At 58.1% G+C, this 57,255-nt stretch carries 56 protein-coding genes and 1 pseudogene (2 of these 57 only partly in view); 45 read left to right on the top strand and 12 right to left on the bottom strand.

Annotated features, from left to right (window positions below; translation table 11 throughout):
* The 5 genes from CAL20_RS09755 to CAL20_RS09780 all read left to right on the top strand — a co-directional run.
* A protein-coding gene (locus CAL20_RS09755; protein ID WP_094837715.1) for a hypothetical protein crosses the window boundary here: on the top strand, positions 1-266 show its end. It extends 601 nt beyond the left edge of the window; the window shows 266 of its 867 coding nt (coding positions 602-867); its start codon lies beyond the left edge, outside the window; its stop codon occupies positions 264-266.
* Positions 263-1,624 carry a replicative DNA helicase gene (locus CAL20_RS09760; RefSeq protein ID WP_094837716.1) on the top strand — a complete coding sequence of 454 codons (1,362 nt, stop codon included), beginning with the start codon at positions 263-265 and terminating at the stop codon, positions 1,622-1,624. Before CAL20_RS09755 ends, CAL20_RS09760 begins: the two co-directional genes overlap by 4 nt.
* Positions 1,621-2,010, top strand: a complete 390-nt coding sequence (locus CAL20_RS09765; protein ID WP_094837717.1) for a hypothetical protein — start codon at positions 1,621-1,623, stop codon at positions 2,008-2,010. Before CAL20_RS09760 ends, CAL20_RS09765 begins: the two co-directional genes overlap by 4 nt.
* Positions 2,000-2,383: a hypothetical protein gene (locus CAL20_RS09770; protein ID WP_094837718.1), complete on the top strand. Its 384-nt coding sequence runs from the start codon at positions 2,000-2,002 to the stop codon at positions 2,381-2,383. Before CAL20_RS09765 ends, CAL20_RS09770 begins: the two co-directional genes overlap by 11 nt.
* 224 nt (positions 2,384-2,607) lie before the next feature.
* Positions 2,608-3,000, top strand: a complete 393-nt coding sequence (locus tag CAL20_RS09780) for a hypothetical protein (RefSeq protein WP_094837720.1) — start codon at positions 2,608-2,610, stop codon at positions 2,998-3,000.
* Positions 3,001-3,437: 437 nt separating this feature from the next.
* Here CAL20_RS09780 and CAL20_RS09790 read toward each other — a convergent pair whose 3' ends face one another.
* A complete protein-coding gene (locus tag CAL20_RS09790; RefSeq protein WP_094837722.1) occupies positions 3,438-3,722 on the bottom strand; it encodes a hypothetical protein in 285 nt (94 codons plus the stop codon).
* Positions 3,723-4,123: 401 nt separating this feature from the next.
* On the opposite strand from CAL20_RS09790, the gene CAL20_RS09800 reads away from it, so the two are divergent.
* From CAL20_RS09800 to CAL20_RS09885, 17 genes are all read left to right on the top strand, one after another.
* Complete coding sequence (locus tag CAL20_RS09800) at positions 4,124-4,774, top strand: putative metallopeptidase (RefSeq protein ID WP_373558289.1); 651 nt, start codon at positions 4,124-4,126, stop codon at positions 4,772-4,774.
* Between the two features lie 29 nt (positions 4,775-4,803).
* Positions 4,804-5,277: a DUF2280 domain-containing protein gene (locus tag CAL20_RS09805; protein ID WP_094837724.1), complete on the top strand. Its 474-nt coding sequence runs from the start codon at positions 4,804-4,806 to the stop codon at positions 5,275-5,277.
* On the top strand, positions 5,228-6,739 hold the full coding sequence (locus CAL20_RS09810; RefSeq protein ID WP_218830701.1) for a phage terminase large subunit family protein: 1,512 nt from the start codon (positions 5,228-5,230) through the stop codon (positions 6,737-6,739). The genes CAL20_RS09805 and CAL20_RS09810 overlap by 50 nt, the downstream gene beginning before the upstream one ends.
* Positions 6,740-6,938: 199 nt before the next feature.
* On the top strand, positions 6,939-8,315 hold the full coding sequence (locus tag CAL20_RS09820) for an anti-CBASS protein Acb1 family protein (RefSeq protein ID WP_218830702.1): 1,377 nt from the start codon (positions 6,939-6,941) through the stop codon (positions 8,313-8,315).
* Entirely contained in the window at positions 8,293-8,493 is a 201-nt protein-coding gene (locus CAL20_RS09825) for a hypothetical protein (protein WP_094837727.1), read from the top strand. The genes CAL20_RS09820 and CAL20_RS09825 overlap by 23 nt, the downstream gene beginning before the upstream one ends.
* On the top strand, positions 8,493-9,413 hold the full coding sequence (locus tag CAL20_RS09830; RefSeq protein WP_094837728.1) for a phage minor head protein: 921 nt from the start codon (positions 8,493-8,495) through the stop codon (positions 9,411-9,413). The genes CAL20_RS09825 and CAL20_RS09830 overlap by 1 nt, the downstream gene beginning before the upstream one ends.
* 2 nt (positions 9,414-9,415) lie before the next feature.
* The gene (locus tag CAL20_RS09835) at positions 9,416-10,681 is read left to right on the top strand and encodes a hypothetical protein (RefSeq protein WP_094837729.1); all 1,266 of its coding nucleotides are present in this window, start codon (positions 9,416-9,418) and stop codon (positions 10,679-10,681) included.
* Between the two features lie 12 nt (positions 10,682-10,693).
* On the top strand, positions 10,694-11,161 hold the full coding sequence (locus CAL20_RS09840) for a hypothetical protein (protein ID WP_094837730.1): 468 nt from the start codon (positions 10,694-10,696) through the stop codon (positions 11,159-11,161).
* Between the two features lie 10 nt (positions 11,162-11,171).
* Positions 11,172-12,227 carry a major capsid protein gene (locus tag CAL20_RS09845; RefSeq protein WP_094837731.1) on the top strand — a complete coding sequence of 352 codons (1,056 nt, stop codon included), beginning with the start codon at positions 11,172-11,174 and terminating at the stop codon, positions 12,225-12,227.
* A gap of 9 nt (positions 12,228-12,236) precedes the next feature.
* Entirely contained in the window at positions 12,237-12,548 is a 312-nt protein-coding gene (locus CAL20_RS09850; protein WP_094837732.1) for a hypothetical protein, read from the top strand.
* A gap of 65 nt (positions 12,549-12,613) precedes the next feature.
* The gene (locus CAL20_RS09855; RefSeq protein ID WP_094837733.1) at positions 12,614-13,012 is read left to right on the top strand and encodes a DUF7370 family protein; all 399 of its coding nucleotides are present in this window, start codon (positions 12,614-12,616) and stop codon (positions 13,010-13,012) included.
* A gap of 8 nt (positions 13,013-13,020) precedes the next feature.
* Positions 13,021-13,341, top strand: coding sequence for a hypothetical protein (locus CAL20_RS09860; protein ID WP_094837734.1), 321 nt, complete (start codon positions 13,021-13,023; stop codon positions 13,339-13,341).
* Between the two features lie 41 nt (positions 13,342-13,382).
* Positions 13,383-13,745, top strand: coding sequence for an HK97 gp10 family phage protein (locus CAL20_RS09865; protein WP_179266644.1), 363 nt, complete (start codon positions 13,383-13,385; stop codon positions 13,743-13,745).
* Positions 13,738-14,106 (top strand): phage tail termination protein, encoded by a 369-nt coding sequence (locus CAL20_RS09870; RefSeq protein WP_094837736.1) that lies wholly within the window; start codon positions 13,738-13,740, stop codon positions 14,104-14,106. The genes CAL20_RS09865 and CAL20_RS09870 overlap by 8 nt, the downstream gene beginning before the upstream one ends.
* 20 nt (positions 14,107-14,126) lie before the next feature.
* A complete protein-coding gene (locus CAL20_RS09875; protein ID WP_094837737.1) occupies positions 14,127-14,876 on the top strand; it encodes an Ig-like domain-containing protein in 750 nt (249 codons plus the stop codon).
* A gap of 3 nt (positions 14,877-14,879) precedes the next feature.
* Positions 14,880-15,476 carry a DUF6246 family protein gene (locus CAL20_RS09880; protein ID WP_094837738.1) on the top strand — a complete coding sequence of 199 codons (597 nt, stop codon included), beginning with the start codon at positions 14,880-14,882 and terminating at the stop codon, positions 15,474-15,476.
* On the top strand, positions 15,476-18,406 hold the full coding sequence (locus tag CAL20_RS09885) for a tape measure protein (RefSeq protein ID WP_094837739.1): 2,931 nt from the start codon (positions 15,476-15,478) through the stop codon (positions 18,404-18,406). The genes CAL20_RS09880 and CAL20_RS09885 overlap by 1 nt, the downstream gene beginning before the upstream one ends.
* Here the strand turns inward: CAL20_RS09885 and CAL20_RS09890 are convergent.
* Positions 18,400-18,699, bottom strand: a complete 300-nt coding sequence (locus CAL20_RS09890; protein WP_094837740.1) for a hypothetical protein — start codon at positions 18,697-18,699, stop codon at positions 18,400-18,402. The two genes, CAL20_RS09885 and CAL20_RS09890, sit on opposite strands and share 7 nt — an antisense overlap.
* Positions 18,700-18,803: 104 nt before the next feature.
* On the opposite strand from CAL20_RS09890, the gene CAL20_RS09895 reads away from it, so the two are divergent.
* The 10 genes from CAL20_RS09895 to CAL20_RS09945 all read left to right on the top strand — a co-directional run bounded on the left by CAL20_RS09895 (position 18,804) and on the right by CAL20_RS09945 (position 28,082).
* Positions 18,804-19,268 (top strand): hypothetical protein, encoded by a 465-nt coding sequence (locus CAL20_RS09895; RefSeq protein ID WP_094837741.1) that lies wholly within the window; start codon positions 18,804-18,806, stop codon positions 19,266-19,268.
* Entirely contained in the window at positions 19,265-19,747 is a 483-nt protein-coding gene (locus CAL20_RS09900; RefSeq protein ID WP_094837742.1) for a DUF1833 family protein, read from the top strand. The genes CAL20_RS09895 and CAL20_RS09900 overlap by 4 nt, the downstream gene beginning before the upstream one ends.
* On the top strand, positions 19,744-20,133 hold the full coding sequence (locus CAL20_RS09905) for a hypothetical protein (protein ID WP_094837743.1): 390 nt from the start codon (positions 19,744-19,746) through the stop codon (positions 20,131-20,133). Before CAL20_RS09900 ends, CAL20_RS09905 begins: the two co-directional genes overlap by 4 nt.
* A complete protein-coding gene (locus tag CAL20_RS09910; RefSeq protein ID WP_094837744.1) occupies positions 20,123-22,825 on the top strand; it encodes a host specificity factor TipJ family phage tail protein in 2,703 nt (900 codons plus the stop codon). Before CAL20_RS09905 ends, CAL20_RS09910 begins: the two co-directional genes overlap by 11 nt.
* A gap of 59 nt (positions 22,826-22,884) precedes the next feature.
* The gene (locus CAL20_RS09915; RefSeq protein WP_143277056.1) at positions 22,885-24,702 is read left to right on the top strand and encodes a hypothetical protein; all 1,818 of its coding nucleotides are present in this window, start codon (positions 22,885-22,887) and stop codon (positions 24,700-24,702) included.
* Positions 24,702-25,520 (top strand): hypothetical protein, encoded by an 819-nt coding sequence (locus CAL20_RS09920; protein WP_094837746.1) that lies wholly within the window; start codon positions 24,702-24,704, stop codon positions 25,518-25,520. The genes CAL20_RS09915 and CAL20_RS09920 overlap by 1 nt, the downstream gene beginning before the upstream one ends.
* A complete protein-coding gene (locus CAL20_RS09925) occupies positions 25,520-25,843 on the top strand; it encodes a hypothetical protein (protein ID WP_094837747.1) in 324 nt (107 codons plus the stop codon). The genes CAL20_RS09920 and CAL20_RS09925 overlap by 1 nt, the downstream gene beginning before the upstream one ends.
* Entirely contained in the window at positions 25,840-26,538 is a 699-nt protein-coding gene (locus tag CAL20_RS25590) for a hypothetical protein (RefSeq protein WP_179266645.1), read from the top strand. The genes CAL20_RS09925 and CAL20_RS25590 overlap by 4 nt, the downstream gene beginning before the upstream one ends.
* Complete coding sequence (locus CAL20_RS09935) at positions 26,535-26,816, top strand: hypothetical protein (protein ID WP_094837748.1); 282 nt, start codon at positions 26,535-26,537, stop codon at positions 26,814-26,816. The genes CAL20_RS25590 and CAL20_RS09935 overlap by 4 nt, the downstream gene beginning before the upstream one ends.
* Before the next feature lie 318 nt (positions 26,817-27,134).
* Positions 27,135-28,082, top strand: coding sequence for a Hint domain-containing protein (locus CAL20_RS09945; RefSeq protein ID WP_094837750.1), 948 nt, complete (start codon positions 27,135-27,137; stop codon positions 28,080-28,082).
* A 6-nt stretch (positions 28,083-28,088) separates the two neighbouring features.
* Here CAL20_RS09945 and CAL20_RS09950 read toward each other — a convergent pair whose 3' ends face one another.
* The 4 genes from CAL20_RS09950 to CAL20_RS09965 form a co-directional block, all read right to left on the bottom strand.
* The gene (locus tag CAL20_RS09950) at positions 28,089-28,373 is read right to left on the bottom strand and encodes a hypothetical protein (protein WP_094837751.1); all 285 of its coding nucleotides are present in this window, start codon (positions 28,371-28,373) and stop codon (positions 28,089-28,091) included.
* Positions 28,374-28,396: 23 nt separating this feature from the next.
* Entirely contained in the window at positions 28,397-28,765 is a 369-nt protein-coding gene (locus CAL20_RS09955) for a hypothetical protein (protein ID WP_094837752.1), read from the bottom strand.
* 39 nt (positions 28,766-28,804) lie between these two features.
* Positions 28,805-29,329, bottom strand: a complete 525-nt coding sequence (locus CAL20_RS09960; RefSeq protein ID WP_179266646.1) for an HNH endonuclease signature motif containing protein — start codon at positions 29,327-29,329, stop codon at positions 28,805-28,807.
* An 82-nt stretch (positions 29,330-29,411) separates the two neighbouring features.
* A complete protein-coding gene (locus CAL20_RS09965) occupies positions 29,412-30,077 on the bottom strand; it encodes an SOS response-associated peptidase (RefSeq protein ID WP_094837754.1) in 666 nt (221 codons plus the stop codon).
* 161 nt (positions 30,078-30,238) lie between these two features.
* Between CAL20_RS09965 and CAL20_RS09970 the strand changes: the two genes are divergently transcribed.
* The 12 genes from CAL20_RS09970 to CAL20_RS10025 all read left to right on the top strand — a co-directional run bounded on the left by CAL20_RS09970 (position 30,239) and on the right by CAL20_RS10025 (position 47,886).
* On the top strand, positions 30,239-30,460 hold the full coding sequence (locus tag CAL20_RS09970) for a hypothetical protein (protein WP_094837755.1): 222 nt from the start codon (positions 30,239-30,241) through the stop codon (positions 30,458-30,460).
* Positions 30,457-31,854, top strand: a complete 1,398-nt coding sequence (locus CAL20_RS09975) for a Tad domain-containing protein (protein ID WP_094837756.1) — start codon at positions 30,457-30,459, stop codon at positions 31,852-31,854. The genes CAL20_RS09970 and CAL20_RS09975 overlap by 4 nt, the downstream gene beginning before the upstream one ends.
* Positions 31,851-32,456: a hypothetical protein gene (locus CAL20_RS09980; RefSeq protein WP_094820579.1), complete on the top strand. Its 606-nt coding sequence runs from the start codon at positions 31,851-31,853 to the stop codon at positions 32,454-32,456. Before CAL20_RS09975 ends, CAL20_RS09980 begins: the two co-directional genes overlap by 4 nt.
* A gap of 4 nt (positions 32,457-32,460) precedes the next feature.
* Positions 32,461-33,198, top strand: coding sequence for a hypothetical protein (locus CAL20_RS09985; RefSeq protein WP_094820580.1), 738 nt, complete (start codon positions 32,461-32,463; stop codon positions 33,196-33,198).
* Complete coding sequence (gene cpaB, locus CAL20_RS09990; protein WP_254923957.1) at positions 33,195-34,073, top strand: Flp pilus assembly protein CpaB; 879 nt, start codon at positions 33,195-33,197, stop codon at positions 34,071-34,073. The genes CAL20_RS09985 and cpaB overlap by 4 nt, the downstream gene beginning before the upstream one ends.
* On the top strand, positions 34,070-35,449 hold the full coding sequence (locus CAL20_RS09995; RefSeq protein ID WP_094820582.1) for a type II and III secretion system protein family protein: 1,380 nt from the start codon (positions 34,070-34,072) through the stop codon (positions 35,447-35,449). Before cpaB ends, CAL20_RS09995 begins: the two co-directional genes overlap by 4 nt.
* Positions 35,450-35,451: 2 nt before the next feature.
* Positions 35,452-37,188: an ATPase, T2SS/T4P/T4SS family gene (locus tag CAL20_RS10000; protein WP_094820583.1), complete on the top strand. Its 1,737-nt coding sequence runs from the start codon at positions 35,452-35,454 to the stop codon at positions 37,186-37,188.
* A gap of 51 nt (positions 37,189-37,239) precedes the next feature.
* Positions 37,240-38,085 carry a type II secretion system F family protein gene (locus CAL20_RS10005; RefSeq protein ID WP_094837757.1) on the top strand — a complete coding sequence of 282 codons (846 nt, stop codon included), beginning with the start codon at positions 37,240-37,242 and terminating at the stop codon, positions 38,083-38,085.
* Positions 38,086-38,094: 9 nt separating this feature from the next.
* Positions 38,095-38,964, top strand: coding sequence for a type II secretion system F family protein (locus tag CAL20_RS10010; RefSeq protein ID WP_094820585.1), 870 nt, complete (start codon positions 38,095-38,097; stop codon positions 38,962-38,964).
* Positions 38,961-39,326, top strand: a complete 366-nt coding sequence (locus CAL20_RS25860) for a DUF192 domain-containing protein (RefSeq protein WP_094820586.1) — start codon at positions 38,961-38,963, stop codon at positions 39,324-39,326. The genes CAL20_RS10010 and CAL20_RS25860 overlap by 4 nt, the downstream gene beginning before the upstream one ends.
* Before the next feature lie 235 nt (positions 39,327-39,561).
* Positions 39,562-41,235 (top strand): ShlB/FhaC/HecB family hemolysin secretion/activation protein, encoded by a 1,674-nt coding sequence (locus tag CAL20_RS10020; protein ID WP_256981405.1) that lies wholly within the window; start codon positions 39,562-39,564, stop codon positions 41,233-41,235.
* Positions 41,236-41,247: 12 nt separating this feature from the next.
* Positions 41,248-47,886, top strand: a complete 6,639-nt coding sequence (locus tag CAL20_RS10025) for a two-partner secretion domain-containing protein (RefSeq protein WP_094837759.1) — start codon at positions 41,248-41,250, stop codon at positions 47,884-47,886.
* Between the two features lie 536 nt (positions 47,887-48,422).
* Here CAL20_RS10025 and CAL20_RS10030 read toward each other — a convergent pair.
* Together CAL20_RS10030 and CAL20_RS10035 are read right to left on the bottom strand one after the other, a co-directional pair.
* The gene (locus tag CAL20_RS10030; protein ID WP_094837760.1) at positions 48,423-49,256 is read right to left on the bottom strand and encodes a class I SAM-dependent methyltransferase; all 834 of its coding nucleotides are present in this window, start codon (positions 49,254-49,256) and stop codon (positions 48,423-48,425) included.
* 212 nt (positions 49,257-49,468) lie between these two features.
* Positions 49,469-51,145 carry a 2-isopropylmalate synthase gene (locus CAL20_RS10035; protein ID WP_094837761.1) on the bottom strand — a complete coding sequence of 559 codons (1,677 nt, stop codon included), beginning with the start codon at positions 51,143-51,145 and terminating at the stop codon, positions 49,469-49,471.
* A 276-nt stretch (positions 51,146-51,421) separates the two neighbouring features.
* Between CAL20_RS10035 and CAL20_RS10040 the strand changes: the two genes are divergently transcribed.
* Positions 51,422-52,237: an AraC family transcriptional regulator gene (locus tag CAL20_RS10040; RefSeq protein ID WP_094837762.1), complete on the top strand. Its 816-nt coding sequence runs from the start codon at positions 51,422-51,424 to the stop codon at positions 52,235-52,237.
* A 34-nt stretch (positions 52,238-52,271) separates the two neighbouring features.
* Here the strand turns inward: CAL20_RS10040 and CAL20_RS25865 are convergent.
* From CAL20_RS25865 to CAL20_RS10065, 4 genes and pseudogenes are all read right to left on the bottom strand, one after another.
* Positions 52,272-53,389 (bottom strand): annotated as a pseudogene (locus tag CAL20_RS25865) (CMD domain protein).
* A gap of 17 nt (positions 53,390-53,406) precedes the next feature.
* On the bottom strand, positions 53,407-54,804 hold the full coding sequence (locus tag CAL20_RS10055) for an acyl-CoA thioesterase/bile acid-CoA:amino acid N-acyltransferase family protein (RefSeq protein WP_094837763.1): 1,398 nt from the start codon (positions 54,802-54,804) through the stop codon (positions 53,407-53,409).
* Positions 54,801-56,372, bottom strand: coding sequence for an ABC transporter substrate-binding protein (locus CAL20_RS10060; RefSeq protein ID WP_094837764.1), 1,572 nt, complete (start codon positions 56,370-56,372; stop codon positions 54,801-54,803). The genes CAL20_RS10055 and CAL20_RS10060 overlap by 4 nt, the downstream gene beginning before the upstream one ends.
* A gap of 47 nt (positions 56,373-56,419) precedes the next feature.
* Positions 56,420-57,255 carry the 3' portion of an ABC transporter ATP-binding protein gene (locus tag CAL20_RS10065; protein WP_094837765.1) on the bottom strand. It continues 184 nt past the right edge of the window, so the window shows 836 of its 1,020 coding nt (coding positions 185-1,020); its start codon lies off the right edge, out of view — the gene reads right to left on this strand; the stop codon is at positions 56,420-56,422.

Genomic DNA, 57,255 nt, shown 5'->3' on the forward strand with positions numbered 1-57,255 from the left:
ACGAGATATTGCCGACGTCACCTGCGATACGTGACTGGACCCCGGCTCGCCAAGAGCATTTGCGTACTCGCTGGAAGGAGGATCCTGAAAGGCAAAACCTCGACTGGTGGCGCAGGTTCTTCACCTACATCTCTCAATCCGCATTCTTGACCGGCCGCGTCACGAGCGGGAATCGAAAGCCGTTTTGCCCTGGCTTGGAGTGGATTTGCAAGGCCGAGAATTTCGCGAAGATTCGCGAAGGCCGATATGAGGATATGGCAGCATGACCGACTACCTACAAACCGTGCCTCCGCACAGCCTGAGCGCAGAACAAGCCGTGATTGGCGGGCTGTTGCTTGATAACGGCGCATTGGACCGTATGCCGGAGCTGAAGGGTGAAGCCTTTTATCGGCACGAGAACCGCCAAGCGTACGAGCACATCATCCGCTTGCTGCTGGCTGGAAAGCCTGCAGACGTCATAACCGTTGCAGACTCCCTACGGGGCGCGGGCAGCGACGTGTCAATGTCGTACCTGAACGAAATCGCGACCTCTGTGCCCAGCGCGTCCAACGTGGGCCGCTATGCCGAAATCGTGCGGGAGAAGGCGCTGATGCGAGGCCTGCTAGCCGCTTCGATGAAGGTGAGCTCGGATGTGTCAGAGGGTGGGAAAAGCGCCGCGGAGTTGCTGGATGCTGCGCAGGCAGAATTCGGAAAACTTGCGGACTCCACTTCGCGACGGGAGCCCGCGAGCATTCAAGAGGCCATGACTCGCTACTTGGATGACCTTGATCGTCGCTACCACGGGACTGCTGACAATCCCGGCATCAAAACCGGCCTGTCGGATTTGGACGAAATCCTGAATGGCGGCGTTCGGCGTGGGGCTCTGATGACGATCGGGGCCCGGCCGGGCATGGGTAAGTCGGCTCTCGGGGAAACAATCGCATGCAACACCTCTGAAGAGGGCTACTCCGTCTTGTTCTGGTCTGGCGAAATGCCAGAAACCGAGGTGACCGAGCGCGCCATTGCCAACTGGGGGAGAGTGTCTTCCGCAGCACTGGCCGACGCAAAGCGGCGAATGAATCAAAGCCATTGGGAGGGGGTTACACACGCGGTCCAACGTTCGGCTGATGCGAAATTGTTCATTGACGATCAGCCGGCACTGACGTTGCTGGAGTTGTCCGCTAAGGCTCGGAGCGTTAAACGCAAGCATGGCTTGGATCTGCTCATCGTTGATTACTTGCAGCTCATGTCAGGGGGAGAGGAAAAGCGGTATCAGCAGATCGAGGCGATCACGAAAGGCCTCAAGACGCTGGCCAAGACGCTGAACATTGCCGTTATCGCCCTCAGCCAATTTAGCCGAGACATTGAGAAGCGTCTGAACCCTCGGCCAAAACCATCAGATTTCAGGGATGGCGGATCGATCGAACAGGACAGCGACATTCTGGCTGGTCTCTACCGGGAAGAACAAGACAACCCGGACACGGACTGGAAGGGTTATGCCGAACTGCACGTCATGAAGAACCGCCAAGGCAAGAACGGCAAAGTGAGCTTGTCATACCTGGGCGAGTTCATGCGATTCGAGAACTTCACTGGCTCGGTGCCGGCCGTAGAACACCGTAAACCCGCGAGAAGGGGATTCGAATGACCCTAGACCACCTAACCATCATGCTCCCGTGGCCTGACAGCCTCCTGTTTCCGAATCGTCGTCGCGGCAACTTCAGGAAGTTTCAACCCGCCATCGAGTCGGCCAGGCATTCAGGATTCTATGCAGCCAAAGAGGCGTTGGGCCGAAACCAGATAACGCTTGGCGCCCGCAACCACGTCAACCTGATATTCGGCTATCCAAACAGGATCAAGCGTGACCTGGACGGATGCATCGGCGCTGTCAAGCACTACCTAGACGGCATTGCCAGGGCCCTCGGCGTTGATGATCAGATATTCCGCCCGCTGTTCGTGGACGACTGCCTCGATGCCGAGAAGCGTGGCTTCGTCCGCATCGACATTTTCTCAGGAGACAAAGATGGGAAATAAAGCATCCAAACGCCAGATCTACATGCAGAGCATACGCAAGGAATGTCTCGCGCTGCTGGCTCAGAAAGGCCTCTACGTCGGCAAGCCAAACACCCAGAACGTCAACCTTGAGAAAGTCATCTGCAAGGTAACGGGATGGCCGCCCAGCCGCCGGGACGGTCCATTTGTGACGGTCGAGCGCTACGTCCTAGAGAGCCGGAGCACTGTTAGGCCGCAGCAACCGCGCAAGGCCGAAGCCAGCGCGATCAATCGCATGGAGCGGCGTCCGTACTCGTTGGGTCGAGACATCGCCGCTGCAATGGCTCGCTTGATAGGCGTGCCGAAGCCGGTGGCAATGGTGAGCAATCTGCCGTTCATCGGCTTTGCAGAATGATGGCATCAAAGTGACGGAAATGACGCACATGACTACTTTGATACCTCGCTGGATGATGGCAGATCCCCTTAAGGTTCTGCTGAGCAAGGAAGCTGCGGCGATCAAACGCAGCTGCGCCGGCTGTGCCAACGAGAAACGTTGCGTCAGTCCGTTCGGAGACACGGTGGTGAGGTGTCTGAAGGGCCGGCCGTATGGAAAGAAATGCAAGCAATACGAGGTAGCTCATGACTGAGGGATTCCCGAGCTGGGTAGAGCAGGAAATCCATAACTGGGCGCGATCGCAGTGGGAGGGCGAGTGGCCTGGTCCGCGGCGGATGCTAGACGAGCCCCCGGCGCTCTGTGAATTTCCGCCACAGCCAGGGCATGAAGATGACATCGAGCCTGCGCGGATTCCAGTAAATCACGACCGCGCCAAGAAAGTGCACGTCCTATATGAGTCGCTGCCATTGGTGGAGCAGCGCGTAATCCAGGCCGAATATACCCGCAAGGCCGAGTACGGCGACCTCCCGCCGCATCTGCGTCAGGACAAGGCATGTCGAGTGATCGGGATAGGGCTGCCGTACTACAAGGTGGCGCTGGGGAGTTTTAAGCAACTGGTGTGGAGGGCATTTGAATGAAGTACGCACGCGAGGTCATTGATCTGATGGCTTGTTACCCCGGGCGTCAATTTCGCATGGCCGAGATCATGCGCCACGTTGGGCGCTGCTTATCTCGCTCTGCAGCAGCGGAAGAGGCTATGAGGCGCGGCGTGAGGCGCGTACTGGATCACCTTGTTGACTCAGGCCAAGTGGAACGGTCGGGCGGAAACACAAAGGCTGTCGCATATTTTTGGCGGCCTGTGGGGCAAATGTCCCAATACTCGCCACAATTGGGACAGAATATCGGACAATACGGCAGGGACCTTGCGCCCTAATTATTCGCCCCGGTTGAGTTTGCTCGCCGGGGCGTTTTCATTTGGAGATTCGGCATGAAATGCACTGCCAGCGTATTCCATAACGATGGCACCCTGGACGGTGACGTCATTGTTGCCGAAAACTCCCGCGCAGTAGAGCAATTATCCGCAAGTCAGGACCTTGTTCAGATTGGACATGATCGCGTTCCACGAAAGGCTCTTGAAATAGGGATGCCATGGCGTGGGTGCGATGAAGCTGTGCCGGCTCCCTACGCGCCACACGGGAACGACTGTCCCTGCTAGTCCTGCTGATCGCGCGCAGAGCTGGAGCGACTCGATAATGCCTTCTTGAGTGGAGCTAGGTTTGTTGCCGAAGTCACTGCCTAGCGGAATGATGATGATGTCCTGACCTTGCTCACGAATGTGGGCGATTTTGTATTGAGCCATTTTGTCTCCTTGTGCGATCCGCCCGTTCGATTGTCTCTAGCAATCTGAGGCGGGGGGGGCGCTGCTAGTTTCTTATTGAGCGTAGACGATCAGTCTCCACCGAATATTTCCTTGGCCGGGGGAGTGTTGGTGGTGGTTTTGAGGCGGAAATGGGTCGCCCTGGTTGGATGCAATCTCTTTTCCACAGCCCTCGCAGCGATAGATTCCAGAATGTTCGTTGCGTTGTCCTGGGCCGTGAATTGCATCAAACGCTCCATGATTGCTCGTTGATAGGAACTGCTGATATTTGTAAAGCGCCATCGTTACCTCCTCTTGGTGGAAATGGATGTTTTACATCCTGTTTTATTTTGTTGAGAGTGGTAGTTTCCCTCTTGACGGCGTTGGAAAGTTAAGGATCTTTTATGGCGCTGACAAACAAACAGCGCCGCCCCGGCGCAATCCGGCCGATGCCGCCCGAATCCATGATGGATGGCGAATTACCGTTATGGCCAACGCTGGCCCCGGCTGAGAATGTGGGGCAGTGGGTACAAGCGAACATTCTGGACGAGTCCGGGAAGATCCATAACCCGGAACATCTGCATCTATTAGATGCCGACCTGGAATTCCTTTGGGCATCCCAGGCATTCGCCAAACAGGGCCGGACAGTCCTAGGCCAGTGCGAGCAAGTCGCTTTCCGCGCAGGAGGGTGGCAAAAGGCGCGCCAGGAACAGCAGTTCTATGAATGGTTCGGACGAATTCCCAAGTTCGTCATCACCCTGGCAGCGGATTACTGCTCTCAGTGTAGCGACCTAGAGTTCTGCGCCCTGGTGGAGCATGAGTTGTGCCACATCGCCCACGAGCTAGACGCATTCGGCTCTCCCAAGTTTGGTGAAGACGGCCGGCCAAAGCTGAAGCTGCGCGGTCATGACGTCGAAGAGTTTGTTTCGGTGGTTCGTCGATACGGGCCATCCGCAGAAGTCCGCCGGCTGCTTGAGGCAGCGAAAGGCCCAGCCGAAGTAGGCGCGGTCAACATTGCTCACGCCTGCGGCACGTGCCTGAAGATCGCTGCTTAACCTAGACCGGAGCTAGACGGAAATAAATTATGGCAACTCTCAATGAGGCGGCCAAGCGCTTCATTGTGCAAGCACTTGCCTGCTACGACACTCCCTCTCAGGTATCTGAGGCGGTCAAGGAAGAATTTGGCATTGAAGTTCCGCGCAACCAGGTGGGCCAATATGACCCGACCAAGGCGTCCGGTGCAACTCTGGCCAAAAAGTGGCGAGACTTGTTTTTTGAGACTCGTGAGCGATTCCGCAAGGAAGTCGCGGAAATCCCGATTGCCGACCAAGCGTATCGCTTGCGCCAACTGCATCGCATGACCCAAGACGCCATGAAGCGCAAGAACATCGTTCTCGCGGCATCGTTGCTCGAGCAAGCGGCCAAAGAGCAGGGCGGTATGTTCACCAATCGACGGGAATTGAGCGGCCCAGGCGGCAAGCCAATGGAACACAGAACGGTGGTGGTCGATGAAAAATCAGTCGCCGCTGCCGTATCCGCCCTTGAAGATGAGTTCTGAGGTTGATCCCGATGTAATCCGGCAGGTAGCAAAGATTCGCTGTCAGGATGACGGCCTGTTCTTCGCTCGCTACTTTTTCAAGCAGCGAATGGGCGCCAAGATGATTGTTGCCCCTCACCACCGGGTCATTCAGCGCACATTGCAGCGGGTGATTGATGGCGAGATAACTCGGCTCATCATAAATGTCCCGCCTGGGTACACCAAGACCGAGCTTGCCACGATTGACATGATTAGCAGGGGCTTGGCGCTGAACAACCGCGCCCGGTTCCTGCATTTGTCGTACTCGCACAGCCTGGCACTGCTGAACTCCAGCACAGCGAGGGGCATTGTCAAATCGTCGGTGTATCAGTCCATGTGGCCGATGACGCTGCGGGACGATGCTGATAGCAAGGCGATGTGGTGGACCGAGCATGGTGGCGGCGTATATGCCTCGTCTGCCGCCGGCCAGGTTACGGGCTTTCGGGCTGGGCACATGGAGCCGGGCTGGCAGGGTGCGTTACTGATCGATGACCCGCTTAAGCCTGACGATGCCTACAGCGAAACCGTACGAGGTGGCATCAACGACCGTTTTAACGAAACGATCAAGAGCCGCCTAGCGATTGAGACGACCCCGATGGTCGTCATCATGCAGCGGATTCACTACCACGACCTGAGCGGCTATTTATTGCGTGGCGGGTCGGGGGAACAGTGGCATCACCTCTGCCTGCCGGTCATCATTGACAACAGCCTAGCGTATCCCGAGGAAAACACCCACGGCATACCGATCAAGCATGGATTGCCGGACGGCTGGCTGTGGCCCTACAAGCATAACGAGAGCCATCGGGTTGCATTGTTCTCGCATCGCAGGACGGCTGAGGCGCAGTACATGCAGCGGCCTCGACGGTTCAATGCTGAGGGCGCGCTGTGGGACGAGCAGCTTATTGCCGCAGCCCATGCGCTTCACATTGGCGCCGAGCCATATCGGTCGGTGGTGGCCATCGACCCGCAGGCCACGAACAGCGATGAAAGCGACGAGACTGGCATTGTGGCTGCGAGTGCGTACGGGCATGGCGATTCCCGCAAGTTCTCGGTGGATGGCGACTACAGCGGCAAATACAGCCCAAATGGCTGGGCGCTGAAGGCTATGGGCGCATACGCAGAACATAGCGCAGACGCCATCGTCATCGAGACGAACCAGGGCGGCGATATGGCAGAGGAAACGCTGCGTAATGCCGGGTTCAAAGGCAAGATCATCCGCGTCCACGCCAGCAAAGGGAAATTCGCCAGAGCGGAACCGATTTCAGCCTTGTACGCGCAGGGCCGGGTGGCACATAGGGGTGCGCTGTACACGCTTGAGAACCAACTTATGGAATACGTGCCGGCCACGGCCAAGAAATCGCCTGACCGGCTCGATGCGATGGTTTACGCGCTGACGGAACTGGGTGGTACTCAACCTGTGGGCGTACTGCTGCCGAGACGCTAATGGCAATTTTCAAACTAACAGAACGGTCTACTGGCCGGGCGATGGTGGTGAGGGCTAAGTGCCTGTCCTGCGCCCGGGCGGTAGCCGTGGAAAACGCTGGCCCTGAGGGAACTCGAGTCTGGCGAGATTCGGCCTTATCAACCGTCGAGCTCATCAGAGAGAACGACAAAACAGGGCTGATCCTTAAATCGGAATAGGCATGACGACGGACAAACTTCAACTGGCAGTCAATCAGGCGCTGAATGACTACCGGCTGGCGCGCGCCCGTATGAGCAACCTCATGGGCGGCCAGGGGATAGACAATAAGCGTCCGCAGGCCTGGTGTGAGTATGGCTTCCCTGAGTCGCTGGATTTCGCTGATTTCTACAAGCTTTACCGACGGGGTGGAATTGCGCATGGCGTGGTCGAGAAGATCATCGGAGGCTGCTGGAAGACCAACCCCTGGTTGATCGAGGGCGATGACCAGGACAATGCCAAGGGCGAAACGGCCTGGGAGCAAGGTCTAAAGCCACTCTTCAAGGGCGGACGCTTCTGGCGCAAGTTCGCGGAAGCTGACCGGCGTAGGCTGGTGGGTCGATATTCTGGCCTATTGCTCCGCTTGCGCGATAGCAAGCCCTGGAACCAGCCAGTTGATCAGCGCTCAAAAGAGCTGGTCGACATTATTCCTGCCTGGGCCGGAAGTCTTAAGCCAATTCGTTTTGGCGATGATGAGCGCCAGCCGGATACGTTTGGGCTGCCGACGATGTGGCAGTACACAGAAGTACATGTCAGTGCGGACGGCGCTGGCGGCCAACAGATCGTGCGGGAGGTCCATCCGGATCGCGTGTTTATTCTGGGCGATTGGCGGGCTGATGCAATTGGCTTCTTGGAGCCCGCGTACAACGCCTTTGTTAGCCTGGAAAAGGTGGAGGGCGGAAGCGGCGAGTCGTTCCTCAAGAACGCAGCGCGCCAACTCGGGGTTAATTTCGATAAGGAAATTGACCTAAGGGCAATCGCTGACGCCTACGGTGTTGACTTTGCGCAGTTCCAGGAACGATTCAATGAGGCGGCTCGCGACTTAAATCGCGGCAACGATACGCTAATGATCACTCAGGGCGCCACCGTGACGCCCCTGGTCAGTCCCGTATCTGACCCGACCCCGACATATGACGTCAACCTTCAGACGGCGGCCGCAGCAGTAGACATTCCCACGAAGGTCATTGTTGGCATGCAGACGGGTGAGCGGGCCAGCAGTGAAGATCAAAAGTACATGAACGCCCGCTGTCAGGGGCGCCGGCCGGATCTCTCATACGAGATATCGGACATGTTTGCCCACCTGATGCGTATCGGCGTAGTGAACAAGGTCCAGGAATATACGGTCATGTGGGATGACCTGACGGAAGCGACCCAGGCCGACAAGCTGGCCAGCGCAAAGACGATGAGCGAAATCAATACCTCGTCTCTTGGCACGGGAGAACTGATCTTCACTGGTAGCGAGATCCGTGAGGCCGCTGGATATGACCCGCTCGAGGAGATAGAACCGCTGCCGGACGTGGACGATGAAGAGGACGAAGATGGCGATCCTGCAAAAGAATGATCGGATCGCTGCGCCGCAGGCGATCGGGAAAAAGTGCGCGGATTGCGGCGGCGATCTCTACTGCGGTTCCGGGCCTGAGGATGGCTGGCAGCTTGAGGATGGGCGCGAGGTGTGCGACACCTGCTGCGTGGTCGACCTGCAGTCGATTGCCGCCTGTTTGACGGGTCGGATTCATTAATGGCAAGAGCGCCGATTCTGCCGTCAAGCGTCAGTGACCCTACCGGAGTCGACAAGCTAGAGCGTGGCGCAATCAATGACTTTGCCAAACGTCTGCGCCGCATCAGGCGAGCGTACATCGATGCGATCGACAGCTTTTCACCTGAGCCAGTTGTTAATAAGGCCTACACGTTTCGTCTAGATCAGGGACTATTGAGGGCGGTATTTGATGGCTTGGCGACGTTTGTCGATGGCGTCTTGCTTGAAGGCGGAGAGAGCCAATTATGGTTCTTCGAGACCTATGTGGGCGTCGCCTATCAGCGGGGAACGGCTCAGGAGTTCGCTAACCTTGCGCAGCAATACGAGGCCTACAAAGCGGGGAGGCAGAGCCTCCTGAGCCTAATTAGCAGTGAGCCATACCAAGCGCGCATCGCGTTGCTACGAGCTCGCGAGTTCGAAGAAATGGAAGGTCTGTCCGGCAGCGTCCGGGCCGATATGAGCCGAGTTCTGTCAGACGGCCTGGCTCGCGGGCTCAATCCGCGTGAAATTGCCACCAACCTAACAGAGCAGACCAGAATCAGCGAGGGCAGGGCAAACCGAATCGCTCGAACAGAGGTTTCGACGGCTTTGCGGCGGGCTCGGCTCGATGAGGCCGATGATGCTGCCGACCGGTATGGAACGCAGGCTAAGCAGATGCATATGTCAGCACTGAGTCCAACTACCCGACCGACGCACGCTAGCCGGCACGCAAAGCTTTTCACTACTGACCAGCAGCGGGAGTGGTGGGCCAAAGACGCAAACTCGATCAATTGCAAATGCAGCACGGTGACTGTGCTGGTTGACGACGAGGGCAAGCCGCTCGTGCCTTCCATCGTTGATCGAGCTCGCAAGAACTACGAAGTCATGAAAGCCAAGGGCAAAGGCGCTTGGACGGAGGAATAGAGATGCCGATGCAGGTAAACATCACCACGAAGGTGAACAGCCAGGCCATCCGGCGCGAGACGTACAACGGTCGGGAGCATTGGGTTATCCCTTCGTACACACTGCCGTTCGATGTCGTCATGAACGGCATCATGTACCCGCGGGATGAGATCCTGCGCACGTATCAGACCCTGGATGGCACGCTTGCGCCCTTTGGTCATCCCACCCTAGACGGGCAGTTTGTTTCTGCTCGTAGCCCCGAGGGAATCAACGCAGGCCATATTGGCGCCTGGAACCGCAACGCCAAGCTGACCGGCAACCGGGTCTACATGGAAAAGTGGTTGGACGTATCTGTGGCTCAAACCACAGAAAACGGCCGGCGCACCTTAGAGCGCTTGGAAGCCATGGAGAAGGGCGAAGACGTCCCGCCGATCCACACCAGCGTCGCAGCCTTCATTGAGCAGCACGAGCCGCCTCAAGGTGCCGAATACCAGGCTGTAGCCAAAATCCATAGCTTTGATCACGACGCGATTCTATTGGACGAAGTGGGAGCAGCGACCCCAGAGCAGGGCGTAGGCCTGATGGTCAACGCCGATCAGGCTGTGCCTATCAAGGCGAACTCTGGCGTTCTGGTCGGCGAATCCTTCCGCGAGCGCGAGGCCCGACTGGACCGAGCAGCGAAGGAGCGTTTTGCTACTGGTGCCGATGAGTATGCCTGGGTGGCGGACTTTACAGACAGCCAAGCGGTGGTTGTGCGCAACGGCGGAGTGTCCGAGGTTTATGGGTACACGTCGGAAGGCGGAAAGATCATTTTTGACGATATGGGAACCCCTGTAGTTCGACAGGAATCTTGGGTTGCCACGGTCGTCAACAAACTCAGCAAGATCAAGCAGTTTTTCAACCCGCAGGCCCGGCCTGCTGCAAATAAGGAGGGCGATATGCCTCTGACCCCCGAAGAACGGGCCGAAATGGTTAAGGAATTCGGCGCCGCTATGAAACCCATCGTGAACGAAGTTGTTTCGGAAGCGATGAAGCCGCTCAGTGAAAAGGTTGAGGGCCTGCAAGCTAACCACAAACAACTATCAGACCAACTGACTGCCAATCAGCGCGCCGAAGAGGCTGACAAGCGCAAGGCCGTGGCTGAGAAATTGGGAGAAGTCGTGGCCAACGCTTTGCAGGGTGAAGCCCTGGACGCTGCCTTCAAGCAAATTGGCGAGGCGGCCCCGATTGGTTCCGGCCTGGCTAGCAACCGTAGCGACAAGCCCAAATTCGACGAAGTTCCGGAATAAGGAGGCCTGATCATGGCTGTGAAATGGAACAAGATTTACCGCGGTGGCGTACACCGCACCACGCCCGAGACTCGGGAAGTTGACGCGCCCGCAACCGGCACCTATCTGCCAGGCACCGCAGTGACGATCACCACCGCTGCAGGCGGGATGACGGTCCAAAAGGGCATTACCGGAGAGCGAGACTTCTGGTATTTGATCGGCGAGCAGTTGCATGGTTCGGTCGACGACAACCAAGTCGGCGGCGGCTCCTCGATGCGTCTGTACACGCCGCGCTCGGCTGACCTGATGGCCGGCCGTATGGCTGCAGGTGTGGCGATTGTGGACGATGCGCCTTTGGCGATTGACGCAGACGGCCGCTTTGCTCTGGCTGTGGCCGATGGCCCCATCCACGCGTATATCGACGCGCCGGCTAAAGCTTTCCCGGGCACCACGCCGACCACGTCGGTGCTGGATCAGCTCGTTCCCATCAAGATCCGCTAAGGAGGCCCAAATGGCTTTTTTCGTAGATAAGAAAGGCCTGGAAGTTAACGCCGGCCTTCGCAAACAACACCTGTTCATCGCGAACTCACGCTCCGCGAACTGGGATCATGAAACCGCTCTGATGCAGGCTGCTGGCCTGGAGGTGAATGACGCCCGCATCCCGGCAGACGTATGGCGCGATTTCGATACGCAGACCAAGGCACTCATGCTGTCCGACGAGGGCGGCGTCCTGATGAACGATCTGATGCCCCTGGCTCGGAACGTGCATATCGGCAAGATCGTCAGCGAGTACCGCCGCTACGGTGCGGATGAGCTGGAAGTCCGTCGCAGTATCGACGGGCAGCACCGCAAGCCGGTGAACCATGTCAGCTACGACTATGACGGCGCCTTGGTGTTGGTGCACTCTACCCAGGTTGGTCGCGTGTGGCGTGAGCTGGAGGGCATGCGTTCCGAAGGGTATGACGCCCTGCTTGACGATCAGGCTGCCGCGGTTCGCTTTGTTCGCCGCGATATGGCGGACGATTTCGCCAACGGTACGCCGGATCTGGCCTACAAAGGCTACGTGTCCTATGGCATCAAGTCGCACCCGAACACCATTGCGTTGGATCTGGGCGCCGCTGGCCTGAACGTCGATCTGACCAGCCCAACGGTCACCTACCAGCAAGCCTACGATGTGTTTGTAGCCGCGCTGAAGGCGATGCAGGGTGCCGGGAACAATGCTGTCGGGAACGTCACCTTCTACCTGTCGGACGACATCTGGTTTAACCTGCTGCGCCTGCGTAATCCGACTGGCGACAGCACGGAGACCATTCTGGCCGCGCTGATGCGCACTCCTGGTATTGCTGGCTTCAAGCGCACCGACGCGCTAACTGGCAACGAATTCATGGGCATCATCTTGTCCAGCGAATACATCCGTCCGATCGTCGGTATGCCCGTCACTACGACCCCCATCCCGCGTGTCACGCCTATGGACGATTGGCATGTGCTGGTATGGTCGGCGTCCGGCCTGCAGGTCAAAGCGGACGCTCAGGGGCGTTCGGGTGTTCTGTACGCCTCGGCGGCGTAAGGGGGAGTCATGGCAAAGTCCAAATACATTACGACGCGCAAGATCATCGGCGTCAAGGTGATCCCGATTGGTTCTGTGCTGGAACTGACTGAAGAGCAGGCCAACCATCCGCTGTATCGCACTCGCGTGCGCAAGGCGGATTCCACGGTCCAGCTCGAGGCAGCTTCTCCGGCCGCCGCAACGGGCGAAAAAGAGCGCAAAGGCAAGATCATCGCCAAGCTGAAGGAATTGAAGATCGACTTCGATGGCCGAAAGAGTGCCGATGAGTTGGGCGCGCTACTGCCGCCCGATGAGTTGAAAGCATTGTTCCCAACTGAATAAGCCGCTTTAGGGCGGTTTCTTTTTGGCCCCGCCTTGGTGGGGCCTCTTTATTTTTGGAATCAGGCATGGATCCCTTGACCCTAGAACAGGCACGTGAATACCTGGCGTCACAAGGGATAGTCCTGCCTGATTTCTTGCTTCAGGCTCTTGTAGACCAGGCCAATAGCATCATCGATTGCCTGAACGAGCATTACTCGCCGTCCACGGGGCTGCTGATCATGCTGTACCTGGTGAGTCTGATGGCCTTAGGGCAGGGCGACCGGTACATCAGCAGCCAGACAGCTCCTTCAGGCGCTAGCCGGTCGTTCCGATATCTGTCTTTCACGGATCGATGGAATGGCCAGCTCAGTCTGCTGCGCGGCCTGGACAAGTACGGCTGCACCGATGGCCTGATACCGCCAGATCCGACCAAGAAGGCCTACGCGGGCCTATGGACGGCTCGCGGTGGATGCATGTGCGACTGAGGTGACGAATGTCTGAGATCGCACGTTGGAGTTATGCCAACACCGCCACCGTGAAGCCTTTCTTATCGATCGACCTCATGTCTGGCGTGACCGTCTATGGGCCCGAGTACACGATCGCGTGCAATTGGATTGCGGAAAGCACGCAACAACGAGCGGACGATGGTGCTGAGTTCATCAGCCGGCACGTCATCTACACCGAGGACGCCCGGCCTAAATACCTCGACATGATCCGCTTGGGCGACTCAGAAGAGTGGCAAGAGGTTCGATCAAGGACGTCGTGGGACATGAATATGTTCCAGGACTCCATGGATTTCAAATTGGTGACGTGATGCCGGTCAAGGGTATTGAGCGAGTCAGGCGAAATCTCAAGGTGAAGGTCGCTCAGATCGCGGAAGGTACGACCGAAGGCGCTGTGTACGAGATCCTGGCGACAGGAGCTGCCCAAGCGCAGGTTATGACGCCGCAGGACACAGGCAATCTGGTGAATAGCCAGTACGCCCCGCAGATCGATGTCAAGCAAGGCAGGGTTTCAGGCCAGGTCGGCTATTCCGCCGGCTATGCCGAGTATGTCCATGATGCACCAGGAAAGCTAAAGGGCTTGCCTCGCGATCCTAATAACCCTGGCCGTGGCGATTTCTGGGATCCCAACGCCGAGCCGGAGTTCTTGACGAAGGGTTTCGAAGAAATCAAACCCGCTATCCCGGCCATATTAAAGAGGCGATACGGTGTTTGATGAATTCGTCGAATGGCTGAGACTGATTCTCGGCACGAAATACCAATACAGCCGGGGCATGTGGGTCGATAGCCCAGCGTTGGTGACGGCGCGGATCGCCGCGATCTACGCGATGGGCGGCCCTCAGCCGGACGTCGACGACCGTCGCCCCAGGTTTCGAGTGTTGCTCCTGGGGCCACAAAGCGGCCGGCAGTACGCCGCCGATATCCAAACAGACATGGAATTACTGATGCAAGCCGTGCAGGGCGATCTGTTGCCTTGTGGGGCCGCATCGGTATTGGCGATTGGCGAGCCTGCCGGCCCCGCCTACACAACCGAAAACAGGCCTTGGATGAGCCTGGATTTTCAGGTGATTTTTTAACTGATTTGAAGGAGGCCGATATGGCTGTGTGTAAAAACAAGAAGTACGTAGGCCGGGACGTTGTTCTGGAATATGTGATTGGCTGCGGCGACACGTTGCCGACACCCAGCGAATGGAAACGCTTGGGATCGATGCGAACCAAGGATTTCAGTGCCGAATGGGATGCCGCGGACGGCACTGCGGACGACTCCATTGGCAACCTGCGCGAGAATCTATCCACGTTCCTCGCGTTCTCCGTTTCGGGCGATGGCACCTTGGTCAATACCGGTCCGAGTGGCGAGAATCTCAAAGAGCTGACCAAGCACTTTTTCAACCCGGTCGCAACGGGTGGGCAGCCCAATATCTGGACGCGCCTAACCTATCCCGACCTTACGTTCATTGCCTACACGCGTATGGCTTCGTTCGGTCGGTCGGCACCGTACGACGATGTAGCGACGTACAGCATCGAACTCGAAGCCACCTCATCGGATGCCGGACTCATAGTCGAAGACACGCCGAATCCTGATGCTCCCGCTGTGACGTCCGTGGAAGTCGTGCCGTCTACCCTATCACTGGAGATTGGCGACACCTATGACATCGAGGCTGTCGTGCTGCCGACTAGCGCGACCCAAGCCGTCTCGTGGGCTTCTAGTGACGTAGCAGTTGCGACAGTCATTGCTTCGTCTGGCGTGGTGACTGGTGTAAGCGCGGGTACCGCAACTATCACCGCCACCAGTACGGCAGACTCGACCAAAACTGACACTTGCGCCGTTACGGTCACCGCTGCGTAATCCATGATCCTCACCAGCATTGGAGAGATCGGCGTTCATTGGGGCGAGCGCACGATTGTGCTGCGCCCGTCCCTTTACGCGATGTCTTGCCTGGGTGACCCCAAGGAAATCGTCCGAGTTTTTGCGAGCGTCATGGGTGGCGAGTCCGAAGAGCGGTTTAGCGATGCGCTCGCCACCATCTACGCCTGCACGGAAGAGGAGATTGATGGGTTAGTGGGACATTGGTCGCAATCAGGTTATGTGCGCGGCGCCATGCCCCCAGAGAACGTGATTCATTTGGCCCGCTGCCTGCTTAGACACGGCATTGCGGGCGATCTGCCGGAGTTGGAGCGCAAGCCAAGCGACGGAGAGCCGGAATACGTCACGGAGTTCGATGCGCGCCTGCATGTTTCGATCGCTATGGCGCATCTCGGATTGTCTGAGCGGGATGCTTGGAATACGACGATGACAGCCCTGGTCGGAGCGCTCCGGGCCAAGTTCCCGCGCCCAGAAGGTACGTCGCCCGGCGCGAAAGCTCCCACCAAAGAGCAGCACCAGGCGACGATGGATTGGTTTGAGCGCGTCGAGGCGGCTCGCAATAGAAATCGAGGAGTTCATTAATGGCTGAAAGCGTAGGCGCCATCTACTACACCGTAGAGGCAGATACAGCCAAACTCCTGACGGCAACGACCGACGGCGAAACTTCGCTCGACAATCTGGAAAGACAGTTCAAGCGCACCGATAAGGCTGCCAGTCAATCTCAATTTCAGATGACTAAGACGGCGCAGGCCGTCAGAAGTCTTGGGCGCGAAAGCTCGGCGGCGTCAAGCAACGTCGCGAATCTGGCACGCGTGATGGGCGCGCTTATCGGCATCCAGGGCGTCCGAGGCCTAATCGAAATGGCCGAGGCCTACAACGAGATGGCCGAGCGCGTGCGCATGGCGACCTCCTCGACCGAAGAATATGAGTTGGTACAGTCGCGCCTGTTGACTACGGCCAACAAGACGTATCGCGCCCTGTCCGAGGCACAGGAGGTCTACATCCTCACGGCCGACTCTGTGCGATCGCTTGGGTACAACACCGAGCAAGCCCTTGATATCACAGACTCCCTGAGCTATTCGTTCGTCAAGAACGCGACGAGCGTAGACCGAGCCAATAGCGCAGTATCGGCGTTCACCAAGGCGCTCAACAAAGGGAAGGTCGAGGCCGATGGGTGGGAGTCGTTGATCGCGGCGGTTCCGACGGTCGTAAACGATATTGCGACCGCGGCTGGAAAAACTTCTCAGGAGATTCGCGAGCTGGGGGTATCCGGGGGCATCACTGCCCAGATGCTGACGGAGGGTCTCCGTGGGGCTTTGGACGAGAACAAGGCCGCTGCGGATGGAATGGCGACCACCCTAAAGGATGCATTCCGCAATCTCAGCAATAACTTGTCAGTCTATGTAGGCGAAGCGAACAACGCCTATGGCGCGACCGGGTTGCTGTCGTCGTCGATCATAGCTCTGGGCGAAAATATCGACTTCATCGTCAAAGCGCTATCGGTGGCGGGCGCTGGCGCGCTGGCAAAATACATTGCAGGCCTGACCGCATCGTCATTAGGCAACGCGAAAGCGGCGATTCAGGCGCGCATCCACGCCGCTGAACAACTGAAACTGGCGATTGCAGAGGAAAGGACAGCGGCTGCAGCGGCTACCCAAACGGCAGCTACTGCTCGGCTCGGCGGGGCGCACTCTGCTGCAGCGGTCGCAGCAGCACGTCATACGGCGGCCCAGACGGCGCTTTCGGCGGCCCAGCGCGCTTATGTAGCAGCCGGTGGCGGCCTTCTCACCTTGCTGGGTGGGCCCGCTGGCATTATTGCCTTAGTGGCGTCGGCCGCCGCTGGTTTCGTACTGTTTGGTGATAACGCGCGCAATGCAGTTCCGGATGTTAATTCGCTAACCAATGCGATTGACAAGCTGGGCGAGGCCCAGTTGCGCCTTCGTCGCCAGCAGGCAGAAGAGGCGATCGAGAAGGTTCAGCTTAGGGCGCAAGAGGCCAGCGATGTTTTGCGGGGGATGGAGCGTGATTACAGCGCGCTTTCTGACCAGCTCGGCCGCGGCGTAGATGCGAAGGGTCTAGACAATGCCACGCGATCGATTGTGGAGCAGCGCGCCGAAGTGGAGCAATACGGCGAGCAGCTTAACGTTGCGAAAGAGGCACTAAGCAAGATCAACGAAGAAATCGAGCGTCGCGGAAAGCAAAGCTCGTCCACTGGCGGCGCTTCCGCCTCCCCAGCCGCCGATCCTGAGGTCAAAAAAAGACTGCAAGACTTGCGGGAGGAGCTCGCTCTATCGAAATTGCAGGGCGTTGAGCGCGCGAAACTGGCGGCCGTTCAAAAGCTCGGCGCAGGTGCGACCGCCGAAGAGCGCGCAGAGGCGGAGAAACTCGCCGAGGCTATCTACCGAAATAGCGACGCCCAAAAAAGCATTAAGGAGTCAACCAAGGCATCAATTGAGGCTCGCAAAAAGGATCGAGAAGTCCTCGCCGATATGGCTCGCGAATTGCAACTTGCCGCGCTGAGCGGTGAGGCCCTTGCAGTAGCGAAAGCCAAGAATCAGCTGTCGAGCTTCGCCACGCCTCAGCAAATCGCCGATCTTGAGCGCATGGCGAAGACGCTCTATGAGATCGACCAGAAGAACCAACAACGGAAGAAGTTCGGCGATACGGCCAAGGACGCGGACCAATACATCATGGGTGATGTGTCTCCGCTGTCTGGCGGCGCCTTTGATGACCAAGTAGCGCGTTACGACGCTGAGGCCCAGGCGGAGCAAAAGCGGTACGCCGAGCAGTTGGAGCGGCTGACTGCCGCGCGAGAACTCCAGATTCAGACGCAGAAATCCTATGACCAACTAGAGCAGGAGGCCGCGCAACAGCACGCTGACCGCATGGCGCAGATCGAGCAGGCAAAGAACTCGGTAATCCTTTCTTCTGCGAGCGATGCTTTCGGGGCGATGGCCGATATTCTCCGTCAGTCTCAGGGGGAACAATCGGGCATCTTTAAGGCGATGTTTGCTGCTTCCAAGGCATTTGCGATAGCAGACGCTACGGTGAACGCCTACAGCGCCATATCGAAGGCGTGGAACTCGGCTCCTTTCCCGGCGAACCTTGCCGCCGTCGCAGCGACCACTCCCCAGGTGATGTCAGTTGTATCGGCCATCAGCGCAGCAAGCTACGGCGGCCGGCAGTACGGCGGCTCTGTCGACGCGACGAAGATGTATCGGGTCAATGAAAACGGTGCTCCAGAGATACTGAATACTGCCAGTGGCCGGCAGTACTTATTGCCAAACAGCCGTGGGGAGGTTGTAAGCAACAAGGAGGCCACGGGCGGCAAGGCCGCCGCTGCTCCAAACATCGTTGTAAACGTCCACAACGCCCCGCCTGGGACCCGCGTCGAAAACCGACAAGTTGATGATCAGTACATAACTGACGTCATCCTGTCGGATTTCGCTGGCGATGGGCCGATATCTAATGGCGGCAAAGGCCATTTCGGATGGAAAAGGCGGGGCTATTGAGCGTCTTTTGATAAGGGATTGTCACGCTGCTGGAGGGCCTTATCAACTGCCGCTCCAGAGGCTTCAAGAACCGTGCCTATCGCATCCATCGCCTCTCCAGATGGTAGTCCTGCAAGACCGAAGGTTTCTCGAGTCGCCTCGTTCAGCTTTTTGTAGCTCTGCGCGACTGCCGATATATCTATCGAGCCGCGTGCACAAATGGATATCACAAGGTTGTGCAGGCCGAGTTGCAAGCCTTTGACTCGCTCTTCCAGGTCATCCACGCGCTTTTGCAGTTCATTCATGTTTTCCATTTGTCTTCCTGTGCGGAGTAAGCCGCGATGAGCAGCATTTATATGGGTCTCGCCGAACATTGGATTCGACTATTGAGACTATACCGAGTCGCTGGGATATTCGCATGATTCAAACGGATATCTATTACCCAGAAGGGCTGCCACACCCGCTTCGTGAGGGAAAGACTAACCGTCACGTGCAGCCGTTCTCTCGGACCACGATGGAGTCTGGCCGAGCCCGGCAGCGTCGGAAATTCTCGAGCGTCCCCAGCATCGGTAGCTATAGCTTCATTTTCACTGATGCCCAGGCGGCTGCGTTTGAGCTTTGGTTCAAAGTCAATCTGAATGACGGCACCGAGTGGTTCAACATGCCACGACGGACGCCGCTGGGGCAGTCAGTCCTGGTGTGCCGATTTGTCGACATGTATGCCGGGCCCGATGAATTCGGCTTGAACCGGTGGCTCATCTCAGCGGAAATGGAAGCATGGGAACGCCCGCTGTTGCCAGAAGACTGGGCTTTGCTGCCGGATTACATCATCCACGCTGACATATTCGATTTGGCTATGAACCGGGAGTGGCCAGAAGCATGACTATTCTCAAAACGGTTTTTGCCTCGGCGCCGACCGAAGAGCTGATTATTCCTACGCTGGAGATTCAACTTCCTACCGAATGGATTCGGGTTTGCTGCGGGTTCGAGGATCAGTATCTGGGTTTGGAAACGTCCGAGATGGTGTGGTTTCAGGCGACGTCGCTCAGCATTGCGCTTCCTGCCAAGAACGCGACGGGTGTTCAGACTCTCACCTTTGGGATCCCAGCGCTCGATGGCCGGGCGCAACGTTATGTGGATACAGCTCTTGAGAGCGACGTTGAGGTCAAGCTGATCTATCGCGAGTACCTGGAGAGCGATAAGTCGGCTCCTGCTCGCGCGCCGCAAATCATGACGATGCGTGGTGGAGCCTTCGAGGGTGATGAGGCACAGTTTCAGGCTGGGTTTTTCGACATCCTGAATACGCGGTGGCCACGAGATTATTACTCGGCGGAATCTGCGCCAGGCATAAGGTATCTATGATCGCGCGCTATCTGAAAACCCGCTATGTCGCGGGTGCCAGAGGGCCGGATGAGTATGACTGCTGGGGTATGACGAGAGATGCGCGCTTCGAGCTTTTCGGTGGACCGCTATTGCCGTCGTGTCCTACGGCCAAGCCCGGCGCTTTGAAAGAAATCACCTCCGCCTGTGGTGATGTGTCGGAATCGTATGGGCTCAATCCATCCCCACGGGCTCCCGGGGCAATAGCTACCGCCTGGCGCGGAAAACTGTGCGTCCACGTGGGCCTTGTAGTCGAGGCGGACGGACGTCAGTGGATTCTGGAAACGGATGTGGGCACCGGTCCCTGCCTGACTCGTCCCAGCAAGTTCGAAGAGCGCTATACGCGAGTTATCTACTATGCGGATTGATATTTACTCGACTTTTCTGCCGGACATCCCAGTGGAAAAGAACGAATGGAACGGTGATACCTTCGCGGGCTTCCTGGACGAAAACGAGATCGAATGGCGCGAGCGTGAATCGCTTCCAATCGTTGTCAAGATTGATGACGTGGAGGTGCCGCCTGAGGCTTGGGAAAATGCACTTGCCCCCGAAGCTGTCGTGAGCGTGTTCGTGACGCCCGGCGGAGGTGTATTTAAGTCGATCGGCAGCATCATCGGCAAGATCTTCAACGCGGTTTTCGGCTGGATGATGCCCAAGACGGCCAGCTCTAGCTACAACTCGCCAGAGCAAGGCAAACAGCTCCAAACGGTGGACGCTAAGGCCAATCAGGCGAAACTCGGTGAGGTGGTGCCCGAAACCGCCGGCCGTCACATTCGCTATCCAGAGTATCTGACGCCGCCGCACCGCTTCTTTGAGAACAAGCGCGAACAGCGGGTACAGTTCCTGGCGTGCGTCGGTCCCGGGCTCTATAGCGTCCAGTCGGGTGACGTCAAGGTGGGCGATACCCCTTTCGACACACTCGGAGAGGACGCCACTTACGTGCTTTATCCGCCGGGCGCCGAGCTGGTCGGAGACTATGCATCGGAGCATTGGCACCAGACAGAGGAGGTAGGGGGCACGTCGTCAGGCACGCCCGGTCTTGAGCTTTCAACGGAGTCTGCCAACCGGAACAATACCGACCCTGCATCCTACGTGTTCAATTGGGATGCCATCGAGCGCTTAGAGGGTGAATGGCCTCCGGGCTGGGGCCCTGGCTCGATCGTGCAGGTTGAGTATCCCATCCCGTATGAGGTGGTCACAATCAGCGTGCCGCCAACGGAATCTGAGCCCGGATACCAGATAAGCGAAATCACAGGATGGTTTCACCACCTTCCGGACGCGATGCTCGTTGAGAATGCGATTATCAGCCTGGGTGCATTCGACTCAATCACGACATATCGAATCCGAACCATAGAGGCTGGGACAACGCTCGGAACCTATACGGTCCGTCTCGAGCAAGTCGGATCAGGAAGTCCGATTGTATTGACGCCCGGGGCCGCGCAGATTTTGAGGTTCGCCAGCGATTTGAGTCGGAGCATCTACGCGGTATCGGGCGAAACGGTGATTCAGGTAGCGCCAGGACGATTCCAAACCGAGGGCTCACCCTTAACGGTCTCGGGAGCCAAAGTTCGCTACATGGGCGGCAATGCCTATGGTGAGTGGACGGGGGAGTTTGTCTGTGTTCCCGGTAACGAAACGACCGGCACCATTGAGTTCGATGTCTTCTTCCCGAACGGACTGGCATTTGTGGCCGATGATGGCGAGGTCGAGTCGCGCACAGTGGACGTGCAACTGCAATACCGGGATATAGATACTGGCGTTCGAACGACAGTCGCGCGTACCTACACCGAAGCAACCCTTGATCAGATCGGCTTTACGGAACGCATTGATTTGCCGACGCCCATCCGGCCGGCTTGTCGCATGCGTCGTATCACCGCTAATTCCACAAGCACGCAGGTCCAAGACAAATGCCACTGGTACGGTCTGAAGGCCAGATTGCCGATTCGCACTGTGTATCCAAACTGGACGACCATAAGCGTGTCGCTGCGTTCAGGTGGTCGGATTGCCGCTCAATCTGAGAATCAGATCAACCTCGTTGTAGAACGCCGCCTACCGCAGCTGAATCCTGATAACACCTGGACGGAGCCGCAGGCCACCCGACAGATTTCGGCATTCTTCCGATACATCCTGACCACGATCGGCTATACCGATGATCAGATCGATATGGAAGAGCTGCAGCGCCTGCATTCGATTTGGTTTTCGAGAGGCGAAACCCTCGACTACGTATTCGACGAGACAACGGTCAAGGAAGCGCTACAGCTTGCTGTGGCCGCCGGCATGGGGGAAGTGACGGTATCCGATGGCAAGGTGCGGCCAATCCGCGAGGGTGTCCGTACTGTGTTTGAGCAGGCCTATTCGCCTCAGAACATGACTGCTCCCCTGCGTCGCGAGTTCACCGCTCGATTACCTGAGGACGCCGATGGCGTCGAGGTCGAGTTTATGAACCCGAATACCTGGACAAAGGACGTTGTGCGCTGCGGCTTGCCTGGCGATGCATTCACCAAAGTCGAAAAGATGACGGCGAGGGGCGTTCTTGATGGCGTAAGAGCTTGGCGCATCGGCATGCGGCGGCGTCGCCAAATGCGTTACCGGCGCTGGTCTTATAGCTTCGGCACGGAGTTGGACGCGCTCAACAGCGAATACAAAAGCTATGTCCCGCTGTTTGCCGACATCCCGGGATACGGGCAGTCAGCGTTGATCGAGGATATCAGTCCAGCGCCAGGCGGTTCTGCGCGGGTCCGCCTCTCGGAGAAAATGCGCTGGGAGGAAGGGCAGTCTCATATCTTTGGATACAGGAAGCCAGACGGCACGTTCTCCGGATCATTCCCGGCCGAGCGCGGCTCTGATGATTATGAGGTCATCGTTCCGTTGCCTGCGCCATGGCCCGAGGTGACGCTGAAGATGGAACTACCTCACGCCTATTTCGGTGTGTCCGAGCGATTTTGCTTTCCCGCATGGATTACCGACATCGCGCCTAGAGGCAACAACGCTGTTTCGGTCAAAGCCGAGAACTACGACGACAGAGAGTACGCGTCAGACGACGAGTTCCCTCCAACCTAATTAAACCCAGACTCAACGCAGGCCCCTCAATCGAGGGGCCTTTTTTATTGGGCGACAGTATGACGACTTACGCAACTGGCAATCCTGTGCCGAGCACCGCCGTGAAGGATGTTTACGACAACGCGGAGAACTTCGACTCGGCGATGAATGATCTGGTCAATCCAGTTTGGGTGGATCGCCTCGGGCGTTCGCGCAAGACTTACGCCGAAATCGAGCGGCTTGCCGATCCCGGCACCGCCTTGGACGCGGCCTCCCGTGCGGAGGAAGCGGCAGACCGGGCGGCCGCTTATGACAATTTGCTTGTCTATATAAGTTATGACAGCCCATCGGAAAAGCGCATGGTGGACGACACCTCGCAGGCGGTTGGTACGCTTGGGCGGGTGACAAATGACGCCGACCCCGCGAAGAACGGAGATTGGGTGATGACCGCGGCCGGGTGGGAGTGGTCGGATGTGCAGGTGGCGAATAGCAAGGACGTGACAAGGGCTCAAGCATCGGCGGATAACGCTCAAATAACTGCATTAACCCGACAGCGCGGGAGCGCCGCACCCCTTGTTGATCCTTGGGACGTGGTCGAAGATGTGACGGTCGATTCCGCTGGCCGAGTGGTGGGCGGTGATGATGCAACGGAGCAGATTCTTGCCAAGATCACGACGATCGGAGGCGGCTTGAACTACGCCTACATCCTGGTCACGAACGGTCAAAGCAACAGTGTTGGCCAGGTTGCGGGAGGCGCGCAGGAGTTGCTGTACACCGATAATCCGTGGCCTGCTACGTTACTTAAAACTAATATCGGGATTCACCGCGGCAAGCGCGCTCAAGGCGAGCCCATCCAGCGAGTGGACGCAAGCACCATCACGGGATTCGAGCCTCTCACCAGCGATCTAAACACAGTACCCAGTCAAGCGACTTCCATCACCGAGGGGGCGGCGTATCAGTTCTATCGATGGCTGGAGATTTCCCGAGGGGTGGCGCCGGTATGTGTCGCGGTCAATCTTGGCTGGGGCGGAGTATCAATCGATTCTCTGGTTGAGGGGCAGCCCCTCTACATTGATGGAGTTGCGATCGTGCAGCGGGTGGCTGATCTGCTGCGCGCCCAAGGGTTGACGCCGATCGTTGCGTACGTGGACTGGGACCACGGTGAATCAGATATGAGCGATTCGAACTATGACGACCAGCTGATCGATTTGAGGGACTCGTTTAACGCGGCCTGCGTGGCGAACACCAGTCAGAAGACGCCCATTCCATGGATGGTCGCTCAGCCCAGTTCGTTCTATCGCGGTGCGTTGCCTCCTGAGGATATCGGACGCGCTGTGCAGGCGATCTACCGGCTGTGCAAGAGCCGCCCGAGAGACTTTATTCTTTCTGGGCCCAGCTATCACCTGCCATTTAGCAGCGACCTGCTGCACCGCTCATCTCACAGCCATGGCATCAAAGGAGAGTTCAATGCGACGGCGTTGATCCGAGCACACTATTTGCGTATGGATTCTCCTGTTCTCCTGTGGGATTGCATCGAGTACGACGGCACGACGACATTGCGTCTTTTCCCCTCCTTGCCGGTTGAGCGCGACCCAAACATTACTGATCCGGGTAGCTGGGGATTCAACGTCTATGACGGCGCTGGCGCGGAAGTCAGCATTTCCAGCGTGGCGCTTAGCAACGGCGGGGCCGCGGTAACGCTACAGCTCGCCAGCACCCCTGTGCCTGGCGCACTCCGCCGCGTGACCTACGCCATTAACAGTCAATACATCGACACGCGCGACGATCCCGCGAAGATGCCGCGTGGGCAGCTGCGCGCCACTAAACCTTTTGGTACTGCTGCATTGGACGGTTCCGCCCTTTATGCCTATATGCCCCACAGTTCGGAGAGTTTCTAATGAAACGGCGCATGGAAATTTATAACTTCGAGGTGTCCTCGATGGAAGGTAAGTTTGGCGCGCGATCCATCCCGACGCAGAATGAACTATCTATCGCGTCTATCCCGGATGTAAATGGAGATCCGGCGGGCCTTACGTGGATTGACCCTGATGAAAAGTGGTATGTGCCAACCGGGACCGTCCGCGAAGGGGCCTGGAGATGCCGCGCAGATGGTGCGTATTGGGTGCGTGACCCGGACGCGGAGGGGGGTTCCAGCGCAAGCATTCAGCCTGGAATGGGGATTAATGGCACTCCGAGCATTGATTTTGACGGCACGAGCGGGTTGTCAGTGTTGACCACGGACGAGCACTTTTACACGCTACCTAACAATGAGTTCACGCTGCTTATTGTGGCGTCCATGACCGTTGGTGCGCAGCTCATTTCGACGTACTTCAATAATTCAATTTCGAACTCGCTACTTTATGTATCGGGCACGTCAGGTAATTTGGTGTCGCCGCATGGAGGAAGCGGAGTAATTCAAGCGCCCGGAAGCTTCACCAATGGCGTGCCGTTCCTCGCTGCCGTGACATTCAGTACCACCGGCGGCATGACTCTGCGGCGCAATGGCGTGCAAGTCGCGCGTGATGTGACGCGGACGACACCTCGCGCAGGATTACGCCCGAAAATCGGCCGTCAACAGTACAGCGCAGCGTTTTCGGGGTCAATTGGCCGCGTACACATTGAAGGCGTCGATATGAGCCGCCCCGAGTACGCCACGATGTTGGCGTTCTTGGAGAACGACATCATGACGGCCAGCAATATTACGCCGGGGTCGTGATGCACGACGACAAGCAGGCCGAGCGTCAAAGTTGGCGATTCGACAAGACCATCAACATTCCCATGCTGATCGGTCTTGTCACATCGTTGGTCTATCTAACCTCCTACATCACCCGTGTCGATAACACGGCCCAGGGCGCCATGGAAATAGCAAAGCGGGTTGACGCTACCCAGGTGGCGCAAGCGCAAGCGGTATCCCGCGAGATCGCCGGACTGCGTAGCGATAACCGGGCCGATCTGCGGGACCTGAACTCTAAGGTGGATCAGGTGCTGTTCCGGCTTGGCGACCAGCCCAAAGGCCTTTCTGAATGGACGAAGAAATGAGCAAACAAAATCCGCGCGGAATCAGGAACGCGAACCCAGGAAATATCGAGCTGCGCGATCCCTGGCAGGGTCTGGCGCCACAGAATCAGCAGACCGATGGCCGGTTCGCGGTGTTCACAAAGCCGGTTTGGGGCATCCGCGCCATCGCTCGGACGCTGATCACCTACCAAGACAAGTACCACGTCAACTCCGTGCGGCAGGCCATCAGCCGCTGGGCACCGCCGAGCGAGAACAATACGCAGGCATACATCAATCAGGTGGCGAATCTGGTGGATGCCTCGCCAGATGCCAAGCTTGACTTTCAGAACTACCGCATCCTGCGTCCCATGGTCGAGGCGATCATCCGGCATGAGAATGGGCCAGGACCGCTGAAGACTGCCAACACTTGGTACGACGATGCGACGATCGACGAAGCCTTGCGTCTGGCAGGCATCGTGCCGACCAAGCCCAAGGCGGTATTGGCTACGACTGAAGGCAAGGCTGCAGGCGCTGCTGTTGCTACCGGTGGCGTTGCTGCAGTTGCCGAGTTGGTTAACCAGGCCGCACCGCTGCTCGGTGAGGTCAAGCGCAGCGCTCAGGACACCGAGGGCATGCCCGGTTGGATTCGTACTGTCATCGTCGGCCTGACGCTCGTCAGCGTGGCCGCTGCTGCCTACGTGCTGTGGACCAAGCACAAGGCCAGGAAAGCACTATGACTGCGGCCCTGCTGGCAATCCTGAACAAGTTCAAAGGCTGGATCGCGGCAGCGGTTGCATTGCTGTCCGCGCTGGCTTGGGCATTCTTTCGTGGGCGCTCAGGAGCAAAGGAGCAGGCGAGGGCGGAACAACAGGCGGAGCGTGCACAACGCAACGCCACTGCGGCAGGCGAGATCGCCCAAGCCGCCAAGGAGAAAGCAGATGTGGACGCGGATTTGGGCAGTCTTGGCGACGCTGATGCTGCTGATCGCCTGCGCCGCGACTGGCGACGTGACTGAGCGAGCTGAGTTCGTCACGGTCGATACGTCGTGCACGTGGGCGCGGCCAATCTATATCAGCAGCCTCGACGTGCTGACCGACACCACGGCCAAGGCAATCTTGGCGCACAATGAGACCGGCGCAAAGCGATGCGGGTGGAGGCGCACGGGCAAGAAATAGAACGCTGTCCGGTGGTGGGTTCGAATCCCACGCTGGCGAGTACGGTGGGGCGCAGGCGATCGCACATTGAGCTTGAAACAAAAATAACCACGCGAAGCACAAATAATTTGTTATAAGCAGAAAACTGTTGCTATCAATCCTCCTCACAGGGGTAGATCATGATTCAATTTGTCGCTTCACAGGCCTACCGATTAAATCTCGGGGAAGATGGGCAACTAATCGTCAGCCACGGTTACACCCCACTCGCGGGCAACTATCTCAGAAGTGAAAATGAGCAATTCTTTACAGCGGGGGAGCACGTTCGGGTTTGGGACGTAGTGGGCGGCGGAGAATTCGTCACTGGGAGGATAGTGGGTTTCGTTAATGAGGGCATAATCTATCATTATCAGGACGACGGGGATCTCGAGAATCCGGATGCCTACGCCTTGGTGCTTACCGATTCCGGCGATGAATATTTTCTCGGCCAGGTGGTGACATACAATACGGATCCATTTCCTGGCACTCCTGTCTGCTTTGTCAAAGGAACGATGATTGAGACAGATAGTGGTCCAGTTGCCGTTGAGTCTCTGGCCATTGGCGACAAAATAATGAGTAGTTCGGGATTGCGGACGGTTAAGTGGGTAGGCTGGCGCCATTACCATGCCATCACATTACGCACTCCAGAACAGCGAGCGGCCTCCCTACCCGTACGGATTTTGGCCGGGGCGCTAGGGGATAATTTGCCCAGCCAGGACTTACGCGTTTCTCCCTGGCACCACCTATTTATTGATGGTGTACTGATTCGCGCAAAGGATTTGATCAACGGTAAATCTATCTTGCAGGAAACGAACGTAACTGCTTTCAGTTACTACCATGTAGAACTGGATCGGTTTGATGTGATCCTTGCTCATGGGATGTTTTCTGAGTCCTGGGCCGACGGCGGGAATCGCAGTTTCTTCCAAAACGTGGATATCACGTCTCTGCTCCCCGAGGATATGCAACGCCGCAGGGCGCGTCGACCTGGGTTTAAGGTGCTGAGAGAAGCTGATGAAATCGCGGTAATCCACAAACGGATTGCGGCGCGCGCCGAAGGCTTGTTTCTCGAGCCGGCATCAAAAGTTGCTTGATGTCTGTCACGAACTTTTGCCGCGAAGCCGCCACTCCGTCAAACGCCAGCGCTGGTCGAACCCCTGCACTCCGACAACTCCGACGCTCACCGGCCCCAGAGCTTGCAACTCACGCAATTCGATAGGATTGCTGGCCAGCCATTCTTTGATCGCCGGTTCGATCAGTTCAAGGTCCGGCGCCACGTCGGCCAGGTAGCGCAACGCCACCACGCGCCCGCCCAGGATGGTGGCTATCGCCCACTCCTCGCCGTCGTGCGAGTCCTGCAGAGATTCGGGGATGGAATAGATCATAGTAAACGTATGTTACATCCGGTCTACCGATTACGCCGCTTGCGGCGAGGCGTCGCTATTGGCTGATTAGGGCCGACAAACGCTTCGGCGGCGAATCCATAGTGGGCGTTGATATTTCCAAGAGCCGCACTTTTTCTTCTTGCTTCCTCGTCCTTGAAACGGCACCACCGCACCGCCGGCTCTTGGTCAAGCAGGACAACGCAATGGCTCTTGGCGACTCCGACGAAATAGCTCAAGTCTGGATCTAGGCCGCGCAGATGTAGGTCCATACTAATCAGCACTTCGTGCAGGCGGTGAATCTCCCAGAGCAAACGACGGACTGCCGGGTTGCCTTTATTGGCTTCCTGGATCGCTTGGAGTTCGCGAATGGTGAGGGCGGGGTATCTGGGCATAGCAAACTACTGTTTATTTAAACAGTACTATACCTTCAGTCAGAAGGCTTCCAACTGTCCCTGTTTTTGGGGTTCGTTGGGGATATGCATCGTTAGCTTGGCTGCTGAATATGCCGCAGCTGCCGCTTCGGGCGATCTGAACGCGCCGAGGTATCGATAGGCGCCATTGACCCTGATCCCAGCCACCCATTTCTTTGTGCGCAGATCCTGATAAATGCCCCGATGGCCCCACTTGTTTGGCCTTCCTGGGATGACGTTCTGCATGTTGCCGCAGTGGTTAACATCGCGGAGATTGCGCCACCGGTTGTTGGTCTTGCAGCGGTCGATATGGTCTATCTCGCCCTGTGGCCATTCTCCAGTCATATATAGCCAAGCCAGTCGATGCGCCGAATGGTACTTGCCGAATATTCCTATGACGATATAGCCGCCCTTATTGGTGGCAGTGCACTCCTGTCCAGCCCGGACCTTCTGTTTCGCTATCCGCCAAGTGAAGATCCCGGTCTCCGGGTCGTAGTTCAATTGCTCGCGAAGGGCTTCGGCGGTTAACTCGATCGGTGATGCCATGGCGAATCCTTTGGACAGACGAAAAAAAGCCGCTCCAGGCATTGCCTGGGCGGCAGAGGTGTTTGTTACGAAAAGAGGGGGGTTACTTTGGCTCGGGCGTAGCTACTAGCGCATCAGCCGGGTAGGGCAGTAGGAAATCCCTCGTTTCGCCTGGACCCGCGGTAAGCCAATCACCATATGCGCCGTCTGGCAGGATGACGACCATGCGCTTTTCTTTGTCTGGGCGGTGATAGTGCTTGAATAGTGGGTGGGCGTCGGCGTTGATGGTCAGCATGGTGTAGCTGTATCGCCAGTTGCCATCCGCGTCTTTGTTCCTGTCCCAGAGTCCAGCAATCCCCATCGGAGCGCCGTCGGCCCTAGTGAATCGAGTAGCCACGGCTTTGCCTGATCGCCAGTCTGGTTCAAAGATGGCGGCAGCCGGAATAATGCAGTGCTGCCCCTTGCGCCATGCGTTGCCGAACGTATAGGACTTGGCAGCCGTTTCAGATCTGGCATTGAAGGTCGACAGCTTCTCAGCCTTGGCCAAACCATCCGCACGCGTCATGGCGGATACCAATCCCCAGCGGCCAGTCTCTACCTCGCGCTCAGGCACAGCCTCATCGCCAGAATCCCATTCCGGCGGCCGGCGGATGAACTCGCCTGTGTACGTCGGCCACATGTCCCAGTTGGCAGGCAACGGGATGCCTCGAGCCCGGAAATACTTCTCCATCTGCTCGCGCTTTTTGATGCCCTGGTAGTGGCTGCACATAGATATCCAAAAAGGGGAAATGGGCAAAAATCGCTGTCTAAAACTCCCGGCGCCAATCAATAAAATCAAGGGCTTAGATCGCCAAATACATGATACTGAATTAGACAGTCAAAGCCAAAATCATTAATAAACTCAATCGGATGGCCTCAATTCTGTAGGTATTGACCGAGTACATCATCGTAGTGGCGTTGGTTGCGGTCGCAGCCATTGCTGTCTACCAGTTATTTGGACAGGTGGTGCGCGCACAAACCGCAGCGATGGTGCGCGAAATCGCGGGAGAGGATGGCACCGCTGAGTCGCGCACAGCCCAGTCGGCTGCGGGCAAATCGACGACACAGACCAAGACGCGTACGCTGAAGTCGTTCACGGGGCACGCAAAATGACGGACACGATCGCGCTGAAGACCTGCATCGTGATGCGTGGCCAGGCATTGCCGCTGGTACTGGCGCTGATCTCCGTGGGCAGTATTGCCTGGATTGCCTTATATAACGTCAGCCAGACGGCAAGCGCCCGCGTACGTTTGACGCATGCCGCAGACGCCGTGGCATATAGCGGTGCCGTGGCGCAGGCGCGAAGCCTGAATATGCTGGCCTACATCAATCGCGCTCACGTGGCGCATCAGGTTGCGATGGCGCATCTGGTCACCTTGTCCTCGTGGGCTCAGTACGGGCAGACACAAGCGCAACAGCGAGCCTCGCGCAACCCGCCATCCACGTTGATCACGGGACTCTTTGGGGCTTCTGTAGGGAAAGCCTATGCGCAGGCCCGGTCGACCGAGGATATCGCGCCTGCACTAGCGCATGCATTTCAGCAGCACGATGATGTGGTGCACCGGATATTGCAGCAGTCCTCCGTTTCCGTCGTGGAAAGCTTAAAGAACTCTCGCCAGCAAATGATGTCGCGGGTTTTGCGCGCAAACTATCCGGAGTATGGCGGTGAGGGCGGCAGACCTGAGGGCGGGCCATTGCAGATCGCGCTGTTGTCGGATGGCCTGCCGGGATATATCCGGTCTTATCCAGGGCGCGATGCGGGCCGACTGCGCCATATGGTCGAGCATGCAGCACAACGGTATGACTTTCTACAACGGCGCAATCAGACTCGTCGTCATAACTCGATCGTGAAAGATCAATGCCCTGCCAAGCGTCATGAGCTGCGCCGTCGGGGGAATACTCGGTTAGAGATAGACGGGCATTGGTCGGCACGGGACACCTTGTCGTTTCACGCGTTGCGCTCCAATCGTTGGATTGGCTGTTACTACCGCGAGTATGCAATGGGGTGGGGAGACAATAGCCCTCAATCGAAAAAGAACCCCCGCCCCAGTCAACGGCCGCCGCACGGGTTTGCGCAGCAGGATTTCTGGCGGTGGGTACACAAGTACACAACATGGGACTTATCCTCGGGACGCAGTAATCCCATGGCGAAGGCTTACGCCGAGTTCAGCGCAACGCATTGGGCGAGTCGCGGGCTTCCCAACTATTACGAACTGAACGACGATGCGGCATATGGTCCGCTGCGTTTCGCCATTCAGCTGCGTCATTCTGCCGCGCGGTCGGGTATGCAGGGGGTCACGAATTCGCGATTGACTCCGCTAGGCCGATATGCCCACCATGGCCTGGGCGCAAACGGATTCGTGACGGTCAACAGCGCAGCGCAGGTCTATTTTGCGCCACCGTCACAGAACGATGGCAACAACGAACTCGCGAGCTTATTTCGTCCTTATTGGCAAGCACGACTGAGCCCGATCCTGCCTGGCGATGTGTCGAGGACTCAGCCATGAAATCACGGCCGCATCGTTCCATTTGTCACGGGCAGGCCGCAGTCGAGGCGATGCTTGCCCTGGTGTTGCTAGGCGGACTTCTGCACGCCGTATTCGCTATCGGGACCGTCTCGCTGCGTGGACAGCAGACGGCGCAGCTGAGTCGTCTGGCCGCGTTCATCCACACCGATAGGCATACCTTCGTCTCCAGCGCGGACGATATCGGAAATGCACAAGTCGAGATCCTGGCCCGCGATTGGCTTAATGTCGATTCCCGGTTGCGCCGCGCACAGGCGACTGATGATTCCGTGACGGTGTTGCCATTCAGTGCAGCTGAGGGAATCGCGATACCGGCTGTGCATCGGCAGACGGTCATCGCGGCCGACACTGGGCATGGTGTGGACGATGCGGCCGTATCCGAACGTATTAGACATTCGGCAATAGGGTGGTCCGAGGCTGCACGGGGCTCGACCCGTATTGCTGACGAGTTACGGCATCGTATGCAGCATGTAGACGCGCCGTGGGGGCGGGAAGAATGGTCGATGGACTGGTTGAATGCGTGGATCGACTTGGCGCCGGAGCAAGCTAGCGCCGTCAAACGCGACGATTTGACGGGGCCTTGACGCCATGTACCGATTCAAAGCCTTTGGAAAAGTGCGCTGCAACCTGCGCCGATGGCCAGCAGCGCTTGTCGCGACGATGATCGTGGTGGCCGTTGCACACGCCGCAGAGACATCCGCTCTCAGCGAATTGTCGCTGCCTCCGGGCAGCACACAAACCTCACTTGGTGGGCGGATGCGCTTGTTTGGCACCCCAATCGATATTCGCGTTTTTGACATTCCCCTGCCGATTGCACAAGCCGCGCGGGCAGTGGGCGAGCGTTACCCCTCGCTGTCGGACATGGGGCTCTACCCCCAACGTGTGGTGCTGTCGGGGCACGTTGCCAATCAATTCTGGGTGGTGAACTTCGAATCTAACGGTCCGCGTCATACGCGCGGCAGTCTCTCAATATTGACAGAAACGGAGTTTCCCAGCCAATCGGCGGCACAAAAGAACACCGCGCCGAATCGTGAATTGATGAGCTCGTTCTCATGGTGGCCGGCTGACGCCCGACTGCGATTACGGCTCGAACAAGATGAGGGAAGGGGCCGTAATAGCACTCAAATATGGACGTCTACCTCGTCTGCGGAGTCAGTCTGGTCGGCCATTCGTCAAGGCCTGCAACAAGAACGCTGGCAAGCAGAGACCGACACACCGCATACCAGTCTATGGCGGCGAAAGCACAGTCTGCTTCATATCTCAATAACCGCCATTGATGGTGGTGCGGGAATTCTCCTGCTGCATCATGATGGAGCGAAATCTTGAGTCTCACATTAGCGGCATTGCGATTGCGCACGATAAGCGTCTGCGGTTCTGCATTGGCGGCCGGGCTGCTTGCTGCCTGGGCGGTGCACGAACACATTCAAACCCGTGAGCGTGAAATGGAGCGTCAAGCAACAGTGGAGGTGCGTGCACGCGTGGTCGCTGCGATCGATCTCGCCGCAGGTACGCGACTGCAAACGGACCATTTAGCAGTGCGAGACATTCCGTTGCCCTGGGTGCCGAGCCATTCGTATGACCCCGATGCTGTGGACCAGGTGCTTGGGGGCGTGCTTACTACCGATCTGAAGCAAGGCGACATCTTGCTCGGGGCGCACATCACGGCAGAGGTCGAGTCGCCGCTCTCTGACCTCGTGTCACAGGGACGCCGAGCCGTGACATTGCCTGCGGCGGAGATCAATGCCGTATCGGGGCTTTTGCAGCCCGATGATCTGATAGACCTTTACGTGTCATTCATGTACCAGGGCCAGCATCTGACCGCACCGTTACTACAGAGCGTACGCGTGTTGGCAATCGGCGGCCCTAGCGACTCGCCTGTGTCTATCACGTTCGATACCGCGGAGCGAGACGCTATCAAACTGGTGGCAGCTCGTCATTCGGGTTCGCTGACAGCCATGTTGCGCCATCGCAGTGATGCGAGAGTTTCCGAATCCGCAGCTGCCGGTGATCTGGCCGCTTTGATGGGACTGACTGGCCCGTCCATGGCGGATCGTGCGCCGATTCCGGTTCTATACGGCGATCGTGTTGATACAGAGCCGCTGTCATCAGATGCAGATCCGGCAGAGAAGACGTTCCCCAATTTACCGGATCGAGATGTCCCGCCGCCCAAATCGCTCGCCATATATGCGGAGGGACGATGAAAAGCATTTTGCTTTCCTTGTCGATAATGTTGGCAGTGCCGGGATCACTATGGCCGGCGATGGCGGCTGACCCTCCGACATTCGTGCTCGAGGTCGGCCAAACCAAAGTCGTTCATCATCAATCTGTGACACGCGTTGCAGTGGGTAATGGACAGGTCGTCAGCGCGGTTTCTGTCGAGGGCAAGGACGTCGTGCTCTTTGCTCGGCAAGAGGGGACATCGTCTGTGCATGTCTGGACGCCGATCGGTGTGGGCGCGGCATACGAGATTCAGGTCCGCCCGGCGGGATGGACGCAGATGCAACAGGAAGTGCAGAAGTTGCTCCAGCACATCCCCAGCGTACGCAGTTCGCTGGTGGGCGACAACATCGTCATTGAGGGCGAGGATCTGACCGACGATGATCGCGAGCGTGTATCGGCTTTGGTGCGCCGCTATCCTCGCATTCTGGACTTCACGGGGCAAATCGGCTGGGATCGGATGGTATTGCTGGACGTTCAGGTGGTCGAACTGCCCAGTGCACATTTGCGCGAGTTCGGGGTGCAGTGGGATGCGGTATCAAAAGGGGGGATACAGACAGGTCTCGTCTGGCAGCCTGGTTCGAGTACACGGCTAAGCGACCAGATGGAGATACCGCCATTGTCGATAAGCGGCGCCGCGGGCGGCTACTTCGGGTTGAATGCGCTGCTTTCCTCGCGCATCGCAGCACTCGCTCAGCGTGGCGAGGCCGTGATGCTCGCTCAACCTCAGCTCCTGGCACGCAGTGGCGCGACCGCATCGTTCCTGGCCGGGGGCGAGGTGCCCTATACCACGATCGATGCGCGTGGCAACACCAATACGGCGTTCAAGCCCTATGGTGTGTCGTTAAACATCACGCCGCGCATCGACCGTACGGGAGCCATCAGGTCGCGCATCGAGGTAGAGGCCAGTTCAGTCGATACCTCTATCAGTGTCTCGGGCGGTCCCGCCTTGCGTACGCGTCGTGCGGCCACTGAGTTCAACGTGAGATCGGGACAGACTTTGGTATTAGGCGGATTCCTGTCGCGCGAGCGCACGAACGAGCGTAGCGGTCTTCCTGTACTGCAGGATATTCCCGTGCTGGGATCGCTGTTTTCATCACACCGCCTACAGCACAAAGAAACCGAGTTGGCGATCTTCGTGACGCCGAGAATTGTGTCGCAGGATCATCCTGAGCTGACCGATCGTGTGAGGCGTGGCCGGGAGGTACTTGCCGAGGCATTCCCCGATTCTCCAACATTGGGCACGGGAACACCGGCAGCGGGCGATCCTGACTGGAGCGTTTATCGAGGAACGGGATCTCAGTGGCAGCCGGCGCCGCCTGTGGCCAACCCGGCGAATTCCGATTCAATGCGGAGATAAACATGGTCGAGATTGTCATGACATTCGAAGACGGTGAACAACACATCATGCGAGTCGAAACACCCTTGACGATAGGCCGTTCGGCACAATGCGGATTGCGCATCTCGCATTGGCGTGTGGCCAAACACCACGCCACCCTGTGCGGATCTTCGCCGTTTCTGTCGTTGGAGGATATGGGTTCGTTCATGGGGACATGGGTCAACGGCCGTCGCATCACGATTCACCATCCCGTACTACCCGAAGACGAAATTGTGATTGGACCGTGCCGTCTACGCATGCGGTCCATGCACGACGCAACCGAAGGCGAATCTGGTTCGAGCGTGTCGCCGCCGTCCGAGATCCTGATTCCCAAAACGATATCGACGATCTCGCGTGAGGTATCGAACCACACCGCCTTCAATGCGATGGTTCCGGCCATTGAGACAGAAAACGCGAAAGTGGGACTTGCGGATCTCTTGCCTCATCGACGACGACTGCACGCCGGACTGCTACAGGCGCTGAACTTGCGGCGCCGAGATGTGGCGGGCATGAGCGATGCGCTATTACGCAACGAGGCGCAACCCCTGCTGGAACAGCTGGCCGCGGACGACAAGGACATCCCTGATCATATTGATCGTGTGGCATTGTGCCGTGATGTGCTGGACGAGGCCGTCGGCTTGGGGCCTTTGGAACCATTGCTCGCAGACCCTGAGATCAGCGAAATCATGGTCAACCGCTACGACGAGATCTACGTCGAACGTGAGGGGCGTTTGTATCCTCATCGGGCAACATTCAATAGCGAGCAGTCGGTCCGATGGGTCATCGAGCGTATCGTGACGCCAATCGGCCGCCGGATTGACGAAAGCGCCCCGATGGTGGATGCACGCTTGTCCGACGGATCGCGTGTCAACGCGGTGATACCACCGATCGCCCTGAAAGGGGCCAGTCTGACGATACGAAAATTTCCGACTCGCCGGCCGCAGATAGCGGATTTGGTGCAGAGCGGCGCCATAGATCCGGTCGTCGCACGGTTTCTGATGCTGTGCGTAAGGACTCGCAAGAACATCGTCGTATCGGGAGGCACGGGCTCGGGCAAGACAACACTGTTGAACATTCTGTCCAACGGTATTCCCGAGGGCGAGCGGATCGTCACCATCGAGGATGCCGCAGAATTGCGGCTGAATCACGATCACCTGGTCTCTCTGGAGGCGCGCCCGCCAAATCAGGAAAATCGTGGCCGCGTCGATATCCGTGACTTGGTGCGTAATGCCTTGCGTATGCGGCCCGATCGCATCGTGGTGGGTGAGTGCCGCGGTGCTGAGGCGCTCGACATGTTGACAGCGATGAATACCGGTCATGAGGGTTCGCTGACCACGTTGCATGCCAACTCGCCACGCGATGCCTTGAGTCGCCTGGAGACCATGGTCTTGATGGCAGGCATGGATCTTCCTTTGAGCGTTGTACGCGAGCACATTGGCGCCAGTGTCGACATTATCGTGCAGCAAACACGTTTGTCCGACGGACGTCGCGTTGCCACGTCGGTGGTCGAGATCACAGGTATCGAGAGCGGACGGATTCAACTGCAAGAATTATTTTGCTATCAGTCAGAACACGGCTTTCAGGCCTGTGGGCTAGTGCCGAGCTTTATCGGTGAGTGGCAGGCTGCGGGTATAGATTTTGACATCGCTTTGTTTTCTGCAGCAGGCCTTAAAGAACGAACGACGATGCCGAATAGGCCTGGTCAAGGCTTTTTCCAGTAACGCTGCCACTGGTCTTCTCTGACGCATGCAATGTATTTCCTGGAGCCCTTCATGGTTTGGATCGCGTTAACGATGTCTACAGCCTGTGCTGTGCTGCTGGTTTGGCAGATGCAGACGTGGTTTGGTCCCGCTGTGATTCGCTATCACACGCTCTACACCCGCGATACCAGCATCAAACTGGGCGAGCTATTTTTGTTCATCACTCCTGCTCAGTTGCGCGTATGGACGATGACGTTGGCTATCATGATCGGAGGGCTCGCGTTCATATTGACTGGCGCGCCGATCGTGGCTGGTATTGCGATAGTGATAGCCACCAGACTGCCGCAATCTCTGGCAAGTCGTTTGCGTGGCCGGCGATTGGCCAGGTTCGAGAGGCAGCTGCCTTCGGCCTTGCTGGCATTGGCCTCTGCACTAAGAGCGGGGGTAGGGGTGCCGGCTGCGTTACGCCATATCGCCGATCATAGCGAAGCCCCATTGGCCCAGGAATTCGGGTTGTTGCTACGAGAGCAGCGGCTAGGCGTATCGTTCGAGACGGCACTGACGAATCTACACGCCCGCATGCCATCGGAGGCTAGCGCCTTATTTGTCGCGTCATTGAATGTCGCGTCTCACACAGGCGGCAACCTGGCCGAGATTTTGGAAGGAATAGCCGCCACGTTGCGTGAACGCTTGAAATGGCAGGAAAAGGTACGCACGCTGACCTCTCAGGGAAGGCTGCAGGCCTGGATCGTAGGCGCGTTGCCGTTGCTGTTGCTTTGCGTCTTGAGCTACTTGGAAGCCGACGCCATGGCAATGTTGTGGCAAACCCCGACAGGCTGGGCCGTGCTTGCCGTGCTGTGCATGCTGGAGGCCGGCGGCATGTTGCTGATCCGGCGCATCGTCAATATTGATATGTGATACGCCGCTATGTTTATGGTAATTGCTGTGGTGTTTGCTGGCCTGGGCGGAATGCTTTTCGCCTGGATGGTAGCGCGGCCTGTGCTGCTGTCCTCCGCTTTGTCCGTTGCGCAGCGTGCGCCCGAGTCATGGCGGTTGCGCTGGCCTTGGTTATCGGGGATATCCGGCATATGCGAGGGATTGCTGTCTCGGCGCCAACGCGATTATCTGGTTCGTTGGTCGCGGCAGATCGGTTTACCTATCGTAGCGACACCTACCCACTTGGTCGCCTGGATACTGATTGCGGCGATATCGGGAACGCTGGCAGGGACAGGTGCGGCAATGGTGATCGACACGAGTGGCGCTCTGATATGGGGCGCGCTCATAGGAGCGCTCATCGCGGTCTCGTGGTCGATCGCCAGATTGCTTTCACGTATTCGCCGACGGCGCAGAAGCATCGATCAGGATTTGCCGTTTGTACTGGACATGATGACCTTATGTGTGGAATCGGGATTGGGGTTGTACAGCGCATTGCAGCAGGCAGAGCGGCATGGCCCCCGGGGATACTTGCGCCAGGAGCTTGGTCACGCCCTGTCAGATATGCGTGCCGGCGTGCCTCGTGCAGCAGCGCTGCGGACACTGGCTGATCGCTGCAATTGCGCCAACGTTCATCGTTGGATTGCCGCATTGATACAAGCAGACGGGCTAGGAATGAGCATCGGGCTCTTGTTGCGCGAGCACGCCTCGCAATGTCGAGCGGATCGCTTTCAGCGCGCTGAGAAATTGGCGATGGAGGCACCCGTGAAAATGCTTCTACCATTGATCGCTTGTATTTTTCCCTGCACCTTTATCGTGCTGGCGTTTCCGATCGTGATACAGATGTGGCAGGTCGCACAATGACTGCCCGTTGTCAGACGAATCATCGTATCAGGTTGGTGAGGGCGCGAAGCATGTGGGCGCGGTTGCGAGGACTGTTAGGTCGAGTGCGGCCGCTAGGAAGGCGCACGGGGCTATGGCTTTCGCCCTGTTGGGCCGTTCACACCTTTGGTATGCGTTATCCCATCGATGTGGCGTTCATTGGCCGCGATGGCCGCGTACAGCGTCTCGTCCGCGATCTTGGTCCCAGCCGCATCGCCATTTTCTGGGGTGCAACATCCGTCATCGAGTTTAGAGCCAATTCGTCGGAGTCTTCGTTGCGCTGTCGGCGGCGCTTGCAAATGGCCCTGCAAAAGGCCCGAGATCGGCGTATGCCGTTGAAATAGCGAAAGCTTCGTCAGGCCGGTTAGCGGATAGATCGGTAAACCTCACAGTTTGGCTCCAGACGCGCGTTTGATCGCGTCGGGATACTGCCGCGCGCCCGCACATACGGGGCTCGTGGAACATTCCTACGATATTCGTTACATAGCTTCTTCAAAACAAGAACAGAGATAAATGCATATGGTTCATCGTTGCTTGACGTGGATGCGTCAGCTGAAATTTCGTTGCTTCTTGAGGGCTGTGAACACGGCTGGCGTGCTGGCTAGCACGATCGTTCCGGGATGGGCAACGACTGTCGACGCTGCCACTCAAGCCGATGAAATCCTGCGGCACCAAGCCCACGAACTCGGCCAGCAGCGTGCCCGCGCCGAACAGCGGCCGGACGTGTTTCCCGAGACCGGGTCTGCGGTGGATGATGCGCAGGCATGGGTGCTGCCTCATGAGACGCCTTGTTTTTCCTTGTCAGCAGTCCTATGGCAGGGCGACCCTCCTCCAAAAGAAATCCAGGCGATGGCTCGATCCTTCATTGGGAAATGCGTGGGCTTGCATGGGTTGAACATCTTGCAAGCGCAGCTGACTGCGCGCTTGGTCGACTCGGGTTTGATCACGGCATGGGTGCGGATGCCTGAACAATCATTAGCCGAAGGCACGCTCACGTTGCGTTACGGGGCGGGCCGTATCGCCGAGGTGCGCAGCGAGGGTGCGCCGGGTTGGTGGCGCACCGTATTGCCCAGCGGCCCGGGCGACGAACTGAATCAGCGCGACCTGGACCAGGCACTGGAAAATATTCAACGTCTCAGAGGGCAATCTGATGCACGTATCGACATAGCGCCAGGAACGGAACTGGGCGCTTCCGACATTCTTTTGCAGCCCGGATCAGGCAAGCGTTGGCATGCCTATGTGGGTGGCGACAACGCAGGGCTGAAGGCGATGGGACGCAAAAGGCTCAATGCAGGATTGACGCTGGACTCCCCCTTGCTTCTATATGACCAGCTTTCCGTGTCATGGAACAGCAACGCAGGCCTGCGCAACCACGACAACAATGCGCGTGCGGCGTCGGTCCATTACAGCATTCCATTCGGGTACTGGACGATGTTCGCGAGCGCCGGCCGTTCGAGCTATCGGCAGACTGTTTCTGGGTTCGACGAGCCCATCGCCTACGGCGGCACGACTCAGCAGGTCGATATCGGCATGTCGGTAGTGCCGTATCGCGGCACACACAGTAAAAGCACTGTCGTGGCCAAGGTGCTGCGCAAGCGTGTAGGCGGGATGATCAACAGCATCGATATCGAGGTGCAGCGCCGCGACATCATGGGCTATGAGTTGGGTTATCAGCATCGCCATTATGTGGGCCGCACGGTGGTGGACCTAGGAGCAGGCGTGCGAGGCACAGTGCCGCGGTATTCCAAACACCCGGGATATGTCTATGGCGACGCTGGCTGGAATGGACGTACGACGATTCTGGCCGCTAACGCGGGTACTTATCTGCCCTTTACGCTTGCTCAGCAGCAGATGGCATATCAATTCAATTGGCAACTTCAACATGCCAAGACGCACATCGTGCCCGCGGATTATTTCACGATAGGCGATCGTTACAGGGTGCGCGGGTTTGACGGACAAATGACCTTGGCTGCGGAAGACGGATGGGGCCTGCGCAATGATCTGTCCTGGAATCTAAGCACGCTCGGCCAACAACTTTATGCGGGCCTCGACGCGGGTCGTGTGAGTGGGCCGTCCGCACAGTATTTGTCAGGCCGCACACTGGTTGGCGCCGTCGCGGGTTTGCGCGGCCGCCTCTCCGTGCCCTATGTCGACACCAGTTACGACGTATCGCTGGGTTGGCCGTTGAAGAAACCCGAAACATTTCCCACGTCAAACGTCGTATTCGCAGCGGCGCTGATGTTCGAGTTTTAGAGAATACAAGCCATGTTGAAAAAGAAGACTAGCCGGAATCTTTTCGGGTTATTGGCCGCATCGGGCTGGACCGCGGTTCTGGCGCAGACTTTGCCAATTACCGTAGACAAGAGTGCAGCGGGCGCGCAGCCTGTTGTGGGCGTCAGCCATGGCGTGCCCGTTATTCAGATCGTGCCACCCTCGGCGGCGGGCGTGTCACATAATCGATTTACAGATTTCAATGTCGGCCCCTCGGGCGCCGTGCTGAACAACAGCGGCGGTACTAGTCAGACGCAGGTTGCCGGTCAGATTGCGGGCAACCCCATGCTGGGAAATCAGCGCGCGACCACGATTCTGAACCAGGTGACCGCACCCAATCCATCCCGATTGCAGGGCATGCTCGAGGTGGCTGGTCATCGCGCCAACGTGATCGTCGCGAACCCCGCGGGGATTACCTGTAGTGGTTGCGGTTTTCTGAATGCTACCCGCGCGACGCTGACCACTGGCCGTCCGGAGGTCGGTCCCAAAGGCCAGATTTCGCTCGAGGTGGCATCGGGAAAAATTCTAGTCGAAGGCCAAGGATTGAACGGCACGCATGTTCCCAAGGTTGACCTGTTGGCTCGTGCCTTGGTCATCAACGCGGGGGTGTGGGCAGATCAGTTGACGGTGACTGCAGGCGCGGCCCGCGTGGATGCCGATAGCGGTGAAACCAGCGCGCTCGCAGGCGGGGGGCCGGCGCCTCGATTCGCATTGGACACGGCCGCCTTGGGGGGTATGTACGCAAACAGCATACGGCTCATAGGCACCGAGGCGGGCGTGGGCGTGAACGTAGGGGGAAACCTGGTGGCGCTCACTGGCGATTTGAGTCTGAACGCCGCGGGCGATGTCCGTATCGTGCCAAACGCGACCTTGTCTGCAAAGAAAACCCTGGCGCTGAACGTACCGGGGCAACTCGACACGAGCAAGGCGGTATTGCACGGCTCTAATGTGAAGATATCCGCCAAGGCATTGAACAATCAAGACGGCAGGATCACTGCCACAGGGCCGATGACACTGCAGGTACAAGGCGATCTGCTCAACGCAGGCGGATTGATCGCTACTGCAGGCGATCACCGGCTAGAAGCCACGCAGTTGAGCAACCATGGCGGTACCTTGGCTGGCGGCAATCTCACGGCCGCGGTTAAAGAAAGGATCGATAATCGTAAAGGATTGATGCTGGCTGATAACACGCTCCGTTTGTCGGCAGCCAGCTTGGGCAATGATGACACGCTGGACGTGAGTCAGACGTCTACGTTGATGCAGGCTTCGACCGCTTCCGTCGGTGCTGCCTCGTCCGCTGAGCCTGCCGCCGCGTCCTCGGGATCTGCTCGATCCACACCCTTGGCTACAGGCGTGACGGCCAAAACCGTTGACATCCGCGTGGCCCAAGTCAATAACGCCAAGGGCGAGATTCATGCTAGCGGGGACCTGGTTCTCGTTTCTGAAAATCTCAAAAATCCCTCTGGCCGGATTGCGGCGCAGCGCAATACGCGTATCGACACACACAGCGTGAGAAACAAGCAGGGGACGGTCGCCGCAGATCAGCAACTCACTGTGCACGCCAAGGAGTTAGACGGCCTGGGTTGGTGGCGCGCGGGAACCGACTTGGCTTTTACGTATAGCGGCTCGCTGACGCCACAAGGCAATTTCACCGCCGGACGGGACTTGAACCTCGATTTGGGAGGCGCTCTAGTCAACAAGGCTCGTCTGAGCGCAGGCCGCGATGTGCGCATCAAGGCCCATTCGCTGAACAACACAGCGACTGGCGAACTGCTGGCAGGGCGCCACAACACGATAGACGTCGCTCAGGACCTCACCAATGCGGGCCTGATTGACGCGAATGTGACACGTATCAATGCCGGCCAACTGCATAACCGCGGCCGGATCTACGGTGATGGGGTGTCGATCAGCGCCGGCGCGTTGGTCAATGATGCGGGTCCGAAGGGCTCAGCCATCATTGCTTCGCGTGGCAATCTCAACCTGGGCGTGGGTTCCCTGATCAATCGCCATCATTCTGTTCTCTATGCCAAGGATCATCTGCGCGTCGGCGGATCAATCGATACCGCCAAACGGGCCACTGGGCAGGCAGACCAACTGCAAAACATCTCAGCCACGATAGAGGCCGGCGGCTCTATCACGATTGCGGCGAATCAGATCCACAATCAGAACGCAAACTTCGCCTCGGAAACCGGGCAGGTGTCATCAAAGCCCAAGGTGTACTTCACGCCCGAAGGCAGTACGGACATGTATGACGCCGCCAGCCATTGGCTATGCGACACGGTGACGCGCGGGTGCAGCCGGCGGCCAGACTGGCTCAATGATGATCCGGAACGCAGACTGCTGTTGCCGTCCGCCAAATACCCCGCGACGCGCTATGGGCCTCCTTTTGACTATGCGCCTAATGAGCGCGGCAGAGCAGGGGTGTCCAGTCCCATTGCGTTGACTCACACCCCTGCGGGCCGTCAGTGCATAGGCCGCAACTGCCGTCCGACACCCGAGCGGTTTCGTTATCCGCGTGACGCAAAGATCTGGTCGGTATTCGGCGTCCAGCCGCCGGCTGGCGAGTTGCCGGCCTGGAAACCCAGCCCACAAGCCGGTTCGCGTAAGTCTCAGTCGTTGGAGCAGCAGCGCAAAGCCTACGAGGCTACCCCGGCATACAAAGATTACAAGGCACGCCATCTGGCGCTGGACGCGCGTATCAAAGCATTCAATCGGGATTTTCTCAACCGACTGGTCAAACACTTCACATTCTACGAAGTCAATGAGATCGTTACGCAGACTCGTACGGTTCGCAGCGATCCGGGGCGCATTTTTTCGGCCGGCGGGCTTAACCTCAAAGGGATAGTCACCAACGATAAAAGCCAGATCGCCGCCGGCGGCAAACTGACCGTGGATGGCCCAGCTATCCATAACATCGGAGCCACGGGTTGGCGCACCGTTATCCGCGAGGGCCAAGCCACCTTTACGCAGGCACGCAGCAGCGATCGCAAGGCACACCGCGCGCCCTATAAGGTCACCGTGGCAAGCGATCCGTTCGATCTGCCTGTAGGCGCCGTGCGTACGGTCTTGGCGCCCAAAGTGCAGCTGCCGGCGCGTCCAGACGCGACTCAGACACATGGCACATTGATGGCTGGGCGCAACACGCATCTGACAGCGCAGGGCGACCTCGTCAATAGCGGCACCATCGGTGCGCGCGATGCGACGGTGGTCAATGCGTTGAACATTATCAACCACTCTGGCGGCCAGATACAGGCGCGGCGCATCGATCTGGCCGCACGCGAAAACCTGAGCAATCTCGCGGCCCGGATCCAGGGCGACACGGTCGCGCTGCGTGCGGGACAGAATATCAATTTGATTTCGGCCGAGACGTCCGAGGATTTCGGCGCTACGCGGGGTACGCATCTATCAGGTGTTTCCAGCGTGAGCGCGAACGATCTGTTGATGCAGGCGGGCAACGATATCAATATGTTGGCCGCGCAAGTGTCTGTCGAGCACAACGCGCGTCTGCGAGCCGGCCGCGACATCCGGCTGGACGAGTTTGTCGCGCAGCATCGCGAAACCATCTCGAGCGGCCCACACCAGCGTCACGAGTTGAGTACGAACAAGGTGATCGGATCGGGCGCGAGCGCCAAAGGCGATCTGGCGATGGCGGCGGGGCAGGACGTCAACGCGCGCGCTGCAGAAATTCATGCTCAACGGCAACTGTCCGTCAACGCTGGACGAGACGTCGTGCTGCAGGCAGGTGTAGGCAGCGGCGCAGCAAAGGATCAGTATCGCGAAAAGAAAAAAGGTTTGCTGTCGTCCAAGACCGAAGACACGAAAGTTTCGGCGCAGTGGAATCAGCCCCATGCCTCGACCCTGACAGGAAAGAACGTCGAGATTGCCGCTGGCCGTGATGTGACCGTGCAAGGTTCGAACGTGGGCGCGCAGCAGCATCTGGATATCGCTGCGGCACGCAATGTCAATATCGACCCCGGACACAGGCAATCCGATACCAGCCGTGTTGAGCAGGTCAAGAAATCAGGTGTCGGCGCGACGGGGGGGATGAGTATCGGCCAGCGTAAACAGACGCATTCGGTACAGGAAAAAGCTCTGGGCAATACACCCAGTACCCTGGGCAGTTTGAAGGGAAACACCACGATACGCACGGGTCAGGCCATCAACGTGACGGCCAGCACCATCATTGCTCCGGAGGGAAACATCACATTGGCCGGACAGCAGGTGACTATCGGCGCAGCGCAAGACACTCATCACAAGCGGGAGTCCTTGGAAATCAAGCAGACCGGGGTGAGCGTGACCGTGAACAATCCGTTGGTAAATGTGATGCAGACGATTGGGCGCGTGGCCGATACTGCAGCTAAAACGGACAACCCCCTCGTAAAAGTCCTGGCAGCGGCAGCCACCGGACTGGAGGCCATCAGCGCTTTGGATGCTTTGCGCAAGCAAGGAGCTGTTAACGGCGCAAAAGACCTGGACAAATTAGGTGGCATTCAGATCGGAATCGCCGTAGGAAAAAGCAAGCAGTCTAGCAAGACTGAACGCTCTGCTTCGACGGCTGCCGGGTCCACTGTTGCTGCTGGCAAGGACCTCACCATCCAGGCGAAAGGCGCCGGCACAGCTTCAGATATCAACGTGAAGGGCTCCAAATTATCTGGTGGGGGCAACACACAACTCAACGCCGACGGAAATATAAACCTCCAGGCGGCCGAGAACATCTTAGATACCAAACACACGAGCAGCGGATCGAGTACATCGATCGGGGTGGCCATATCCGTGGGATCGAGCGGCGCCAGCATCGGTGTAGCAGCGAGCGGCACCAACGCGAAAGGCAAAGCAAATGGCCGAGACAACACCATGATGAATACCAAGGTTGCAGCAGGCCAGAAGCTGACGCTGCAATCAGGCGCCGACACCAATCTGCAAGGGGCCATCGCCAGCGGAAAACAGGTGTTAGCCGATGTCGGCGGCAATTTGAACATCGAGAGCCTGCAGGACACCAGTATTTTTGAAAGCAAACATCGAAACATAGGCGGCAGCGTCATTGCAGGAGCAGGCGTGGCAGGCAGCGCCAACTATGCCCAAGACAAGGTCAAAGGCGACTTTGCCAGCGTGCGCGAGCAAAGCGGCATCCAGGCGGGCGACGGGGGCTTTGATGTTCAGGTCAAAGGCAATACGGATCTAAGAGGCGCGGCGATTGCCAGCACGGCAGCAGCAGTACATGCGGGGGTCAATCGCATCGTCACGGGTACGCTGACCGTAAGCGACATAGAGAACCACAGTGATTACAAGGCCAGTGGCGTTGCCGTCGCAGGTGGATTCAGCGTCAGCGGCCGCGATAAAAAATCTTCCGACAAGAGCACTGGAAAAGCCAACGACAAAACAGACGGAGCCACTGACGCAAATGTTATCGATGCCGACAATAACGCAGGCGGAATCAAATCCACATCCGGTGGCGGAAAGGCGACGACGGTCAGTGGTGCCGGCTACACGTGGGCAGCCCAAAACATGGGCCGCGACACCTCAGCGCTGGCCCCAGGCTTCAGTAAAACCAGTGGCAGCGAGCGCAGCACCACAAAGAGCGGAATCAGCGGCGCCACAGTCACCATAACCGATCATGAGAAGCAGCGCGCTTTGACCGGAAAGACCGCCGAACATCTCCTGGCCAGCCTGAACCAAGAGATCGAGACGGGCGACGATGCCGCGGGCCTAAGCAAAACCTGGGACTCCGAAAAACTGCGAGCCAAAGTCTCCGCCGAAGCCGAGATCGTCGCCGCCTTCACCCAACAAGCCAGCCAGACCATCCGGTCCTACACCGACGAAAAACGCGCAGCGCTGCGTAAACAGATCAATGAGAAGACTGATGAGCAGGAAAAGCAAGCGCTACAGCAACAGATCAGCGAGCTGAACACGCAGGAACGAATCCTGAATGTCATCGTAGGTGTACTGACCGGTTCCGCCGATGTAGCGGCACTTCACGCCGGATTGTCAGAGGCGGCGGACCGGATGAGGGAGTACACCATCGCAGATTCGAAGAAGTTTGCGGGAATTACCGACGGAGTGACTACGCTGGATAACAAGAGCGGGAAAAGCGCAGGTATCCGAGGGGATGGGTTCGGAGGGGCAGGGGTACGTCTTGATCTTGATATTCTGTGCGGTTCGATGAACGAACGTTGCGTAGTTCAAAAGAATAGCGATCAGCAGCCAATTCGAGATGCGAGAGGAGTTCCCAAGCTTGAGTTGAACGCGAAAGGAATGGTTCAGTTTGATCCGCACGAGGCACGGATGCCCTTAGCGCAGTTTCTTCAAACCCCGCTAGGTCGGACGATGTCGGGGTTCACTGGAGGAATTCAAGGTGGCGAAGGGACGCTTGGCGGTATCCCCTATAGCCCCGGAAGTATTCTCGATTTGGTGCACGAAGGTTATGCGGGACCGCACGATTTCCTGGGGGGAACAATAAGTGGTCTATACGACAGCGAAGGTAATGCCAGGCGTGCACAAACTTCAACGGAAAAGACTGGCTACGAAGTGTGGAGTGGCTTGGCTTTAGTACCTGCTACGCCTTTTGCCTTATCCGAAATACTGCCACCAGAAGCTTGGCAGGTTATCGGTACTTTGCTGAGATTCAAAAAATGAAGAAGCTTTTTCAGTGCTCGTGGCTCGTAGCGGTCGCATTGTCGCTAGGCGGCTGTTACGTCAATAAGAATGGGTATATATGTAGCCTAACTCTACCGGAAGCCTATTGCGACAAAGAGGCTTATGAGAAGTTGACGAACCCGGGAAAATCGATTGACAGCTGGGCCCTCAGCGGTAGGCCAGCAGATATTCGTTTGCAAGATTGGGTTGCATGTGGTGGCACGTGGGATGGAGGATACGGGCTCATTCCTCTACCGAATGGCGCGAGGCGAACGACGGAACAGATTCAGAATCAGTCCAGGGCGGTGTATCACAGCATTCAAAGTTGTATGTTGAGAAAGCATTACGAATATATTGGTGAATGCTTTGATAATGAAATCTCCCAGGCGCATCCTGCTTGTCGTGCCCGCGCGGGCGAGCCGGGGAATAATGTATTGGTTAGTGCGTTGCTGGCAACTAGTTGCCAAAAGCGAAATTGGCGAGATGTCGCGCACAGTCGACGATGGCAGTTTCAACTACCTTAGGCCGACCAATCCTCAAGCCAACGCCTCGGTAAAAAACCTCTCCCGCAATTCCGGCAACCCAATGCGATCCAGAATCTCATGCAGTCTCTCTGCAGGCTTGCGACGAGGCAGGTTTTTGTATTGTGCGATGATCAGTTCATTCTTCATCGAATGTTCCCATCCGACGAGCTCGGTGACGCTGACTTGATACCCATGCGCCTCGAGTTGCAAACACCGCAGCACATTAGTCACTTGACTGCCAAACTCCCGGGTATGCAGCGGATGGCGCCAGATCTCGGCTAGTGGATCCGCCAGCGCACGAGCTTTGTTTTTGCGCAGGGCAGCGGCGACTTCGGCTTGGCAGCAGGGGACGACGACGATGTATTTGGCGTGTTTGGCCAATGCAAAGTGAATAGCGTCATCGGTCGCGGTATTGCAGGCGTGCAGGGCCGTGACGATATCTATTTTCTCGGGCAATTGGTCCGAGGTAATGGAATCTGCGACCGACAGGTTCAGGAATGACATCCCGCCGAATCCCAGCCGCTGGGCCAGCGCCTTGGACGACTCGACCAGCTCGGCACGTGTCTCGATGCCGTAGACGTGCGATTGATCCCGCAGCGCCTTGAAAAACAGGTCGTACAGGATAAAGCCGAGATAAGACTTGCCCGCGCCATGATCGACGAGAGTGACTGCGCCGCGTTCTTTTTTGACGTCTTGCAGCAGGGGCTCGATGAACTGAAACAGATGATAGACCTGTTTGAGCTTGCGGCGGCTGTCCTGGTTCATCTTGCCGTCGCGCGTCAGGATATGCAGTTCCTTGAGCAGTTCGACGGATTGACCAGGGCGGATTTCGGGAGCAGAAGACATCGGAAAAGGCGAGCGGGCAGAGCAGAGTAATGCATCAGTTTACTGAAAATCGGGCACGGCCCGCAGTGCCGCGGCCGGGCAGGAGGCAGAGCGCAGTAATGAGGTGCTTTTCACCGGCCGCCGGCAGATGACATTCTGCCGTAACTGCGAACGCCCGAACCCCGGCAAAAGGCCGCACATGCAGCACGCCCTGTGCGGCCGCATATCGCCATTCAGTCCACTGCCGCCATCTCCGCAGAGAACCGGGCCGCTGCACTCAGCACTGCCAGAATCGATGCTGTAGCGATATTTGCGTGCCGTCCCACGCCAAAGCGCGAGCCCGGCACGCCAGGCATGGCTGCCTCCACAATGGCCACTGCCATCGCATCGGAACCTGCCCCCAGGCTGCGTTCTTCATAACTATCGATGCGCAACGGCAGGGCCAGCGCCGCCACTGTCGCAGCGATAGGCCCGTTGCCTGTCCCTTTCAGGGTAACGACATTGCCATTCTCATTCACCAGCTGCAGCGTGATGCCTTGCCCGTCGGCGTGCTCGCTCAGGCGGTGGCTGCGGTGAATGAATCCTGGCTGTTCACGTATCGGGGCGAGGTACGTGCGCTCGAATACATCCCAAATCTGTTCGCTGCTCAGTTCCGTTTCGCTGTCGTCTGCCAATGCCTGTACGATGGCGCTGAACTCCACCTGCATGCGGCGCGGCATGATAATGCCATGGTCGCGTTGCAGCAAAAACGCAATGCCGCCCTTGCCCGACTGGCTATTGACGCGCACGATGCTGTCGTAAGTGCGGCCCAGATCTTTCGGGTCAACGGGCAGATACGGTACGCGCCATGGTGCATCGGCCTGTTGCGCGGCAAAGCCCTTGGCAATGGCATCCTGGTGCGAGCCGGAGAACGCGGTAAATACCAGATCGCCTACATACGGATGGCGAGGGTGGATGGGTAACGCGGTGCATTCCTCAGCCACGCGGGCAACTGCAGCAATGTCAGAGAAATCCAAGCCAGGCGCGATGCCTTGGGTGTAGAGGTTCAGCGCGAGCGTCACCACGTCGACGTTGCCGCTGCGCTCGCCGTTGCCAAACAGGCAGCCCTCGACACGTTGCGCCCCGGCGAGCATTGCCTGTTCGGCGCAGGCCACACCTGTGCCCCGGTCGTTGTGCGGATGCACGGACAAGATGAGATGCTCGCGCCGCTCGAGCCGCCGGTTCATCCACTCGATTTGGTCGGCGAACACATTCGGCGTAGAGACTTCGACAGTAGTAGGCAGGTTGATGATCATCGGCCGTTGCGGGCCGGCATCCCAGGCGCGAATGGCGGCGTTGCATACGGCCAGCGAGACTTCCAGTTCGGCCATGCAGAAGGTCTCAGGCGAGTATTGCAAGATCCATTCGGTCTCCGGATGTGCCGCCGTCAGCCGTTTGAACAGCGCAATGTGACGCTCCACCATATCGATAATCTGTGGCACGCTCATACCAAAGACGATCTCGCGCCAGGCAGGTGCGATCGCATTGTAAAAATGCACGATCACGCGCCGCGCGCCCGCGACGCTGCGCACCGTCTCTGTGATCAGGTCATCGCGCAATTGCGTCATGACCATGGGGGTGACGTCGGGAGGAATCTGGTCTGCGTCAATGAGGTGGCGGACGATTTCGAAATCAGTGCGCGAGGCGGCGGGAAAGCCGACTTCAATTTCCTTGAAACCTATGCGCACCAGCTCATGGAACAAACGCAGCTTGCGATCGCGGTTCATCGGCTCGAACAGCGCCTGATTACCATCGCGCAAATCGGTGGACAGCCAGATTGGGGCTTGCGTCAGGATGCGCGACGGCCATTGACGGTCGGCGAGATCGATCGGAGAGATAGGGCGGTATTTGACGGAAGGATCGGCCAGCATGAAAAGCACTCCAGGAATCGTTGATACCCGATTCCCCTGGCTTGAAACAAGCTGACGTTGGTCGGGGTCAGGGGGAATCAGGATGGGTCATGGCGCAAACGGGCGCGTACAGACCCCGACCGGGAGGCAGTAGTGGTAGCCGTTGCGATAGACCGAGTGCGGACATGGTGGAATGGACAGCGAAGGATCAGTTCAGTGAAATGCTAGGCTTGCACAGATTGTCTATCTACATAAAAATGGACAAATTATTTATTGATTTGGACAAAATGCACTGCCATGGGCTTTTCGTCTCCGGAATATGGTGGCCACGCGTTGGACCTGCGCGCGCGCGAGTCCAGCGGTGCGCCGGTATTCGGTGTTGCCATACGCTACCCTGCGGGCCACGTCGTGCCGCGGCACAAGCATCCGCATGGCCATCTGATCTACGCGGATCGCGGTCTGCTGCGTGTGGAGTCCGAAAGCGGCCAGTGGCTGGTACCGCCCACGGCCGCGGTCTGGTTACGGCCGGGCGTAGAGCACCGTCTGGGGGTGCCGGTGGCGCTGCAAGCGCATGGCCTGTTCGTGCGCGAGGATGTCTGCACGCAACTGCCTGCGGCCGATTGTGTTGTCCATGTATCCGGATTGCTGCGCGAGTTGATCATGGAGTTGGCCGTAGCCGACAGCCATGCAGCCTCTGCGCGACGCATGCATTTGCTCGGGGAGCTATTGGTCGAGGAACTGCAGGTGCAGCCCGTTCTGCCATTCCATTTGCCGTGGCCGACTGAAGCGGTGGAGGGCGCCGATGGCCCGATACAACGCGTGTGCCAGATGCTCTTGAATAATCCAGGAGATGCTGCAACCGCAGCCGAGTGGGCAGCCAGGCTGGCGTTGGGTGACAAAACCTTCCACCGCCGCTTTCTCCAATCGACCGGCATGACCTTCGGCAAATGGAGGCAGCAACTGCGGTTGATGTCGTCGTTGACCCTACTGATGCAGGGAAAGCCGATCACGCAGGTAGCATTGGCCAGTGGTTACGATAGCCACAGCGCCTATACCACGGCATTCAACAAGCAATTCGGGCAGCCGCCTTCCGCCTTTGCAGCGGATAGATAAACGCGACTGCCCAAAAGCCGTAGGAAGATCTACTTCACTGCGCCGGGAACACCGGCTCGCCCAGATTCAACATCAGCCGATTGGCCCAGGCAAAGATCGCGTCCGAATGCAGCAGATCCAGCACGTCTGCATCGTTCAGCCCGGCGTCTTTCAGCGCCTTGATATCGGCAGCAGAGATCTCGGCGGGCCGCTCGGTGAGGTCGATCGAGAACTTCGTAATGGCCTGCTCGCGCGGCGTGGTGCCAGCCGTGTGCGGGTTTTCGAAAACCTGCTCGATGACGGCGTCTTGTTTAGCCAGCTGCGTGTAGCGTTGGGCGTGCACCGATGCGCAATACACGCAGCCATTGATACGCGAGACTACGGTGGCGCCCAGCTCGCGTTCTGCACGCGGCATGCCGCCGGGCGCGTACATGATGGCGTTGAACGCGGCGGAGCGCTGGCGCAGGATTTCGGGCTGATGGATCAGGAACAGGTAGTAGTCGGAGACCTTGGCCTGGGGATGGCTTTCCTCGAGCACAGCGATTTGCTCAGGGGTCGCGGTCTCGACGTTGACCACGTCCAGCCACGCATCCCAGCCCAGGGTCTCATTGGTGAAACCGTGCGATTTGATGATGCGGCTCATGCGGATTCCTCCAGGGCTTTCATGGCTTTCAGACCAGCGACCAGGCGCACTTGGTATGACAGAAAGGCGATCAATTGCGACAGGGTGACGACTTCAGGCGTTGACAGGCCGGCTTGCGGCAACGTCAACAGGGCCTCGCGGTCGCCCTCGACGGGCTTTTCGATCAGCTTGCGGGTAAAGGTCAATATGGCAGCCAGGCGCGGCGTGGGCGCATTGCCAGGTTCGCCTTGTTCGGCCAATTCGACCAGCGAGCTCTCGGCGCCTGCTGCCTGTAGCTGTTCGCGGTAGTGTGCGGCGAGTTCGGCCGAAGGCGTCAGGCGGCTGGCATACAGTGCGACCAACAGGCGCTCGACCAGCGACAGGCCCGGCAATTCAGGCGCGAACAAGGTGTCGTAGCTGCCCTGCGTCGCGGCGGCGACTTTGGCGCGCTGATGACGGGTCTCGTAGGTTTTGCTGCCCGGGGTCAGGCCAGCCAGGCGATCCACCAGATCATTGGCGGGATCGTAGGTTTTAGATGCTTGTGTTTCCATGTGTCGACCTCCTGGAATTACTTTTTCGCGGCAATGGCGGCGGCATCGATGGCGGCGGCGACTGCGCCAGCGTTCTCGATTGCCGGTGCGGCTTTGACGCTAGCCTTGCCGGCGGCGCCGCTGGCGCGAGTTGCGACCGCGTCGCGCAGGAATGCCAGCACGCCGGGCCATGATTCGGCATCGGCGCGCGCATTGGGGCTGGGACTGCCGCCGCTGGTGCTGATGCGGCCCGAGACGGGATGCGCATATACCAGCTGCGTCGTGGGGACATACGGGAACAGGATCGTGTGACCGCCGCCCTCGTAGTCCAGCCACTGCACGGGGTAAGGGTGATTGGCTTCGCGTAGTGAATCACGCACCATGCGGGAGTACAGCGTCGACGGCCAAGAACCGTCTTCGGTGCCTGATAGCAGCATGACAGGGCCCTGGATGCGTTCGACCGGAATGCGCGCGCGTGCGACGGCCTCCGGGTCTTGCAAGGCGGTCAGTATGGCCTTTTCATGACGATGGGGAGCGGGGCCTTCGTCAAACGGCGCCCAGGTCGCGGTGCGGTTGCCTTCCCAGACATGGGGTACGGGCTTGCCGCCCAGCAGCCAGGTCGGGCCTTCGCGGCCGATTTTGGGGTCGCAGGCATTCTGGCCGCTGTGCACGACAGCGCCCGGCACATAGGCCACAACCGCCGAGACGGCCTCGGGGAACGCGGCACCCAGCAGCAGCACGAGCTCGCCGCCACGGGATTGTCCGCTGATGGCGACAAAATCATGGGCGGGTTTGAGCTCGCGTCGTATCCAGTCCAGACCGGTCTTGAAATATTCGAGCGGTGTATTCGAAATATAGTCGGACAGACCAGGCGCTTTGAAATACGCCAACGACAGCGCTGCGTAGCCACGTGATGCATACAGCGCAGCCCGCGGTTCATTGAAGCCGCCACCCGAGCCATTCAGGATCATGACGGCAGGGTGGGGCCCGGGACCTGGCGGCAAATACAGCACGCCGACCAGTCCTTCCTCGCGCACCTCGCGTCGAGTGACGCCGTCGGCGGCCAGGCGTTGCACCAATTCACCTTCAATGCTGACATCCGTACCGCGCACGCTGACTTGCGTCACGAGGGGTTCAGTCACCGGCGTATTGAACACATTACGGCTGGCGCTCTCGGGGGCCTGGGACCAGATCAGCCCCATCGGGCTGACCTCGTCATAGCTGCCCGATCCTGCCACGGGCGCGTCACGCGTCAAATCGACGATGCCGTTTTCGTCGGCACGAAACTGCGCCTGGCTGGTCCAGGCCACAGCGTCGCGAATGGTGCGGGTCGATATCTCGACCACTTCGCCCGGCGTCAGATGCGCTACACGAATCTGACGCGGCACATCGATCAAGTCATCGATAGGCGTAATACTAAGGGTCGCTTGGCTCATTTCGCATCGACCTTGGTGACCATCTGCGCAGCAGTGCGGTCGCTGGTCATCGGCGTGACCTTCAGACCCTTACGCGCGGCCCAGATGTTTTTGTAGTGGTACAGCGGAATGATGCCGACGTCGTCGGACACGATCTTGACCGAGTCGCGCAGAATGGCTTCGCGTTTGGCGACATCAAATTCCGAGGTGGCCTTGACCAGTTCTGCGTCGACCTTGGGATTGCTGTAGTAACCCCAGTTCGAGGCGCCCAGGCCTTTCTCGGGCGACACGGTAGCCAGGATGTTGACCAGCGCGTAGCTGGCTTCGCCCGTGCCGTTGCCCCATGCCAACATGGTCATGGCGTACTCATTTTTGCGCGCACGGCTCGAATAGACGGCCCAGGGCATGACTTCGACCTTGGTCTTGACGCCGATACGCGTCCAGAACTGCGCTACGGCCTGGGCTGTTTCCGGACCTTGCGGATAGCGGTCATTCGGCACGTGCATCGTCAGGTTGAAACCGTCGGGGTAGCCCGCCTCGGCCAACAGTTCCTTGGCTTTTTTCGCGTCGTACGGAATGTCTTTGATGTCGGGGTTATAGCCGAAGGTATCCTTGGGCATCCATTGGTTGGCTTCGGTGGCCGCATCTTGCAGGATACGATCGACGATGGCTTTGCGGTTGATCGCCAGATTCAGCGCCTGGCGGACTTTGACGTCCAGCAACGGGTTTTTCGGCAAAGGCTTGCCGGCGTTGTCGGTAATGTAGGGGTTTGGCGACGAGTTGAAACTGGGCTGCAGCAGCATCACGCGCAAACCGTCATACGGATAGACGCTGACGTTGGGGGCCTGCTTCAGTTTGGCCAGATCGGATACCGAAACTTTGTCGATCACATCCACATCACCGGCGAGCAAGGCGGCGGTACGCGATGCAGCGTTGTTGATGTAGCGGTAGTTGACGTTTTCCCAGACCTGTTTTTCACCCCAGTAGCCGTCGTTGCGCTTCATGATGACGCGATCGCCAGGCGTGTAAGAAACGAATTTATAGGGGCCGGTGCCGACCATGGCCTTGCCCGAGTTGTAGTCCTCGGTCGCGGATTTTTCACCAACGTGCTTGCTGACGACGTGGATCGACGCCAGATTCAAAGGCAGATCGGGGTTCGGCGCTTTCGTCTTGACGATGAACGTCAAGGGGTCGGGAGCCTCCATAGACTCGATTGTGCGCAGGTAACCGGCATAGGTGGCCACGCTGCCGGGCACATTGCGTGCACGCGTGTACGAATAAATCAGATCGTCAGCGGTAAACGGCTGGCCGTCTTGCCATTTCACGTTGGGACGCAGCTTGAATTCCCACGTCTTGTCGTCGAGCGGCTTCCAGCTCAATGCCAGGCCGGGCTGCAGCTTGTTCCATTTGTTCTCGACCAACAGATCCCAGAAATGCAGTGCCACCGAGCGGTCGCCTGCATGGTTGTTGAGCTGCGGGTCGAGCGAGGATAGAGGGTCGGCAAAGCCGATGCTCAGGTCTTCGGCCATGGCGCCGGCCGAGAGGCCCATGAGAGCAGAGGTTAACGTGGTCAGGATCAGACGCTTCATGGTTCGAGTTCCGTTTAGTAATGATGAGCCAATGGCTGACGAGATGATTATTTGCTGTCGTTCAAGTGACAGGCGCTCATATGGTTGATGGCGATGCCTTTGAGCGTCGGGACTTCAGTTTTGCAGCGAGGCATCGCATGCGGACATCGTGGATGAAAATGACAGCCGGTGGGCGGATGCAATGGGCTGGGAATTTCACCTTGGATGGCGGTAAAGGTTTTATGGCGCGCGTTCATGCGCGGGATTTCGGCCAGCAGCGCCTGGGTGTAGGGGTGATTCGCGCGGCGAAAGACGTCTTCGGCCGGTGCGCTCTCGACGACGCGCCCCAAATACATGATGACAACACGATCGGACAAATGTTCGACTACGCCCAGATCGTGGCTGATGAACAGATAGGTCAGATTGAGTTCTTCGCGCAGATCCATGAACAGGTTCAGGATCTGTGCCTGGATCGAAACATCGAGTGCCGCGACGGCTTCGTCGCAGATCAACATCGAGGGCTGCACGGCGAGCGCGCGAGCGATGCCGATACGTTGGCGTTGGCCGCCGCTGAATTGATGCGGATAGCGTTGACGCAACGCGGGGTCCAGTCCGGCCCGCTGCATTTGCGCGCTGACATAATCGTCCATCTCTGCACGGGTGGTCAGCCCGTGAATCAGCGCCGCCTCGCCGACGATCTGGTCCACGCGCAGACGTGGGTTCAGGCTGGCATACGGATCCTGAAAAATCAGCTGAGCTTTCAGGCGCGCGCGGTGGGCTTGCTCCGCATCCATCTGATGACGCGGCATGCCATCGAACCAGACTTCGCCTGCGGTGGGTGGCATCAGCCCGGCCGCCATGCGGCCCAGCGTGGATTTCCCGCAGCCGGACTCGCCAACCAGGC

The organism is Bordetella genomosp. 4 (assembly GCF_002261185.1).
Lineage (GTDB): Bacteria > Pseudomonadota > Gammaproteobacteria > Burkholderiales > Burkholderiaceae_B > Bordetella_A.

Coding starts and splice junctions, on each gene's coding strand:
- CAL20_RS09900 (WP_094837742.1), top strand. CDS start 19,265: ATGACTATTCTCAAAACGGTTTTTGCCTCGGCGCCGACCGAAGAGCTG.
- CAL20_RS09760 (WP_094837716.1), top strand. CDS start 263: ATGACCGACTACCTACAAACCGTGCCTCCGCACAGCCTGAGCGCAGAA.
- CAL20_RS10000 (WP_094820583.1), top strand. CDS start 35,452: ATGGTCGAGATTGTCATGACATTCGAAGACGGTGAACAACACATCATG.
- CAL20_RS09910 (WP_094837744.1), top strand. CDS start 20,123: ATGCGGATTGATATTTACTCGACTTTTCTGCCGGACATCCCAGTGGAA.
- CAL20_RS09780 (WP_094837720.1), top strand. CDS start 2,608: ATGACTGAGGGATTCCCGAGCTGGGTAGAGCAGGAAATCCATAACTGG.
- CAL20_RS09915 (WP_143277056.1), top strand. CDS start 22,885: ATGACGACTTACGCAACTGGCAATCCTGTGCCGAGCACCGCCGTGAAG.
- CAL20_RS10060 (WP_094837764.1), bottom strand. CDS start 56,372: ATGAAGCGTCTGATCCTGACCACGTTAACCTCTGCTCTCATGGGCCTC.
- CAL20_RS10055 (WP_094837763.1), bottom strand. CDS start 54,804: ATGAGCCAAGCGACCCTTAGTATTACGCCTATCGATGACTTGATCGAT.
- CAL20_RS09980 (WP_094820579.1), top strand. CDS start 31,851: ATGAAATCACGGCCGCATCGTTCCATTTGTCACGGGCAGGCCGCAGTC.
- CAL20_RS25860 (WP_094820586.1), top strand. CDS start 38,961: ATGACTGCCCGTTGTCAGACGAATCATCGTATCAGGTTGGTGAGGGCG.
- CAL20_RS09975 (WP_094837756.1), top strand. CDS start 30,457: ATGACGGACACGATCGCGCTGAAGACCTGCATCGTGATGCGTGGCCAG.
- CAL20_RS09950 (WP_094837751.1), bottom strand. CDS start 28,373: ATGATCTATTCCATCCCCGAATCTCTGCAGGACTCGCACGACGGCGAG.
- CAL20_RS09790 (WP_094837722.1), bottom strand. CDS start 3,722: ATGGCTCAATACAAAATCGCCCACATTCGTGAGCAAGGTCAGGACATC.
- CAL20_RS09890 (WP_094837740.1), bottom strand. CDS start 18,699: ATGGAAAACATGAATGAACTGCAAAAGCGCGTGGATGACCTGGAAGAG.
- CAL20_RS09925 (WP_094837747.1), top strand. CDS start 25,520: ATGCACGACGACAAGCAGGCCGAGCGTCAAAGTTGGCGATTCGACAAG.
- CAL20_RS09800 (WP_373558289.1), top strand. CDS start 4,124: ATGGCGCTGACAAACAAACAGCGCCGCCCCGGCGCAATCCGGCCGATG.
- CAL20_RS09805 (WP_094837724.1), top strand. CDS start 4,804: ATGGCAACTCTCAATGAGGCGGCCAAGCGCTTCATTGTGCAAGCACTT.
- CAL20_RS09885 (WP_094837739.1), top strand. CDS start 15,476: ATGGCTGAAAGCGTAGGCGCCATCTACTACACCGTAGAGGCAGATACA.
- CAL20_RS10025 (WP_094837759.1), top strand. CDS start 41,248: ATGTTGAAAAAGAAGACTAGCCGGAATCTTTTCGGGTTATTGGCCGCA.
- CAL20_RS25590 (WP_179266645.1), top strand. CDS start 25,840: ATGAGCAAACAAAATCCGCGCGGAATCAGGAACGCGAACCCAGGAAAT.
- CAL20_RS09875 (WP_094837737.1), top strand. CDS start 14,127: ATGGCTGTGTGTAAAAACAAGAAGTACGTAGGCCGGGACGTTGTTCTG.
- CAL20_RS09840 (WP_094837730.1), top strand. CDS start 10,694: ATGGCTGTGAAATGGAACAAGATTTACCGCGGTGGCGTACACCGCACC.
- CAL20_RS09810 (WP_218830701.1), top strand. CDS start 5,228: ATGAAAAATCAGTCGCCGCTGCCGTATCCGCCCTTGAAGATGAGTTCT.
- CAL20_RS09820 (WP_218830702.1), top strand. CDS start 6,939: ATGACGACGGACAAACTTCAACTGGCAGTCAATCAGGCGCTGAATGAC.
- CAL20_RS09855 (WP_094837733.1), top strand. CDS start 12,614: ATGGATCCCTTGACCCTAGAACAGGCACGTGAATACCTGGCGTCACAA.
- CAL20_RS10040 (WP_094837762.1), top strand. CDS start 51,422: ATGGGCTTTTCGTCTCCGGAATATGGTGGCCACGCGTTGGACCTGCGC.
- CAL20_RS09935 (WP_094837748.1), top strand. CDS start 26,535: ATGACTGCGGCCCTGCTGGCAATCCTGAACAAGTTCAAAGGCTGGATC.
- CAL20_RS09825 (WP_094837727.1), top strand. CDS start 8,293: ATGGCGATCCTGCAAAAGAATGATCGGATCGCTGCGCCGCAGGCGATC.
- CAL20_RS09985 (WP_094820580.1), top strand. CDS start 32,461: ATGTACCGATTCAAAGCCTTTGGAAAAGTGCGCTGCAACCTGCGCCGA.
- CAL20_RS09955 (WP_094837752.1), bottom strand. CDS start 28,765: ATGCCCAGATACCCCGCCCTCACCATTCGCGAACTCCAAGCGATCCAG.
- CAL20_RS09920 (WP_094837746.1), top strand. CDS start 24,702: ATGAAACGGCGCATGGAAATTTATAACTTCGAGGTGTCCTCGATGGAA.
- CAL20_RS09765 (WP_094837717.1), top strand. CDS start 1,621: ATGACCCTAGACCACCTAACCATCATGCTCCCGTGGCCTGACAGCCTC.
- CAL20_RS09845 (WP_094837731.1), top strand. CDS start 11,172: ATGGCTTTTTTCGTAGATAAGAAAGGCCTGGAAGTTAACGCCGGCCTT.
- CAL20_RS10005 (WP_094837757.1), top strand. CDS start 37,240: ATGGTTTGGATCGCGTTAACGATGTCTACAGCCTGTGCTGTGCTGCTG.
- CAL20_RS09860 (WP_094837734.1), top strand. CDS start 13,021: ATGTCTGAGATCGCACGTTGGAGTTATGCCAACACCGCCACCGTGAAG.
- CAL20_RS09895 (WP_094837741.1), top strand. CDS start 18,804: ATGATTCAAACGGATATCTATTACCCAGAAGGGCTGCCACACCCGCTT.
- CAL20_RS09880 (WP_094837738.1), top strand. CDS start 14,880: ATGATCCTCACCAGCATTGGAGAGATCGGCGTTCATTGGGGCGAGCGC.
- CAL20_RS09995 (WP_094820582.1), top strand. CDS start 34,070: ATGAAAAGCATTTTGCTTTCCTTGTCGATAATGTTGGCAGTGCCGGGA.
- CAL20_RS10010 (WP_094820585.1), top strand. CDS start 38,095: ATGTTTATGGTAATTGCTGTGGTGTTTGCTGGCCTGGGCGGAATGCTT.
- CAL20_RS10035 (WP_094837761.1), bottom strand. CDS start 51,145: ATGCTGGCCGATCCTTCCGTCAAATACCGCCCTATCTCTCCGATCGAT.
- CAL20_RS09835 (WP_094837729.1), top strand. CDS start 9,416: ATGCCGATGCAGGTAAACATCACCACGAAGGTGAACAGCCAGGCCATC.
- CAL20_RS09905 (WP_094837743.1), top strand. CDS start 19,744: ATGATCGCGCGCTATCTGAAAACCCGCTATGTCGCGGGTGCCAGAGGG.
- CAL20_RS09770 (WP_094837718.1), top strand. CDS start 2,000: ATGGGAAATAAAGCATCCAAACGCCAGATCTACATGCAGAGCATACGC.
- CAL20_RS09960 (WP_179266646.1), bottom strand. CDS start 29,329: ATGGCATCACCGATCGAGTTAACCGCCGAAGCCCTTCGCGAGCAATTG.
- CAL20_RS09830 (WP_094837728.1), top strand. CDS start 8,493: ATGGCAAGAGCGCCGATTCTGCCGTCAAGCGTCAGTGACCCTACCGGA.
- CAL20_RS10030 (WP_094837760.1), bottom strand. CDS start 49,256: ATGTCTTCTGCTCCCGAAATCCGCCCTGGTCAATCCGTCGAACTGCTC.
- CAL20_RS09850 (WP_094837732.1), top strand. CDS start 12,237: ATGGCAAAGTCCAAATACATTACGACGCGCAAGATCATCGGCGTCAAG.
- CAL20_RS09965 (WP_094837754.1), bottom strand. CDS start 30,077: ATGTGCAGCCACTACCAGGGCATCAAAAAGCGCGAGCAGATGGAGAAG.
- CAL20_RS09945 (WP_094837750.1), top strand. CDS start 27,135: ATGATTCAATTTGTCGCTTCACAGGCCTACCGATTAAATCTCGGGGAA.